Source organism: Rummeliibacillus sp. POC4, from assembly GCF_003576525.1.
GTDB lineage: Bacteria > Bacillota > Bacilli > Bacillales_A > Planococcaceae > Rummeliibacillus.
This window is the reverse complement of sequence record NZ_QWUA01000026.1, coordinates 1-57,671: the sequence shown is the minus strand read 5'-3', so window position 1 is coordinate 57,671 and position 57,671 is coordinate 1. Positions and strand designations below refer to the sequence as shown.

The 57,671-nt window shown below is 34.4% G+C and carries 54 protein-coding genes, 1 tRNA gene, 2 pseudogenes and 3 riboswitches; of the genes and pseudogenes, 41 read left to right on the top strand and 16 right to left on the bottom strand.

Annotated elements, in window-relative coordinates; translation table 11 throughout:
- Positions 1 to 45: 45 nt before the first annotated feature.
- The 6 genes from D1606_RS09925 to tsaD all read left to right on the top strand — a co-directional run bounded on the left by D1606_RS09925 (position 46) and on the right by tsaD (position 3,504).
- Positions 46 to 534, top strand: coding sequence for a pyridoxamine 5'-phosphate oxidase family protein (locus tag D1606_RS09925; RefSeq protein ID WP_119415853.1), 489 nt, complete (start codon positions 46 to 48; stop codon positions 532 to 534).
- 130 nt (positions 535 to 664) lie between these two features.
- A tRNA-Asp gene (locus D1606_RS09920) sits at positions 665 to 741 on the top strand.
- Positions 742 to 882: 141 nt separating this feature from the next.
- Positions 883 to 1,329, top strand: a complete 447-nt coding sequence (gene tsaE, locus D1606_RS09915) for a tRNA (adenosine(37)-N6)-threonylcarbamoyltransferase complex ATPase subunit type 1 TsaE (protein ID WP_119415852.1) — start codon at positions 883 to 885, stop codon at positions 1,327 to 1,329.
- Positions 1,326 to 2,030: a tRNA (adenosine(37)-N6)-threonylcarbamoyltransferase complex dimerization subunit type 1 TsaB gene (tsaB, locus tag D1606_RS09910; RefSeq protein ID WP_119415851.1), complete on the top strand. Its 705-nt coding sequence runs from the start codon at positions 1,326 to 1,328 to the stop codon at positions 2,028 to 2,030. The genes tsaE and tsaB overlap by 4 nt, the downstream gene beginning before the upstream one ends.
- A gap of 8 nt (positions 2,031 to 2,038) precedes the next feature.
- The gene (gene rimI / locus D1606_RS09905) at positions 2,039 to 2,482 is read left to right on the top strand and encodes a ribosomal protein S18-alanine N-acetyltransferase (protein ID WP_119415858.1); all 444 of its coding nucleotides are present in this window, start codon (positions 2,039 to 2,041) and stop codon (positions 2,480 to 2,482) included.
- Complete coding sequence (gene tsaD / locus D1606_RS09900; protein WP_119415850.1) at positions 2,482 to 3,504, top strand: tRNA (adenosine(37)-N6)-threonylcarbamoyltransferase complex transferase subunit TsaD; 1,023 nt, start codon at positions 2,482 to 2,484, stop codon at positions 3,502 to 3,504. The genes rimI and tsaD overlap by 1 nt, the downstream gene beginning before the upstream one ends.
- Positions 3,505 to 3,942: 438 nt before the next feature.
- On the opposite strand, the gene D1606_RS09895 is transcribed toward tsaD, so the two are convergent.
- Positions 3,943 to 5,883, bottom strand: coding sequence for an ABC-F family ATP-binding cassette domain-containing protein (locus tag D1606_RS09895; RefSeq protein WP_119415849.1), 1,941 nt, complete (start codon positions 5,881 to 5,883; stop codon positions 3,943 to 3,945).
- A 127-nt stretch (positions 5,884 to 6,010) separates the two neighbouring features.
- Between D1606_RS09895 and D1606_RS09890 the strand changes: the two genes are divergently transcribed.
- From D1606_RS09890 to tatC, 3 genes are all read left to right on the top strand, one after another.
- Positions 6,011 to 6,643, top strand: a complete 633-nt coding sequence (locus tag D1606_RS09890) for a redox-sensing transcriptional repressor Rex (protein ID WP_119415848.1) — start codon at positions 6,011 to 6,013, stop codon at positions 6,641 to 6,643.
- Positions 6,644 to 6,737: 94 nt separating this feature from the next.
- A complete protein-coding gene (gene tatA / locus D1606_RS09885; protein ID WP_119415847.1) occupies positions 6,738 to 6,932 on the top strand; it encodes a twin-arginine translocase TatA/TatE family subunit in 195 nt (64 codons plus the stop codon).
- A gap of 17 nt (positions 6,933 to 6,949) precedes the next feature.
- Positions 6,950 to 7,732 carry a twin-arginine translocase subunit TatC gene (tatC, locus tag D1606_RS09880; protein ID WP_119415846.1) on the top strand — a complete coding sequence of 261 codons (783 nt, stop codon included), beginning with the start codon at positions 6,950 to 6,952 and terminating at the stop codon, positions 7,730 to 7,732.
- Positions 7,733 to 7,770: 38 nt separating this feature from the next.
- Here tatC and D1606_RS09875 read toward each other — a convergent pair whose 3' ends face one another.
- Positions 7,771 to 8,496 (bottom strand): CPBP family intramembrane glutamic endopeptidase, encoded by a 726-nt coding sequence (locus D1606_RS09875; protein WP_233548067.1) that lies wholly within the window; start codon positions 8,494 to 8,496, stop codon positions 7,771 to 7,773.
- 194 nt (positions 8,497 to 8,690) lie between these two features.
- Here D1606_RS09875 and groES point away from each other — a divergent pair, with 194 nt between their 5' ends.
- The 4 genes from groES (at position 8,691) to D1606_RS09855 (ending at position 12,670) form a co-directional block, all read left to right on the top strand.
- Positions 8,691 to 8,975, top strand: coding sequence for a co-chaperone GroES (groES, locus tag D1606_RS09870; RefSeq protein ID WP_119415845.1), 285 nt, complete (start codon positions 8,691 to 8,693; stop codon positions 8,973 to 8,975).
- Between the two features lie 51 nt (positions 8,976 to 9,026).
- The gene (gene groL / locus D1606_RS09865; RefSeq protein ID WP_119415844.1) at positions 9,027 to 10,655 is read left to right on the top strand and encodes a chaperonin GroEL; all 1,629 of its coding nucleotides are present in this window, start codon (positions 9,027 to 9,029) and stop codon (positions 10,653 to 10,655) included.
- A 318-nt stretch (positions 10,656 to 10,973) separates the two neighbouring features.
- Entirely contained in the window at positions 10,974 to 12,179 is a 1,206-nt protein-coding gene (locus D1606_RS09860) for an EAL-associated domain-containing protein (RefSeq protein ID WP_119415843.1), read from the top strand.
- Between the two features lie 182 nt (positions 12,180 to 12,361).
- The gene (locus D1606_RS09855) at positions 12,362 to 12,670 is read left to right on the top strand and encodes a DUF378 domain-containing protein (RefSeq protein WP_119415842.1); all 309 of its coding nucleotides are present in this window, start codon (positions 12,362 to 12,364) and stop codon (positions 12,668 to 12,670) included.
- A 39-nt stretch (positions 12,671 to 12,709) separates the two neighbouring features.
- Here D1606_RS09855 and D1606_RS09850 read toward each other — a convergent pair whose 3' ends face one another.
- Positions 12,710 to 13,180, bottom strand: coding sequence for a TspO/MBR family protein (locus D1606_RS09850; RefSeq protein WP_119415856.1), 471 nt, complete (start codon positions 13,178 to 13,180; stop codon positions 12,710 to 12,712).
- Between the two features lie 174 nt (positions 13,181 to 13,354).
- Here D1606_RS09850 and D1606_RS09845 point away from each other — a divergent pair, with 174 nt between their 5' ends.
- Positions 13,355 to 13,531 (top strand): asparagine synthase, encoded by a 177-nt coding sequence (locus D1606_RS09845; protein ID WP_119415841.1) that lies wholly within the window; start codon positions 13,355 to 13,357, stop codon positions 13,529 to 13,531.
- 136 nt (positions 13,532 to 13,667) lie between these two features.
- Here the strand turns inward: D1606_RS09845 and splB are convergent, their stop codons facing one another.
- Positions 13,668 to 14,696 (bottom strand): spore photoproduct lyase, encoded by a 1,029-nt coding sequence (gene splB / locus D1606_RS09840; RefSeq protein ID WP_119415840.1) that lies wholly within the window; start codon positions 14,694 to 14,696, stop codon positions 13,668 to 13,670.
- Positions 14,697 to 14,884: 188 nt separating this feature from the next.
- Between splB and D1606_RS09835 the strand changes: the two genes are divergently transcribed.
- On the top strand, positions 14,885 to 15,307 hold the full coding sequence (locus D1606_RS09835; RefSeq protein ID WP_119415839.1) for a pyridoxamine 5'-phosphate oxidase family protein: 423 nt from the start codon (positions 14,885 to 14,887) through the stop codon (positions 15,305 to 15,307).
- 75 nt (positions 15,308 to 15,382) lie between these two features.
- On the opposite strand, the gene uvsE is transcribed toward D1606_RS09835, so the two are convergent.
- The 6 genes from uvsE to D1606_RS09800 all read right to left on the bottom strand — a co-directional run bounded on the left by uvsE (position 15,383) and on the right by D1606_RS09800 (position 18,680).
- The gene (gene uvsE, locus D1606_RS09830) at positions 15,383 to 16,336 is read right to left on the bottom strand and encodes a UV DNA damage repair endonuclease UvsE (protein WP_119415838.1); all 954 of its coding nucleotides are present in this window, start codon (positions 16,334 to 16,336) and stop codon (positions 15,383 to 15,385) included.
- A gap of 73 nt (positions 16,337 to 16,409) precedes the next feature.
- Positions 16,410 to 16,667, bottom strand: a complete 258-nt coding sequence (locus D1606_RS09825) for a DUF3243 domain-containing protein (RefSeq protein WP_119415837.1) — start codon at positions 16,665 to 16,667, stop codon at positions 16,410 to 16,412.
- A gap of 132 nt (positions 16,668 to 16,799) precedes the next feature.
- Positions 16,800 to 17,228, bottom strand: a complete 429-nt coding sequence (locus D1606_RS09820; protein WP_119415836.1) for a YugN family protein — start codon at positions 17,226 to 17,228, stop codon at positions 16,800 to 16,802.
- A gap of 352 nt (positions 17,229 to 17,580) precedes the next feature.
- Positions 17,581 to 18,150, bottom strand: a complete 570-nt coding sequence (locus D1606_RS09810) for a manganese catalase family protein (RefSeq protein ID WP_119415835.1) — start codon at positions 18,148 to 18,150, stop codon at positions 17,581 to 17,583.
- A 43-nt stretch (positions 18,151 to 18,193) separates the two neighbouring features.
- On the bottom strand, positions 18,194 to 18,460 hold the full coding sequence (locus tag D1606_RS09805; protein WP_119415834.1) for a spore coat protein CotJB: 267 nt from the start codon (positions 18,458 to 18,460) through the stop codon (positions 18,194 to 18,196).
- Between the two features lies 1 nt (position 18,461).
- Positions 18,462 to 18,680: a spore coat associated protein CotJA gene (locus D1606_RS09800; RefSeq protein WP_119415833.1), complete on the bottom strand. Its 219-nt coding sequence runs from the start codon at positions 18,678 to 18,680 to the stop codon at positions 18,462 to 18,464.
- A gap of 160 nt (positions 18,681 to 18,840) precedes the next feature.
- Between D1606_RS09800 and D1606_RS19200 the strand changes: the two genes are divergently transcribed.
- From D1606_RS19200 to D1606_RS09785, 5 genes and pseudogenes are all read left to right on the top strand, one after another.
- Positions 18,841 to 18,966, top strand: a complete 126-nt coding sequence (locus D1606_RS19200) for a hypothetical protein (protein ID WP_255416309.1) — start codon at positions 18,841 to 18,843, stop codon at positions 18,964 to 18,966.
- A 169-nt stretch (positions 18,967 to 19,135) separates the two neighbouring features.
- Positions 19,136 to 20,299: an endonuclease Q family protein gene (locus tag D1606_RS09795; protein WP_119415832.1), complete on the top strand. Its 1,164-nt coding sequence runs from the start codon at positions 19,136 to 19,138 to the stop codon at positions 20,297 to 20,299.
- 413 nt (positions 20,300 to 20,712) lie between these two features.
- Positions 20,713 to 21,183: pseudogene (locus tag D1606_RS09790) on the top strand (thermonuclease family protein); the annotation flags it as partial.
- A gap of 57 nt (positions 21,184 to 21,240) precedes the next feature.
- Positions 21,241 to 21,357: pseudogene (locus tag D1606_RS19395) on the top strand (excalibur calcium-binding domain-containing protein); the annotation flags it as partial.
- Between the two features lie 297 nt (positions 21,358 to 21,654).
- On the top strand, positions 21,655 to 23,580 hold the full coding sequence (locus D1606_RS09785; RefSeq protein WP_119415830.1) for an acyltransferase family protein: 1,926 nt from the start codon (positions 21,655 to 21,657) through the stop codon (positions 23,578 to 23,580).
- 88 nt (positions 23,581 to 23,668) lie between these two features.
- Here D1606_RS09785 and D1606_RS09780 read toward each other — a convergent pair whose 3' ends face one another.
- Complete coding sequence (locus D1606_RS09780) at positions 23,669 to 25,693, bottom strand: Na+/H+ antiporter (protein WP_119415829.1); 2,025 nt, start codon at positions 25,691 to 25,693, stop codon at positions 23,669 to 23,671.
- 217 nt (positions 25,694 to 25,910) lie between these two features.
- Between D1606_RS09780 and D1606_RS09775 the strand changes: the two genes are divergently transcribed.
- From D1606_RS09775 to metH, 4 genes are all read left to right on the top strand, one after another.
- Positions 25,911 to 27,296: a protoporphyrinogen oxidase gene (locus D1606_RS09775; protein ID WP_119415828.1), complete on the top strand. Its 1,386-nt coding sequence runs from the start codon at positions 25,911 to 25,913 to the stop codon at positions 27,294 to 27,296.
- 114 nt (positions 27,297 to 27,410) lie between these two features.
- Complete coding sequence (locus D1606_RS09770) at positions 27,411 to 28,070, top strand: class A sortase (RefSeq protein ID WP_119415827.1); 660 nt, start codon at positions 27,411 to 27,413, stop codon at positions 28,068 to 28,070.
- Positions 28,071 to 28,224: 154 nt separating this feature from the next.
- A riboswitch (SAM riboswitch) is annotated at positions 28,225 to 28,323 on the top strand.
- A 158-nt stretch (positions 28,324 to 28,481) separates the two neighbouring features.
- Positions 28,482 to 30,341, top strand: coding sequence for a bifunctional homocysteine S-methyltransferase/methylenetetrahydrofolate reductase (locus tag D1606_RS09765; protein WP_119415826.1), 1,860 nt, complete (start codon positions 28,482 to 28,484; stop codon positions 30,339 to 30,341).
- Entirely contained in the window at positions 30,322 to 33,756 is a 3,435-nt protein-coding gene (metH, locus tag D1606_RS09760; RefSeq protein WP_119415825.1) for a methionine synthase, read from the top strand. Before D1606_RS09765 ends, metH begins: the two co-directional genes overlap by 20 nt.
- A 52-nt stretch (positions 33,757 to 33,808) precedes the next feature.
- Here metH and rpoN read toward each other — a convergent pair whose 3' ends face one another.
- A complete protein-coding gene (gene rpoN, locus D1606_RS09755; RefSeq protein WP_119415824.1) occupies positions 33,809 to 35,104 on the bottom strand; it encodes an RNA polymerase factor sigma-54 in 1,296 nt (431 codons plus the stop codon).
- A gap of 293 nt (positions 35,105 to 35,397) precedes the next feature.
- Here rpoN and desA point away from each other — a divergent pair, with 293 nt between their 5' ends.
- Positions 35,398 to 36,435: a Delta(5) desaturase DesA gene (gene desA / locus D1606_RS09750; protein ID WP_483314013.1), complete on the top strand. Its 1,038-nt coding sequence runs from the start codon at positions 35,398 to 35,400 to the stop codon at positions 36,433 to 36,435.
- A gap of 202 nt (positions 36,436 to 36,637) precedes the next feature.
- Positions 36,638 to 37,243 (top strand): response regulator transcription factor, encoded by a 606-nt coding sequence (locus D1606_RS09745; RefSeq protein WP_119415823.1) that lies wholly within the window; start codon positions 36,638 to 36,640, stop codon positions 37,241 to 37,243.
- Between the two features lie 100 nt (positions 37,244 to 37,343).
- Here D1606_RS09745 and D1606_RS09740 read toward each other — a convergent pair whose 3' ends face one another.
- From D1606_RS09740 to D1606_RS09730, 3 genes are all read right to left on the bottom strand, one after another.
- Positions 37,344 to 38,315 carry a proline dehydrogenase family protein gene (locus D1606_RS09740; protein ID WP_119415822.1) on the bottom strand — a complete coding sequence of 324 codons (972 nt, stop codon included), beginning with the start codon at positions 38,313 to 38,315 and terminating at the stop codon, positions 37,344 to 37,346.
- Between the two features lie 393 nt (positions 38,316 to 38,708).
- Positions 38,709 to 39,464: an ABC transporter permease gene (locus D1606_RS09735; protein ID WP_119415821.1), complete on the bottom strand. Its 756-nt coding sequence runs from the start codon at positions 39,462 to 39,464 to the stop codon at positions 38,709 to 38,711.
- Positions 39,461 to 40,192 (bottom strand): ABC transporter ATP-binding protein, encoded by a 732-nt coding sequence (locus tag D1606_RS09730; protein ID WP_119415820.1) that lies wholly within the window; start codon positions 40,190 to 40,192, stop codon positions 39,461 to 39,463. The genes D1606_RS09735 and D1606_RS09730 overlap by 4 nt, the downstream gene beginning before the upstream one ends.
- A gap of 131 nt (positions 40,193 to 40,323) precedes the next feature.
- On the opposite strand from D1606_RS09730, the gene D1606_RS09725 reads away from it, so the two are divergent.
- The 14 genes from D1606_RS09725 to D1606_RS09660 all read left to right on the top strand — a co-directional run bounded on the left by D1606_RS09725 (position 40,324) and on the right by D1606_RS09660 (position 54,726).
- A complete protein-coding gene (locus D1606_RS09725; protein WP_369973785.1) occupies positions 40,324 to 40,827 on the top strand; it encodes a methylated-DNA--[protein]-cysteine S-methyltransferase in 504 nt (167 codons plus the stop codon).
- Between the two features lie 131 nt (positions 40,828 to 40,958).
- Positions 40,959 to 42,443, top strand: coding sequence for a nicotinate phosphoribosyltransferase (locus D1606_RS09720; protein ID WP_119415818.1), 1,485 nt, complete (start codon positions 40,959 to 40,961; stop codon positions 42,441 to 42,443).
- Between the two features lie 5 nt (positions 42,444 to 42,448).
- Positions 42,449 to 43,276: an ammonia-dependent NAD(+) synthetase gene (gene nadE / locus D1606_RS09715; RefSeq protein WP_119415854.1), complete on the top strand. Its 828-nt coding sequence runs from the start codon at positions 42,449 to 42,451 to the stop codon at positions 43,274 to 43,276.
- 177 nt (positions 43,277 to 43,453) lie between these two features.
- Positions 43,454 to 44,083, top strand: a complete 630-nt coding sequence (locus tag D1606_RS09710; protein WP_119415817.1) for a nitrous oxide reductase accessory protein NosL — start codon at positions 43,454 to 43,456, stop codon at positions 44,081 to 44,083.
- A gap of 61 nt (positions 44,084 to 44,144) precedes the next feature.
- Positions 44,145 to 45,431: a right-handed parallel beta-helix repeat-containing protein gene (locus D1606_RS09705; protein WP_119415816.1), complete on the top strand. Its 1,287-nt coding sequence runs from the start codon at positions 44,145 to 44,147 to the stop codon at positions 45,429 to 45,431.
- Positions 45,428 to 45,883: a nitrous oxide reductase accessory protein NosL gene (locus tag D1606_RS09700; protein ID WP_119415815.1), complete on the top strand. Its 456-nt coding sequence runs from the start codon at positions 45,428 to 45,430 to the stop codon at positions 45,881 to 45,883. The genes D1606_RS09705 and D1606_RS09700 overlap by 4 nt, the downstream gene beginning before the upstream one ends.
- Positions 45,865 to 46,695, top strand: a complete 831-nt coding sequence (locus tag D1606_RS09695; RefSeq protein ID WP_119415814.1) for an ABC transporter permease — start codon at positions 45,865 to 45,867, stop codon at positions 46,693 to 46,695. Before D1606_RS09700 ends, D1606_RS09695 begins: the two co-directional genes overlap by 19 nt.
- Positions 46,692 to 47,372, top strand: coding sequence for an ABC transporter ATP-binding protein (locus D1606_RS09690; RefSeq protein WP_119415813.1), 681 nt, complete (start codon positions 46,692 to 46,694; stop codon positions 47,370 to 47,372). The genes D1606_RS09695 and D1606_RS09690 overlap by 4 nt, the downstream gene beginning before the upstream one ends.
- Before the next feature lie 137 nt (positions 47,373 to 47,509).
- Entirely contained in the window at positions 47,510 to 48,457 is a 948-nt protein-coding gene (locus D1606_RS09685; protein ID WP_119415812.1) for an AAA family ATPase, read from the top strand.
- The gene (locus D1606_RS09680) at positions 48,454 to 49,671 is read left to right on the top strand and encodes a DUF58 domain-containing protein (protein ID WP_119415811.1); all 1,218 of its coding nucleotides are present in this window, start codon (positions 48,454 to 48,456) and stop codon (positions 49,669 to 49,671) included. The genes D1606_RS09685 and D1606_RS09680 overlap by 4 nt, the downstream gene beginning before the upstream one ends.
- Positions 49,668 to 51,911, top strand: coding sequence for a transglutaminase-like domain-containing protein (locus tag D1606_RS09675; protein ID WP_119415810.1), 2,244 nt, complete (start codon positions 49,668 to 49,670; stop codon positions 51,909 to 51,911). The genes D1606_RS09680 and D1606_RS09675 overlap by 4 nt, the downstream gene beginning before the upstream one ends.
- A 35-nt stretch (positions 51,912 to 51,946) precedes the next feature.
- A riboswitch (purine riboswitch) is annotated at positions 51,947 to 52,048 on the top strand.
- 132 nt (positions 52,049 to 52,180) lie between these two features.
- A complete protein-coding gene (gene guaA / locus D1606_RS09670) occupies positions 52,181 to 53,734 on the top strand; it encodes a glutamine-hydrolyzing GMP synthase (protein ID WP_119415809.1) in 1,554 nt (517 codons plus the stop codon).
- A gap of 356 nt (positions 53,735 to 54,090) precedes the next feature.
- The gene (locus D1606_RS09665) at positions 54,091 to 54,423 is read left to right on the top strand and encodes a hypothetical protein (RefSeq protein ID WP_119415808.1); all 333 of its coding nucleotides are present in this window, start codon (positions 54,091 to 54,093) and stop codon (positions 54,421 to 54,423) included.
- A 78-nt stretch (positions 54,424 to 54,501) separates the two neighbouring features.
- Positions 54,502 to 54,726: a hypothetical protein gene (locus D1606_RS09660; protein ID WP_119415807.1), complete on the top strand. Its 225-nt coding sequence runs from the start codon at positions 54,502 to 54,504 to the stop codon at positions 54,724 to 54,726.
- A 130-nt stretch (positions 54,727 to 54,856) separates the two neighbouring features.
- Here D1606_RS09660 and D1606_RS09655 read toward each other — a convergent pair whose 3' ends face one another.
- On the bottom strand, positions 54,857 to 55,423 hold the full coding sequence (locus D1606_RS09655; RefSeq protein WP_119415806.1) for a pentapeptide repeat-containing protein: 567 nt from the start codon (positions 55,421 to 55,423) through the stop codon (positions 54,857 to 54,859).
- Between the two features lie 255 nt (positions 55,424 to 55,678).
- Positions 55,679 to 55,780: riboswitch (purine riboswitch) on the top strand.
- Positions 55,781 to 55,912: 132 nt separating this feature from the next.
- On the opposite strand from D1606_RS09655, the gene D1606_RS09650 reads away from it, so the two are divergent.
- Positions 55,913 to 57,247, top strand: coding sequence for an NCS2 family permease (locus D1606_RS09650; protein WP_119415805.1), 1,335 nt, complete (start codon positions 55,913 to 55,915; stop codon positions 57,245 to 57,247).
- Positions 57,248 to 57,671 lie beyond the last annotated feature (424 nt).

The window sequence follows — 57,671 nt, the reverse complement described above, 5'->3', positions numbered from 1 at the left end:
TTTAGGGCACCATAGTGAATAATAACAAACGAGGTGATTAATCGAATGGAAAATAAGACTTACAAACAGAAGGAAATTATCAAATTAAGAGAACTAATTAAAAATATCGATACAGCAATGTTCACAACAAATTCTGAAGATGGTTTAGTTTCACGCCCAATGAAAACACAGGAAGTTGAATTTGATGGAGATCTATGGTTTTTCACAAAAAAAGAGACAGATAAGTATCGAGAGATTCTCCAAAATTCAGATGTCAATGTAACTTATGCAGGGAAATCTTATGTATCAGTACGTGGAAAGGCTGAAATTGTAGAGGACATAAATAAAAAGAAAGAATTATGGAACGCTGCTTATGAAAAGTTAATGGAAACAAGTTATGATGATCCAAATGTTATACTATTGAAAGTAAAAGTGGAAACTGCTGAATATTGGGAAACTGGGAATATGGTCAAACAGATGATTTATTTTTATCAAAAGATAACTGGTAATAATTCTTATAATGAGAAGATGAATGAAACCATTTCATTGAATTAATTTTGAATATTCTAATTTTAAAAGCCGCTATATTTAAATAAGGCGGCTTTTTTCTGATAGAAAAGTAATTATTAAGAAGGGTATTGTTAAAATTATATATTCTTGATAAAATTAACATTGTCAGAAAGAAGGTCCGGTAGTTCAGCTGGTTAGAATGCCTGCCTGTCACGCAGGAGGTCGCGGGTTCGAGTCCCGTCCGGACCGCCATTTATCTTAAATGTTCATGCAAACACAGCTAAGAGGCTGTGTTATTTTTTTGTGTTTAGAGAAATACAGCTCGTTCACTTTGAACATTTTTGTAGGTTTAGGTAAACTATAATTAATGTGAAGCTGAGAGGACGAAGACAAATGGAAATAATGGTTGCTTCATTAGAAGAAACGAACCAATTGGCATTAAAGTTAGCTAAATTATTACAAGCACAAGATACGATTACGTTAGAAGGAGATCTTGGTGCGGGTAAAACCACGTTTACGCAATTTTTAGCAAAAGGATTAGGGATTAAACGGACTGTGAATAGCCCAACATTTACAATTTTAAAGCAATATGAGGGACGCATACCCTTTAATCATTTAGATGTCTATCGTTTAGCAGATAGTGATGAAGATCTTGGATGGGATGAAATTTTTTATGGAGATGCTGTATCTGTCGTAGAATGGGCACACTTAATAGAACAAGATCTACCTGCTGAGCGTTTGGCAATTGAGATTCAACGTGTTGATGAAAATACAAGACGATTTTTATTGAAACCAATTGGTCAGCATTATGAACAATTGTGTGAGGAGTTAATAAAATGATTTGGTTAGGTATAGATACTGCAAATTCGCCTTTGGCTGTTGCTATCGTTAAAGATGGACAAATACTTACAGCTGAAGTAACGAATATTAAAGTTAATCATTCTGCTGGTGTAATGCCAGCGATTGAACATATTTTTAAGAAGGTCAGCATTTCTCCGAAAGAGATAGATGCAATTGCTGTTAGTCAAGGACCTGGTTCATATACAGGTGTTCGTATTGGTGTTACCATTGCAAAAACTTTATCATGGACATTGCAAAAGCCTTTAGTAGGAGTCTCAAGTTTACAAGTTCTTGCAGCAAATGCTGCAATGTTCCAAGGTATTATTTGTTCTCTAATCGATGCTAGACGTCAAAATGTTTATGCTGCTGCATATGATTCCACGATGGGACTTGCTCCGATTGTGGAGGATGGTCATTACAGTATGCTTGGATTATTAGAACAGCTTAAAGAAATAGGAAAGCCGGTTCTTTTTGTAGGACATGATGTTGATAATTTTTGGGGGTTGATCCAACAAGAGTTAGGAAATAGTGCAATAAGAGCACCTTATGCTCTCGACTTACCGAGTGCAGCACAGCTTATTCATCTTGCGGAACAACAAGAGTTACCATCGATTGATGCTACACATACCTTCGTGCCAAAATATTGTCGCTTAGCAGAAGCAGAGGCAAATTGGTTGAAAGAACAGAAAGGCAAACAATAGGTGAGTGGATGATTACGTATCGACAAATGACTATTGATGATGTAGAGGCAGTACATCGTATTGAGGAGTCCGTCTTTGCTACACCTTGGACAATGGATGCCTTTTATCATGAAATGACAACAAATACACAAGCCTCATATGTCGTTGCTGTGGATGAAACAAATTCAATCGTAGGTTTTTGTGGAATGTGGATTGTTTTAGATGAAAGTCAAATTACGAATGTCGCTGTTCTACCTGCTGGTAGAGGAAAAGGCACTGGTGAAGGTTTAATGCGCGAAGCAATTCGAATTGCAAAGGAACATGGCGTCGTCTTAATGAGTTTGGAAGTCCGTGTAACTAATATTGTCGCGCAGAATTTATACCGGAAACTTGGATTTCAAGAAGGCGGTATTCGTAAAGGTTACTATACTGATAATCAAGAGGATGCTCTTGTCATGTGGGTGAATTTATAATGGAAAAAGATTTATATATATTAGGTATTGAAAGTAGTTGTGATGAAACCGCTGCTTCAATTGTAAAGAATGGTCATGAGATTGTTTCCAATGTGGTAGCATCTCAAATAGAAAGTCATAAACGTTTTGGTGGAGTTGTTCCTGAAATTGCTTCCCGCCATCATGTTGAACAAGTAACAATTGTAATTGAAGAAGCACTTCTACAAGCAAATATGAAACCTGAAGATTTGGATGCAGTTTGTGTGACAGAAGGGCCTGGGCTCGTAGGTGCATTATTAATAGGTATTAATGCTGCGAAGGCTTTTGCTTTTGCTAACAATTTACCGTTAGTTGGGGTGCATCATATAGCAGGTCATATTTATGCTAATGCATTAATCCAACCTATGGAATTCCCATTGTTAGCGTTAGTCGTATCTGGCGGTCATACAGAGCTTGTTCTTATGAAGAATGATGGTTGTTTTGAGTTAATTGGAGAAACACGTGATGATGCTGCTGGTGAAGCTTATGATAAAGTAGCGCGTGTGTTAAATATTCCATATCCAGGTGGACCTAAAATCGATCAACTAGCTCACGAGAGTGATGGAGCAGTAGATTTTCCTCGCGTTTGGTTAGACCACGATTCATATGATTTTAGTTTTAGTGGATTAAAATCTGCTGTTATTAATTATAAGCATAATGCAGATCAGCGTGGAGAAGAGATTAACCCGATGCATGTAGCAAAAGGTTTTCAAGATAGTGTTGTAGAGGTATTAACTGCAAAAACATTACGAGCAGCGCGTGAATTTAATGTTAAGCAAGTTATCGCAGCTGGTGGTGTCTCTGCAAACAAAGGTTTGCGGACAGCATTGGAAGAAGCCTTTGAAAAAGAAGGTATTCCTTTCTATGTACCACCATTAAAATTGTGCACAGATAATGCGGCAATGATCGCAGCTGCTGGTTCATCTATGTTTAAAGCAGGGAAACGAAGTGATCTTACTCTAAATGGACGTCCAGGTTTAGAATTAGTCTCATGGAATAAATAAGTTTATTAAAAGTTGAGGTTATCGCTATAAGTCGATAACCTTTTTCTTTGCAAAAATAATAAGAAAATTCTAAAATAGTCCACAGTTTGTTGATAAGTTGTGGATAAAATGTGTGTTTTCTATATATAGTAGTAAGTTTTTCACAATTATCTGTGCGTAACTTATATAAAATCTGTGGATAATGTGGAAAAGTATTTTCAAACATTGAAATATAAAGGTTTATAATGTGTATAAATTTGTGGAGAAAAAAATGATGAATATTTAGTATTGACCAATATATAGACAATATATACAGCAATTCGACAAATAATTCATGATAAAATTTTCTTGATCTTTTATTTGAGACGTTGAAGTTGATCTGTTATCTTAAAAAATAACGATAAAAGGCTACTAAATGTATTAGCACATGGACATTTAGTAGCCTTTTTAAATATTGAATTATACAAATTCCTCAAGTTGCTCATTTAGTTCTAGCCACTCTAATTCAATTTCTTCACGTTGTTCTTTAATTGTTTCTAACTCAGTTTGTAATATCATTACTTTTTCATGGTTTTGGAAAATTTCTGGATCACAAAGTTGCTCTTCTATAGTTTTAATTTGAAGATCCAAGTCACTTAGTGAGACTTCAATTTCTTCAATACGTCTTCTTATTTTGCGTTCCTTTTTCTTTGCTTCTTTATCGATTTGGTTATTCTTTTGTTTTTTTACGACAGTATCTTGAATTTGGGGAATTGCTGCTAATTTTTCGGCTGCAATTTCTTCAAGTTCTTTTTTCTTTTCAATATAGTAATCGTAGTCGCCGAGATATTCAGTTGCTCCGTCATTTGATAGTTCAACAACCTTTGTGGCAATGCGGTTGATAAAGTAACGGTCATGAGATACAAAAAGTAATGTACCAGGATAGTCAATAAGGGCATTTTCTAAAACCTCTTTACTATCCAAGTCTAAATGGTTAGTCGGTTCATCTAGTATAAGTAAATTTGACTTTTGTAGCATTAGTTTTGCTAATGAAAGTCGTGCTTTTTCGCCACCGGATAAATCGTGAACAATCTTATCTACATCTTCACCTGAGAATAGGAAACGACCAAGGACAGTACGAATATCTTTTTCATTCATTAAAGGCCATTCATCCCAAAGCTCTTTTAAAACTGTTTTATTACTTGTTAGTTTGGCTAGTTCTTGATCATAGTAACCAATTTGAACATTGGTTCCATAGTGAATATCGCCAGCAAGTGCTTGTTTATCTTTTACAATTGTCTTCAGTAAAGTGGATTTTCCAACCCCATTTGGTCCAACGAGGGCGATACGATCTTGTCTGTATAAGCGCATTTGAATATTAGTTGAAATTGCATGATTGTCATATCCAATAGATAGGTCATTAATAGATAGGACATCATTTCCACTTTGTCGATTTATATCAAAAGTAAAAGTTGCAGATTTTTCATCGCCATCAGGTGCATCCATCCACTCTGTTTTTTCAAGAACTTTGCGTCGGCTTTGAGCTAACTTTGTTGTTGAGGCACGCGCAAGGTTTTTTTGGATAAAAGTCTCAAGCTTTGCCTTTTCTCCTTGTTGTTTTTCATAGAGCTTACGATCACGTTCATAGTTCTTTGCCTTTTCACTTAGATAATCACTATAATTACCAGTAAATTTTGTGACGTGATGACGAGAGACTTCATATACAATTGAAACAACTTGATCTAAGAAATATCGGTCATGAGATACAATAAGAATAGCGCCATCATAATTTTTTAAGAAGTTTTCTAACCAGCTTAATGTTTCGATATCTAGATGGTTTGTAGGTTCATCGAGAATTAATAATTCAGGCTTACTTATTAGTAACTTAGCGAGAGCAAGTCGCGTCCTTTGTCCACCTGATAAGGAAGAAATCTTCTGATCATAGCTGTCAGGATAGAATTGCATACCATGAAGAATAGATCTTGTATCAGCTTCGTATTGGTAACCGCCTTGCTCTTTAAAATCATGTTGGAGTTGGTCGTATTCAGCCATTATTTTAGAGTAGGAATCTGCGTCTTCAAAAATTGAAGGCTCAGCCATTTTCTGCTCTAATTTTCTAAGTTTTTGTTCTTGCTTTTTTAATGGTTCGAAAATTGTCATCATTTCTTCCCAAATAGTAAGGGGAGATTCAAGGCCTGCATGTTGATCTAAGTAACCTAGTCGAATATCTTTTGGCATAATAATATCGCCGGAATCATAAGAAAGCTTTCCGGCAATTATTTTTAATAGTGTGGATTTACCTGCACCATTACGACCAACTAGTGCTACGCGATCCCGGTGCTGCACTTCGAGTTTAACGCCGCTTAAAATCTCATCGGCAATATATGATTTATATAATTGATTGACCTGTAATACGATCATATTAGACACCTCAGTTCAATTCTAGTTTAATGGAAGATACATATGTGTGCAACGAGAATAGCTTTACAGATAGCCAATCCTCATGTACTATTGAATGGATTTCGAATTGATTGTAGGAGGAAAAATTGTGAAAGCTTCAAACAAAATACCACAAGCTACTACAAAAAGACTTCCTCTTTACTATCGCTTCATCCTAAACTTTGCTGAAGCAGGACAAGTAAGAATTTCTTCTAAAGAACTAAGTGAAGCAATGAAAATCGATTCGGCAACCATTCGTCGTGATTTTTCATACTTTGGGGCTCTCGGTAAAAAAGGATACGGATATGATGTTCAATATTTACTAGATGTTTTTAGACAGGTATTAGACCAAGATGAACGAATGAATGTAGCGATAATAGGGGTAGGGAATCTCGGTAGTGCTTTGCTAAAATATAATTTTCAGAAGAGCCATAATATGAAAATTGTTGTGGCATTTGATACGAGTGGTACACCGGAAGGAAAATATATTAATGATATTCCGGTTTATCCACCAGATCTATTAGAAGAGAAATTTGCAGAATATAATGTGGAATTACCAATTTTAACTGTACCAGCTCGTTCAGCACAATTTATGACAGATAGGTTAGTAACAATAGGGGTGAAGGGAATATTGAATTTTACTCCAGTTAGATTAAGTGTGCCGGACTATGTTAGAGTACATACTATTGACCTTACAATTGAATTGCAAACTTTAAGCTATTTTATGCGTAATGATAAGTAGTGACGTAAAATATTCACAAATAGGGTACTAGTATAAATGGTAAAAAATATAATTTTGGGTTAAAATAAAGTCATATTATGAGGAGGTGTCTGTAATGGGAATTGGTGCTGGGAGCGCTATTATCATAGGGATTGTTGCCATACTAATTTTCGGACCGAAGAAACTACCAGAGCTTGGTAAAGCAATGGGATCTACTCTCCGTGAATTTAAAAACGCTACTAAAGGTTTAGCGGATGATGACGAAACAACAAAAAAAGTGTCTGAATCTGCAAAAACTGAAGATAAATAAGTTGGGATGTTAGTTGAATGAATAATACTGAACTAACTGTTGTTGAACATATAGAAGAGTTAAGAAAGCGGCTATATATTGTTGCCGTTTTCTTTGTGGTTGCTGTTATAGGTAGTTTCTTTTTAGCAGAGCCATTAATCCATTTCTTACAATATAGCAGTGAAGCAAAGAAACTACAGCTTCATGCATTTAAAATAACAGATCCTGTTAAAATCTATTTTCAAGTAATATTTATACTGGCTACTGTTATAACATCGCCTATTATCTTATATCAATTTTGGGCTTTTATCAGTCCGGGATTATATGCCAAAGAACGTAGGGCAACATTAAGATATATTCCTTACATTGTACTATTGTTTGTTGGTGGTGTACTGTTCTCATATGAAATTCTATTTCCATATATCATCAATTTTATGGAGAAGATGTCTTCAGAATTAGATGTACAACAAACAATTGGTATCAATGAATATTTCCAATTTTTAATACAGATTACTTTACCTTTCGGGATTGTTTTTGAGTTACCTGTGGTTGTACTATTTTTAACTCGTTTAGGAATCATTACACCACAAATGTTAAGTAAGGTACGTAAGTATGCTTACTTTATCTTGTTAGTTGTAGCTGACTTAATTACACCAACTGATGTTGTATCGCTATTTATCGTAGCGATTCCGTTATGTGTCTTATATGAGATTAGTATAATAATATCTCGTATAGGTTATCGAAAATATTTGAAAGCTGAACAACAACGTCAAATGGATCTTGCAATTAGTTCCATAGAAGAAAATCCTTCTATCAAATAGATAGAAGGATTTTCTTCTTTTCTGGAGAATTATCTAGATTATTGCATTTGTTGAAGTTGTTTTATGAATTCGTTGATCGGTTCTCTATAAAATTGAACGATAGTTATAAATCCATTTAACATCATGTGAGCAATAATAGATGTGATAATTCGTTTTGTCTTATGGTAAAGGAATGCGAATATAAAGCCAGATATTGCATATATTATGATGTGTGGAAAATCTAGGTGAATTATGGCAAAGACAATTGAACTAACTAGGGCAGCAACAAAGAAATTAGTAGTTTGTACGAGTGACCCAAATATAACGCGTCGGAATACAAACTCTTCAAGAACTGGCCCAAAAAAGACAATTGCAATGATTATAATCGGTGCAACATCAGTTATTGATAAAAGACTAGCAGTATTTTCAGAACCTTGTTTAATACCTAAATTACTCTCTATAATAGCACCAATAGACTGCCCAATCATTACCATAAAGAATCCTATAATTCCCCATAGAATAGATATAGGAAGGGAAGCTTTGTTACCTTTATAGATTTTCCAAAAGTTTGAGTCACGTGAAACTAATAGTATGGAAATGATAAGAGCAATACCCATACTAATAAAGGTGTACCAACCATTTGTAGTTAAAATAAGTTCATTTTTGCTCAATTCAGGATTACGACCTTGGATAAAGTGAAATAATGGTCGTATGAAAAAGAAACCAGATAGTTGCATTAAGATATAAACCAGTAAAATATATAACGCTGTTTTTTTGGATTTCAAAATCAGAACCCTCTCTAAATTGCTTAATTTACTTCATTTTAAAATATAAACGGATAAAAACAAAATTTTTTATGCTTCATACTTGCAAAAACAATTGTAATTCATTAATATAATAATTGTGTTAGCACTCAATAAGAAGGAGTGCTAATAATATATAAAATATATTTACTCATAATTCTAGGAGGTTGTTTCAATTGTTAAAACCATTAGGCGATCGTATCATTATCGAAGTTATCGAAGCTGAAGAAAAAACTGCATTCGGTATCGTGCTACCAGACTCTGCAAAAGAGAAACCTCAAGAAGGTAAAGTTGTTGCAGTTGGTACTGGATTCTTAACAGATGGTGGTAATGTAGTGCCACTTAACGTAAAAGAAGGCGACAACATCATCTTCTCTAAATACTCAGGTACAGAAGTAAAATACGAAGGTAAAGACTTCTTAATTCTTCGTGAATCAGACGTTCTAGCAGTCGTTGAATAATAAATTAATGATCAAATAAAAAATAGATAAATTATTAGGAGGTTTTTTAAAATGGCAAAAGATATTCGTTTTAGTGAAGACGCTCGTAGCGCTATGTTAAAAGGTGTAGATAAACTAGCTAACGCAGTAAAAGTAACATTAGGACCTAAAGGACGTAACGTTGTTCTTGAAAAAAAATTCGGTTCACCATTAATTACAAATGATGGTGTAACAATTGCCAAAGAAATCGAACTTGAAGATCCATACGAAAACATGGGTGCAAAACTTGTTTCAGAAGTAGCATCTAAAACAAACGAAATCGCTGGTGACGGTACTACTACTGCAACAGTTTTAGCTCAAGCAATGATTCGTGAAGGCTTGAAAAACGTTACAGCTGGTGCTAACCCAGTCGGCATTCGTAAAGGTATCGACAAAGCAGTTGCAGCAGCAATTACTGAATTAAAAACAATTTCTAAGCCAGTAGAAAACAAAGAAGCTATTGCACAAGTAGCTGCAATTTCTTCAGCTGACGATGAAGTCGGTGAACTAATCGCAGAAGCTATGGAACGTGTTGGCAACGACGGTGTTATCACAATTGAAGAATCAAAAGGTTTCACTACAGAATTAGATGTAGTTGAAGGTATGCAATTCGACCGTGGTTACCTATCTCACTACATGGTAACTGATACAGATAAAATGGAAGCTGTTTTAGATAATCCATATATCTTAATCACTGACAAAAAAATCTCTAACATTCAAGAAATCTTACCAGTGCTTGAACAAGTTGTTCAACAAAGCAAACCATTATTAATCATTGCTGAAGATGTAGAAGGTGAAGCACTAACTACATTAATCCTAAACAAACTTCGCGGTACATTCAACGTAGTAGCTGTTAAAGCTCCTGGATTTGGTGATCGTCGTAAAGCAATGTTAGAAGATATTGCAATCTTAACTGGTGGCCAAGTAATCACTGAAGAAATTGGTTTAGACTTGAAACAAACTTCAATTGAAATGCTTGGACACGCAGGCAAAGTTGTTGTAACAAAAGATCATACAACAATCGTCGAAGGTTCAGGCAGCGCAGATACAATCGAAGCTCGCGTTGCACAAATCCGTGCACAATATGAAGAATCTACTTCAGAATTCGATAAAGAAAAATTACAAGAACGTCTTGCAAAACTAGCTGGTGGCGTAGCAGTCATCAAAGTTGGTGCTGCAACTGAAACAGAATTAAAAGAACGTAAATTACGTATTGAAGATGCTCTAAACTCAACTCGTGCAGCAGTAGAAGAAGGTATTGTTGCTGGTGGTGGTACTGCACTAGTAAGTGTTTACAACAAAGTAGCTGAAGTTGGCGCTGTTGAAACTGGTGACGTAGCAACTGGTGTAAAAATCGTTCTACGTGCTCTAGAAGAACCAGTTCGTCAAATCGCAAACAACGCTGGCCTTGAAGGTTCAATCATCGTTGATCGCTTAAAACGTGAAGAAGTAGGTACTGGTTTCAACGCTGCAAATGGCGAATGGGTAAATATGATCGATGCTGGTATTGTTGACCCAACAAAAGTAACTCGTTCTGCTCTTCAAAATGCAGCATCTGTAGCAGCTCTATTATTAACTACAGAAGCAGTAGTAGCTGACATTCCAGAACCAACTCCAGCTCCAGCAATGCCTGATATGGGCGGCATGGGCGGTATGATGTAATACCAAAGTTTAGACGATATTCAATTCAGTTTGAATTGTTCTAAATTTAAGCCTTTCGTTCCTTCTATAAAAAGTAGTATTACTTATAGATGAATCGTAAATCAAAAGCCATCTCTCACAAAAAATTGAGAGGTGGCTTTTTTACACATCAATTAGGATGGCTTTAAACAGCTAAAAGTAAACGTAAATGCTGTGAGAATTACTAAATTGAATGTATCGAATATTAATATATTTCAAAAATAATAATAAATGTGTCGATGCTTAGCATAGAAATATAAGATATAATATAGACAGTATGTTAGAATGGGGGATTAGTAGATGGATGTTCTCGACCTTCTCGATCAATTAGATCAGATTGAAATATTGTTTGAACCGATTTTTAGTGCAGATGAGCATGTCATAGTTGCTTATGAAGTAATTGGCCAATTGAACAATGATACTCACAATTTCAATATTGTTGAATTTACATATGATGAAACAGTTCCAGCTGATATTCGTGCAGAAGTGGAACAAATTTTGATAAAAAAGGCGATAGAACTCGCGACTGATGCATTGAAAGAAACGAATCTCTATATACCATGTAATCCAAATTTGTTGATGTTGGACTTCGGTGAAGCCTATTTTAAAACGCTAACCGATTTAGTAGAGGAAAGTCTTTTACCACATATTTATTTACAAATTCCAATGCAAAAATTTAAAGGGGATATCAATCAATTTAGACATCCAATATACTATATTAAGACATACGGAGTAAAAACTGTCATGGCTGATATTGGACCTGACAGTAAATTGGATCAAATTTTACTTTTAGAACCTTCAGTATTGAAAATGGAAGTGAGTGGCCTTGATTATGACGCTTGGGGAACTCAAAATCATATGTTCACCACTATTCAGTCCATTGCAGTTAAAATGGGTGCAGCATTTATGTTTGATAATATTAAAACGAGCTATGAGTTGCATTATGCTTGGAAAAACGGAGCGCGCTATTTTAAAGGTGCCTATTTAGAAAAACCATCTAATCAATTTCTTAATCGTGACATTTTAAAGACACGTTTTAGAAGCGAATGTCAGCAATTTATTTCGACTGAGAAAAAGATTTTGGCTTTAAAATACGAAGAGATAAATAATCTTCAAAAGCACATTACAACGATGGTAAAGCAGATTAGTCCTACGAGTTTGAATATTGAAAGTCTTTATGAACTGGCTGAAAAATTAGAAAATTACGCCTTTCGATTGTACATTTGTAATGATGAAGGTTTTCAAATTTCACCTAATATCGTTAGACTAAACAATGAATGGAATATAGAAGAACAGGCAATAGGAAAAAATTGGAGTTGGCGTCCTTATTTTCTTCTGAATATTATAAAATTGCAAAATCATGCAAAAGGTGATTTATCCACTATATATAGCGATATTCAAACTGGTGAGCTAACTCGTACCTATTCAATGGCTTTAAATGAGCATGAATTTTTATTTGTGGATATTACGTATAGTTATTTAATGCAACATAATATTGTAAATTAAATCATTCCTAGTGTAAAAAAGTCTCTTATCGAAGTTTTATTCGATAAGGGCTTTTTATTTGGAAAAGAATATAAACAGGGCCATAAAATATTTTCGGTATATTCTCTGTTTTAGTATTAAATTTTCCTAAATGCAGAAGATAAGTTTGATTCTTATCATTTGTTGAAGGAGGTGTAATATCCATGGAAGTATTAAAAAGAATAGCTTTAGCTTTAGTAATTATTGGGGCTATCAACTGGGGTCTAATTGGGTTTTTTAGATATGATTTAGTATCAAACCTATTTGGAGGAGAAAGCGCCTTTTTATCAAGAGTCATTTTTGGTCTTGTAGGTTTAAGCGGTCTGGTTTGTATAAGTCTTTTATTTGCTCCTTTGGATAGTGAAGAACATACAGAATCAGAACGCCAATACGGAAGAAATTCTGAATTGTCCACTGAATTTGGTGAAGAAGCAGATTTTACAGATGTCAAAGATAAAGACGCCAACAAATAGTAAGAATCCTAAAGCCATGCGAATGCATGGCTTTCTGTTTTAAGAATTTAAACGATAAATAGACCAAGCTAATGTGGTAGCTATAAGAGACCATATTAAGTAGGGGATTAGCAATAGAGCGGCAAGTCCTGAATATTGAGTGGTTGAATAAATAAGTAAAATATTAGTGATGACAACTACAAGTGTATCCAGAAAAGCTAAGTCGAGTTTTTTGGCGGTAAATTGGAAAAAGCTAAAGGCTTGATTGGCTAAATAATTGATAAGCCATAATAGGATAAACGAAATGCTTGTACTTTTTAATCCCATTTTATATTGAATAATAGCTAGTGACAATGCGATTAATGCATATAAAATGCCCCAAATCATTCCTATTGTTTTACCAGAGGGTGTCCAAGAGGGCTTTTTTAACGATGCATACCATGTACGATCAACAGGAAATAGAATTCCGGAAAGACTAAACAGTAAATACACGACAATAAAGACTAAAATAGCCGATAAAATTTTACCCACCTCCAAGATATTTGACTAGCTACTAATTATTTGTATGCATTGAAATGCATTTTATTAGTAAAGATTGGATTTATCTTTTGGAGGCATCATATATTTTTCGTTCATCTGTATAAACAGATTGTTAATGCAAATTATAAAGGGGAATCAAAGGATAAATGAGAGGAGCGTTATAATATGGACAACATACGAGAGGGGTTAATACCAGCAATACTTGGAACTGCTGTAACAACTACTGGAGTGGCATTGCGAAATAATAGAAGTATAACACCTTGGATTCGAGGATCCATCATAGGCTTTGGTTTAGCACATGTTGTGCTAGGGGCCATTGATTTAGTCGAGCATCGTAACTAAGATTCAAAAGTAAAGGATAGATGGAATAGGAGAGTAACATCCTATTCTCATCTATCCTTATTTATGTGGGGTAAGCCGATTAAAAATGCTACGTCGTGTAGCAAGTTGTCCTAGAAAGTTACATTCCTTTATCCGATTAAGTAAAGTATTCCAACTTTGCGTTTGGAAAAAATTCGTTCATATAACTGTATAAGTTGCTCTTCATCTCTTCTTCTTCATCTTTTTGATAAATGTACTTTCCAATACCATACTTTCCCCATTTATAACGTCTTTTTTCTTCGTCTAGTTCAAGTTTTGTCTTAGGATAATTTTTTTCAATTACTCTTTTGGCAGGTTTGGTAAAACGATGTTGGATAAATTCAAATGTTATATCATCACGTACTTCAAGAGGTAACTCATCATTAAGACGTTCAAACATATGATAGTAACCTTCTTGCCAACCATCATGAAGGTATATAGGTGCAACGATGAAACCGAGTGGATATCCTGCTCGAGCTACTTTACCAGCAGCTTCGATACGTTTAGCTAGTGGAGAGGTTCCTGGCTCAAAGTTCTTGATAACATAATCAGCATTAATACTAAAACGAAATCTTGTATTTCCATTGTGTTTGGCATCTAGAAGATGATCTACATGATGAAATTTTGTTACAAACCTCAAACGTCCAAGCTCTGTTTGTCCAAAATGTTCTATGGCTCTTTTTAATGTATGAGTTAAATGATCGATTCCTACAATATCCGATGTACAAGCAGCCTCAAATCGAGTTATTTCTGGTGCACGCTCTTCTATATAATTGTCTGCAGCAGCAAGAATTTCATCTACATTTACATAGGTACGGATATAAGGTTTACTTCCCATAGTCGTTTGCAAATAACAATAATGACAGTGTCCCATACAACCGGTAGCAAACGGGATAGCATATTCTGCAGAAGGTTTTGAAGTATCGAATTTTAATGTTTTTCGTAAGCCAACTACTAATGTTGATTTGGCATTACGATATTTTTGAAAGTCGTTTTCTCCAGGCAGATTACGGACTTGGTTGTGTGATGTGGTATATCTTATTTCTATATTTAGTTTTGTGAATTTGTCAAAAAGTTCTTTTCCTAATGGATAGTCTAATGCGTTTGGTTCAAAGTAAACCAGTTTTGGCATAAAAGGATCATTCATATTATCACCATTTTCTTTTATTTCTTCAAGGAGGATTGAATGTGCTTTATGATTAAGTGTTACCTTTTGAGTTTGAATTATGTTTTCTTTCTATTGGAAAAATAAAATTTGTTAAGGACTTTGGAAAGTATAATTATCCTCTTTATGAGGAAAGGTAAGTTAGAAAGAATATGGAAGGAGTAGAGAAAATGAGCAATGAACAATTAAAAGAAAAGGTACTCAAACTAATTTCGCATCATAAAAATGGTGTTCTCTCAACAGTTGAAAATAATAAGCCCCATTCAAGGTATATGACATTTTATAATGATCATTTCACTTTGTTTACACCAACTAAATTGAATCAAGAAAAAATAGAAGAAATCGAAAACAACAACGCAGTTTCTGTACTGCTTGGTTATGAAGGAAATGGACTAAGTGATGAGTATGTAGAAATTTCTGGAGTAGCTGAGCTAAATAAATCTCAAGATTTAAAAACAAAGTTTTGGGAAGAATCATTTAAACAATGGTTTGAAGGTCCTGATGATCCGAACTATGTATTTATTCAGATACAACCGAAAATTATACGTTTATTAAATACTCAAGGTGTTCCATCTGAAGAATTGGTTTTATAGAAGTTAAACATGTCCATATATTATAAAAGGCTCTTCTAGTCATTCTTTAGATGAAAAGAAGAGCCTTATTCTTAATTACCATTCTACTGTAGAGCTTGAAATTCGTTTGACACCACGAAGTGAGGCAATGTCCTCTATAAGTTTATGCATGGCAAGATTCTTTTGTTTAGCTTCAATAATAACGTCTATATCTTGATCGTTTAGTTTAGCCATTTCTAAAAAGGGTAAGACAAAATCAAATGAAACGAAATCTGCATGAGCACGATAAAACTGATCTGACTTAGGTGAAGAAAGGTGAACTTTTGGATTTTTATTTGTTCTATGCCAAGTATCATAGATCCTTTGCAAATAATGTGACAGGGTTATATCTCCTCTATTTGCCATATAGTGATGATAATCTAAAATCATAGGTATATGTTCCTTTTCACAAGTAGTAAGCGTTTCTTCAACATTATAGGTTTTATCATCATTTTCTAATGTCATTATCATTTTTATCTCTGATGGTAATTTCTTTATATTTTGATGGAATTGTCTTAAGGCGATGGATTTATCCCCATAAGCGCCTCCGATGTGTATGTTTATATTTCCGATATTTGTTATGCCCATAGCTTCGAGCATTTTATAATGATATTCCATATCTTTTATAGCATTATAGGTTACATCATCACGTGGACTAGTAAAAATCGTAAACTGATTGGGGTGGAAGCTAGGGGATAGTTTAAAATGATGTATCAGTTGTCCAATCTCTTTCCATTGGTCTTTTAAGGGGGTAATATAATCCCACATCACTTCTGGATGAGTAGCTAAAGGAACGAGTGCACTTGAAAATCGATATAAATTGATTTCATGAGCGATATTATAATGTAAAATTCTTTTTGTATGTGCTAAATTTTGGGTTGTAATAGATATTAATTTATCCAGTCGTTGGTCTTTTGGTAGAGCAGAATAACGGGCAAAAGTTAAAGTTTTTGATGGACTTGCATCCCATAATCCCAATGCGTTCGCTACATAACCAAAACGAATTTTCATATTTTAACTCCCTATACTAATGGAAAACCCCGATTGGGTATAATAAATGTACGCCATTCGGGGTTGTTCTTTGTTATTGTAGCTTATTATTTTGGACTAATTTAACAACACAACTTGCAAGTGCTTCTTTTTCGCTTTCAGAAGCAACTCCCCACATATCGGAAAGTACTCTTTGTTGTAAGTTTTTTGGATCAACATTATTCGCTAAATACTCTCCAATTTGTACAGCTGCTTGTTGGATTACATGATTGGGCATACCAGCATCTTCAGCTTTGTCTACATTTTGACCTAAAAATGATGTCCATTGTTGCCAATTCTCTAAAATAGGCATATAAATCCCTCCTTTATGCTTGTAGTATGTGCTTCATCCCGTACTATATGTACGAAATCTTTAAAGAATTTTTTAAAAGGAAAAGTCTCTAAAAATTGCAGACCTATAATTACGGTATACAATGTGGAAAATTCAAGATACTAATTCATGATCAATTGAACTTAACATCTTTTCGATCTTCTCTTCACCGGCTTTTACCCATCGACTTTTATCTCTTATATGCCCATCCTTATCAATAGGATCTTGAAATTGACTAAGTCCGCCTGTAACAGTTAATAATGAGTTCTCGTCATAATCTAAGCCAAGATTTACAACGTGTTTGATCACAAAAGGTCTCTCAAATTGTATATATGCTGAATAATGATCTAGTTCTCCATCAATTACTCTAAAGGGCATTCGAAGATAAACGGTTTCCCCATCTTCCCGATAGAGAATGGAATCGAATTTTCCTTCATGATATTCAAAATTAGAGCAGAAACTACATCCGAATGATTCGAAAACATCTCGAATATAGCCAAACTCAGTTTTTTTACCTTCAATACGTGATTCAAATAGTATCATAGTAATCACCTCTGTTAGAATTTACTATTACTATTCTTAACAAAATAATAAAAATCATTCTAAAAATTTTATAATGTTTTATAGAAGCTTATAGCTTTTGAATAAAAATGCCATCACCCTCAAGCCATTCGGCTAAAAAAACATCTTTATAATTAGAAATATTATGAGAGGAAAGTTGCTTTTTTAACCAAACTTCATTGTATCCGCTCATCTTTTAAAAGCTTTCCATCACGAATAATTGTAACAGGGGCATGTACAGATTTTTGGGGGGAATCTTTCACAGTGGAAGTGGAAGAGGAAAAAGTAAGGCGTTAGTTTTCGACAATTATGTCGATCCTTAACGCCAAATGTCTTAAAAGAATTTTTTTCGATCTCTTTCTTCTTTCAGTATTTCAACAGCTTCCCTAAAACGCAAGGAATGGACAATTTCTCTTTCTCTAAGGTATTTTAATCCATCGTTTAAATCAGGATCATCTGATAAATCGATAATCCATTGGTACGTTGCACGTGCTTTTTCTTCTGCAGCAATATCTTCATATAAATCAGCAATTGGATCTCCTTTTGCCTGAATATATGCAGTTGTAAATGGAACGCCAGAAGCGTTATTGTAGAAAAGTGCACTATCATGCGCAACGTAATGATCTCCTAGACCTGCAGCCTTTAATTGTTCAGGTGTTGCATCTTTTGTTAACTTATAAATCATAGTAGCGATCATTTCGAGATGTGCAAATTCTTCTGTGCCAATGTCATTTAAAAGACCAATTACTTTATCTGGAATAGTATAACGCTGGTTTAAGTATCTGAGTGCAGCTGCCAGTTCTCCATCAGCTCCACCATATTGCTCGACTAAAAATTTTGCTAAACGAGGATTACACTCCCTTACCTTAACAGGATATTGTAGCTTCTTTTCGTAATACCACATCCACTATTCCTCCTATCATCACTGATTCACAATCATAGAGCTACTATACTTGCCAAGGCCAAGGAGCATCTTTCCAATTCCAAGGGTAGTTTGAAAAACTTCTACCGAAATTCATCAGTGGGCCAAAGTGTTTTTCAAATTCAACTTTCATCTCCATACTTTTTAAAGACACATCATTAAATTGCTTAATCGCTTCAAAATCATTTGGATGGGTGTCTAAGTATAAATTTAATTCTAAAGCGACAAAATCATTGGCTTGAATTTCCTCAAGCATTTGATAATACTCAGGAGGTAATTTTTTTGTAGTCATATTAATTCCCCTTTTTTTCAGGATTCGGATAAGGGCTGAAAAGGTCTGGCCAAAGTGTTCCGCAGTGTAGTGCTTGTTTTGCGGTTGGATATTGTGGTAATCCAGGCGGTTGGAATTGGATATAGAGTTGTGGAGGAGTGGAGTAGCTTTTTATACGAATAGGCTCACAGGGATCGAAAGGGCTAATATAAGGCTTCCAGTATTTGAATTGTGTAAACATATAAACCTCCTTTCTGATGTTTTGGCATCAATGTATCTATATGAATACCTGTTTCGCAATATACATTTTTGTTCCAAGTTGTTGAATAATGTAAAAGAACTCTAATACATAATCGTTTATAAAGGAGACAAAATAAATAGTAAGAAGGGATGTGGTGAAAATGGAAGGAAACAAATATGCAAAGCTGGATGATAAAAAGGTAAAAGAATTAAAAGAGTTAGAAAAGAAATTTGGTTTTACATTAGTAGCATTTGATACTGCAAATAATCAGGGGCAACGAAAGTGAATTTTTTAGATTAGAGAAGGGGCTTTCCTCTTCTCTAATATCTGCTGTGAAGTATATATCCTGCGGTGGTCAAATCAAGATTCCATCATCCCCATTGCAATGGGCGTGTCTCAACTTTCATACACGCTCTTTTCTATTGATAAAATCATATTGAAGGACGTGAGAGGCATTGTTTACAGATTACTATGCAGATTTACATATTCATATCGGTCGAACATGGAAAGGAAAACCAGTAAAAATAACGGGAAGTAAAACATTAACACTTGAAAATATACTGGATGCAGCAACTTCTAAAAAAGGCTTAGATATTGTTGGTGTGATAGATTGTCATTCGCCTGAAGTGTTAGATGAAATGGCATTTCTAATAGAAGAAAATAAGCTAGTTGAGTTAGCTGGTGGCGGTTTACGATATCAAAAAACGACGCTAATACCAGGAGTTGAAATTGAAGTCAATGATAGCAACTGTTTAGGTCCGTTACACGTACTTGCATTTTTTAGATCGTGGCAAGCAATGCGAGAGTTTTCTAAATGGATGCAAAACTATGTAACGAACATTAACTTAAGTACGCAGCGAATAGCCTGTGATGCCATTACATTGCAACATAAAGTACATGCACTAAGCGGTCTATTTATACCAGCACATGTCTTTACACCATTTAAAAGTGCTTATGGCAAAGGTGTGAAAAAGAGTCTTGCAGAAGTATTTGATATGGATCAAATAGACGCAATTGAATTGGGACTTAGTTCGGATACGGATATGGTGAAGGGAATAAGTGAGTTGGACAAATATACCTTTGTTACAAATTCCGATGCACATTCACTTGGTAAGATGGCTCGGGAATATCAAAAAATCCGATTGCAAGAAGCGACATTTGATGAATTGCAAAAGGCTTTGCACGAAATAGATGGACGGAAGATTATTGCAAACTATGGACTCAATCCGCTTTTAGGAAAGTATCATGAAACTGCTTGTGCAGACTGTGGGCATCGAACAACTGAAACACCATGTTCAAACTGTGGAGGAAAGCATCTTGTAAAAGGTGTAGCAGTAAGGATTGAGGAACTTAAAGATACTAATGAGACATCGCGCATTCGTCCGCCATATATTCACCAAGTGCCATTGGACTTTATCCCTGGTGTTGGTCCTAAAACAATTCAAAAATTATTAAGTAATTTTGGAACTGAGATGGCTGTTTTACATGTAATAACTGAATCAGAATTAAAAGAAGTGGTCCCAACAAAAATTGCTACATTAATTGAACAAGGGAAAAATGGGAAATTATCTCTATCTAGTGGAGGCGGTGGCGCTTATGGTAAGGTCAAAGCAGAATAGTCGAAAAAGAGAATGTAAGGTTTTACGTTCTCTTTTTATGAGCATAAAATGAAAAGTATATATACAATATGTCATTCGGTAAAGAGGAAATCTATTCTTTTGTTATAATGCTATAATAGATATCATTGTGTAAGGTTGGTGATATCATTTGAATCGACTTTTGAAAAATGTGATGATTCTGCTTGGAATATTATTTTTTTTAAAATTCGGGCTGTCGATTGTTCGTTGTATCATTACATTATTAATGTACAAATATACTATAATTATTGTAATAATACTTATTACTTTTTGGCTAATATATAAAAATTTCCACTTAAAAAAGATGTAACGTATCACTTGGTTACATCTTTTTCTTTTACACTGTGATATCTTGATTTATAAAGAAAATATATTTTTCTTAAAAATAAATTGAGGTGGATAGTTTGAAAAAAATAGCATCATTTTTGTCTGGATGGATATTAATTTCTTCAATTATTGTTGGTCTTACATTACCAACAACTGCTGATGCCAAAGCAGGTAAGAAATTTACAGATCGTGTCACTAAATGTGTAGATGGCGATACTGCATATTTTAAAAAAGCTGGATATTCTAGATTTCTTTATGTAGATACTCCAGAGTCAACAAATAAAATTCAACCATATGGTAAAACAGCTTCCAAGTATACTTGTACAAAACTTAAAAAAGCAAAGAAAATTCAATTACAATATGATGGACCTAAAAAGGATAAATATGGCCGTACATTAGTTTGGGTTTGGGTAGACGGAAAGCTATTGCAAGAGTCTTTAGTAAAAAAGGGTTATGTTAAAAAGTTTTATGATTACGGAACATACTCTTATGAAAAAAGATTAAGAACATTACAAGCTCAGGCAAAGAAAAAGAAAGTAGGATTGTGGAGCGGTAAAAAAGAGATAACAGCTCCTAAAAAGACTACTACAAAAACAAATTTTAAGAATTGCACTGAATTGCGTCAATATTATCCAAACGGTGTTCCTAAATCTCATCCAGCATATCAAGAAAAAATGGATAGAGATCATGATGGATACGCTTGCGAAAGATAACTTATGGTAAGAAGAGGCTAAGATTAATCAGAAGGTTAATCTTAGTTTTTTTATTCTAAATACCTATTAAAACAAACTATTCCCTACAATTGTTCACATCAATAGTACCTTGTGATTATCGACAAATTATTGCAAAATAAGATGTATGGGTTATTTGACGAATTTTGTCTAAATATCCTATTATTTTTGACTTAAAAGTATATTTGAAATTACAATAACTATTGGAAAATCGAAATACCTGAGTCAAGGTGCTTGTAGATAATCAGTTTTTATAAGTAGAAGTAGGAGGGTACCTTCATGCCTAAACCGGTGAAAACAAATCACAGATACATAAGTGGTTTAGACGGTCTGAGGGCTATATCGGTAATTGCAGTGATTTTATATCACCTACATGTTAGTGGAATTGTGGGTGGCTATTTAGGCGTTACCATTTTCTTTGTGTTATCAGGCTATTTAATCACAGATTTACTGTTGAATGAATATGAAAAGTACGGAAAAATCGATTTAAAAAGCTTCTGGATACGGAGGTTTAGAAGATTAATCCCTGCATTATTCATCATGTTAATACTAATTGGTTTTTGGATTACGTTATTCCAACGCTCTTTTTTAGTGGGATTGCGTTCCGAAATATTAGCAGCTGCATTTTATATTAGTAATTGGTTTTATGTTGTTCAGGAGCATTCATATTTTACAAAATTTTCTCCGCCATCACCCTTACAACATATGTGGTCATTAGCGGTAGAGGAACAGTTTTATATTATATGGCCACTTATTTTAATAGTTTCTTTATCCTTTATACGCAAAAAGGAGAAATTTGCTTTATGGATAATTGGTGGAGCTATTATATCGGCGATAATGATGGCAATTATGTATACTCCAGGAGAAGATCCTAGTCGTGTATATTACGGTACAGATACAAGAGCATTTTCACTATTAATAGGCGCAGCATTAGCATTTGTATGGCCAAGTGGAAAACTGAAAGAAAAAGTTACAGATGAAGCAAAGAAATTATTAAACTGGGCTGGGACAGGAAGTTTCTTAATTCTTCTTTTAATGTTTATATTCATGCATGAAGAAGGACCATTTTTATATTATGGGGGCATGTTATTTGCTTCTATCGTAACAGCTATTTTAATCGCAACCATTGTACACCCAGCAAGTCAGGTTGGAGATATATTGAGCTTTAAGCCGCTTTTATGGGTAGGGGTTCGATCTTATGGTATATATATATGGCATTTCCCACTAGTTGTTTTGATGGGTGCAGGTGTGGATGGGGTAGATGTTCCTTTGTGGAGAACGCTTTTCATCATTGGTTTGACGCTTCTTTTAGCTGAGCTTTCTTGGCGATTTGTTGAAGATCCAGTTCGAAAAGGAGAATGGAAGATTTGGTTACATAAATTTCAAACCCATGAATGGTCTTGGAACTGGAAAGAATGGGCATTACCCTATAGAATAGGCTCTGCCTTTGTAGGGTGTATTATTATCGTCTTTGCGATGGGAATGGTATTTACCCCCGCTCAAAAGCAAACAAATAGTGAAGCATTAGAGCAACATTTGAAAGACGAACAAAAAAAGTTAAGCGAAGAAAAAGATATAAAAGAAAAGACACTACCATCTTCAACAGCATTAGATAAGGAAAAAGTAACTAAAAATGTGGAAACTGCGCATGAAAAAAAGTCGATTGCAACAGCTGTAGCAGCTAAAAAAGAAACAACAGGTAAAGATATTAAGGCGATGACCGTCTCCCCATCCATAAGTGTGACGGCTATTGGAGATTCTGTTATGTTAAGTGCTGCATCCTCATTAAAGAAGCAAATTCCACAGATTGTCGTGGATGCAAAAGTTGGACGACAAGTATATGAAACGGTTAAAGTTGTTAATAATTTAAAGCGAAAAGGTAAGTTAGGCAAAGTAGTTTTGCTCGGATTAGGATCTAATGGAGATTTCAGCAAAACTCAACTAGAAGATTTATTGAAAGAAATTGGTAATGATCGCCATATCTATCTTGTGAATACACGAGTTCCACGTAACTGGCAAAACAGTGTCAATCGCAAAATCAATCGTGCAGTAAAAAGCCATAAAAACGTGAAGCTAATTGATTGGTATAGTATGACAAATAGACAGTATGATTTGTTTTATGACGATCAGATACATCCAAACCAAAAAGGTGCGAAGTATTATACAGCTTTAATCAGCAATAAAATCGCAACAGGAGAAAGATAATTCTTTCTAAAAAGGCTACGATATTAGTGGAATCCACATTATCGTAGCCTAAATTTTTGAAGGATTATCAAGAGTTTAGAAACACGGCTTACTCCACATGTTCATACAAGTTGACACTTTCAATATAATTAACAAACCTTCGTAAATCTCGTTCTTCCTCTTTACTAATCTCGCCAGCTTCGTACATCCTATGAATTTCAGCTCGTTCGGTTTCCGTAATCACTGTCCGTAATTCATTTTTTAACTCTTCATGTTTATTTGAAATTGTTGTAACTTCTTTATTTATTAGAGAAATGGCTCTTTCATATTCGAATGCAATCATATAATAAATTTCAGGATTTGGTGCCAATTTTGCCTGTTCTCTTAGAAATTCTAAAGCATGCTCGTATGCATTTTTCCTGATTACTTGTTTCATCCGAACATAAGAGACGAACTTTTCTTTATTCAACAGGTATTTTTTCCGCGCCATACGCCATTCTCGAATAATCCGGTATAATACAAACGAAAAACCTTTTTGCATATTGTGTTGGATAATGCGTTTTCTTTCTGAAAAAGTGGATTGAATGGCCGTATACATATCTTGATCTAAATGGTGTCCCTTGTATAGTTCTTCAATATATTGTTCCTCAACTACCAACGCTTGTAAACGAATTTTTGTAATCTCACTTTGGTATTTAGGCTTTCCGGTTTTGGCAGCACTAGTATCAATTTGTACTTGACGAAATATTTGCTGATATTCTCCAATCAGTTGGTAAGCTATATTACGATTATCATCATTCATTTCACGATGAATTCGATTAATAGATACAAGTAAAAGTTGCTTTTTTGCTTCATTGAAATTGTGCTGTTTTTCGATAACATCCCCAACTTCGCTTGAATCAATAAGGATAGGAAGGAAAATTGTTGCAACGATTAACGTAAATAAGATTACAGCCGAAGCTAGAAATAAAATCAATGAGCGCTCGGGGAAAAATGAGCCACTTTCCGTGATGAATGGCAATGATAATACACCAGCCATAGTAACAGCTCCCCGAACTCCTACGAAGCTACTAAGTAAGCTTTTTTTCAAAGTTGGCTGATCATCATTTCCTTTTTTAAATGAGTAAATAGCATTGAAATGAGACCAAAGGAAACGTATCCCTAGAATGACAATACCAATTGCAAGTGCGTATCCTATTAACTTCCAGTTATTGATACTTGTATTTTCAATCGATTCTTCCATGGAGGAAGGAATATTCAAACCAAGTAAAAGGAATACAATACCATTTAGGATGAATAAGACAATCGACCATGTATTTTCAGTTAGTAATTGTTCTTCTGCTAGTAATATCTCCGTCTTATCTTTAACTAAAGCTTGAGCAATACCAGCAACGACAACTGCAATAACACCTGAAGCATGGAAGACATCTTCTGCAACAAGATAGACGATAAATGGTGTTAACAATTGCAAAAGCGTATGGAAAATAACATCTCGAATACCAGCACGGCGTAATGAAAAACGGATTTGCGTTAGTATAGTACCGACAACTAAACCTAAAATTCCGCCAATTAAAAATGTGTAAGAGAAATTTAATAACGCTTCTTTAATAGAGAAATAGCCAGTGACGACAGCGACAACTGCATATTTAAATGCTACTAGTCCTGAGGCATCATTGATCAATGATTCCCCACGTACAACATTTAAAATTTTCTCAGGTATTTGAATGCGCTTTGCAATACCATTTACAGCAACGGGGTCTGTAGGAGAAAGTATGGCTGCTAGTGAAAATGCAGCAGCTAAAGGTATAGAAGGTATTAACCAATGTATAAAGTAACCACCGGCTAAAGTTGTAATTAGTACTAGAATAATGGCATTGCCCAAAATAGGCATCTTCATATTCCATAATTCTTCACGGGGAAAATTACGACCATCATTATATAAAAGTGGTGCGACAAACAGCAAAAGGAACCATTCTGTTTCAAGTTCTAATGTAATATTACTAAATAAAAGTGCTAATATAACTCCTATAGCAATTTGAATAAGAGCTGTAGGAATAAAAGGTAAGTAGTGCCCTATTATATTTGAAATAAGCAAACAACCTATTAGCAATAGAATAATCATCAATAAATCCATCTCATCATCCTCGCTATGTAAGTGGAACTTTTCCACTCCTTAATTAAAAATAATAAGATATTAAAATAATTTCTACAAACAATATCCATTTTTCTAAAAATCGTCATAAATCACTTAAACTGTTGTGACCAAAATCATGGCATCCATTGATATGAAAGATTATACTAAGATTTGTCAAGAATCGAATAATCTCGTGAATATAAAGGAGTTGGACAACTTGAAAACAGTTGTTGTAGTTGGCGGAGGCATTACTGGGCTTTGCACTATGCATTATTTACAAAAACAGAAAAGAGAAAAAAATTTAGATATAAATCTTGTGCTAATAGAGAAAAATGAATATCTAGGAGGCAAAATACATTCGGAGCATAACCATGGATTCATCATGGAAACAGGTGCTGATTCAATCGTTGCCCGCCATAAAAGTGTATTGCCTCTTGTCCAAGAAATTGGATTAGAAACTGACCTCGTTTATAATGGCACGGGTATATCATATATATATACGAATAATACATTACATGCTATCCCTGCTGATAGCGTATTTGGGATCCCTACAAGCATCGAATCATTAAATAGCAGTACACTAGTTTCACCAGAGGGAAAAAAAGAAGCATTAAAAGACTTAGATTTACCGAATGACCGTTTCACAAAGGATAGCTCGATTGGTGAATTTCTTGAATACTTTTTAGGAAAAGAGTTAGTCGAAAAGCAAATTGCTCCTGTTTTATCGGGTGTATATTCAGGTGATTTGTATAAGTTAACAATGGCATCTACATTACCATATTTACTAGATTATAAAGAACAATATGGCAGTATTATCAAAGGGTTTGGCGCAAACCGTGAGCAATTCCAAAAGTCATCAGACAAAAAGTTTATCTCTTTTAAAAATGGACTTTCACAATTGATTGATCGCTTAGAAGAAACGTTAACAGATGTAGAAATTATAAAAGGTCTAGCAACGACGAATATTACAAAAAGTGATGACCGATATATATGTTCGTTTGATAAACATGAAAATATTATCGCCGACTATATTGTATTAGCAACCCCACATGCAGTAACGAGTAAGATATTAAAAGACAAAAGAATTGATGAAGAACTAAATACCATTCATAATGCTTCTATTATTACCATTTATGTAGGATTTAATATTCCTGATGAAAAGCTACCAGCTGATGGTACGGGCTATATAGTATCAAAAAATAGTGATGTAAAATGCAATGCTTGTACTTGGACAAGTCGCAAGTGGAACCATACATCTAAATCGGGTAATTTACTTGTCCGTCTATTTTATAAAAGCTCAAATCCTATATTCAATAAGCTCAAACATTTAAACGAAGAAGAGTTAACTGCAATAGCATTGGAAGATATTAAGAAATCATTAAAATTAGATAGCGAACCAGCTGTTGTAAATGTGACAAAATGGAATGATTTAATGCCTGTCTATGGTATGGGACATGCAGAAACGGTAAAATCATTGACTACCCAATTAGAAGAAAAATATCCACATGTTATTTTAGCAGGATGCTCATATTATGGAGTAGGCATTGGAAATTGCATTAAAAACGGACAAGATACAGCAGAAAAAATTATCCAATCAATTTAATAATTCTAAGTTTCTATGACCAAGAGCTAATCTCTCTCTTGGTCTTTTTTTATTGTAATATTGGAACTCACTATGTAACATGGAAAGATAAGAAAAAAGAAAGAGGTTTATAAAATGATGAGAAAGTTGAGTTTAGTGCTCGGTATTTTATTACTCTTTACGGGATTAGTATTGACCTTTCAAAAACCAATAATGGTATTGTTGGTAGATAACATGTCTAAGGAAACAATCCAAAAGACCAATATTGAAAAAGCAAAGACAACACCACAGGCAACTTTCGATTTTGCAAAGGTGGAAAATATTCGTTTACAAGATGTACTTGATGCCCAAACGAAAAAGAAAGATGTACATGCAATTGGAGCAATTAGTGTACCGGATGTTCATATGCAATTACCAATCGTCTATGGAATTTCAAATATTAATTTAACGGTTGGTGCAGGAACGATGAAACAAGATCAAGTTATGGGACAAGGAAATTACTCTTTAGCTGGGCATAATATGAATAATGGTAAAACCTTATTTAGCCCATTAACAAAAGCACAAGAAGGTATGAAAGTTTATATTACAGATTTCAGAAATATATACGAATATCAAATTTCTGATATGTTTATCGTCAAGCCAACACAAGTAGAAGTGATTCAAGATCAAGGAGATGAAAAGCTAATCACACTTGTCACCTGTAACTATAATGGTGAAAAACGTATGATTATTCGCGGAAAACTCATTAAGAAAGAAACATATACTGATGATACGAGCTATTTTAAGTTAAAATAAATTTTTATAGCTTACTAAAAGTCTTTCCTTTTACAACCGTAAAATGAGTTGCAATTATAAAAAATACAAATGTAACTCATTTTTTCATATGTCCTTGACGAAAAGTATATTAAGGAGTATGATTCTTTTAATTATTCTAAAAATTAAATATTATTTCTTATCAAGAGAAGCTGAGGGACTGGCCCTATGAAGCTTCAGCAACCAGCCAATTGGTCAGGTGCTAATTCCAGTGGAGTAATCCTGTAGATAAGAAGGAGCAATCAATATGCATTCTAAAACCTTCTTATTTTTTGTTAAGAAGGTTTTTTATTTTAAATTTGATGAAATTCCCACATCGATTTTTCTCACAAGCTCAATGTGGAAAATAATACCGAGTGGTAGGACTACGGTAGAAAAGAAAGGAAGGACAGTATGGGACTTTTAGAAAAACTTCAATCGCAAGTTTTAACTGCAGATGGTGCAATGGGAACATTATTATATTCGTATGGACTAGACTATTGTTATGAGGAATTAAATGTTAAAAAGCCAGAAGTTATTGAGAATATCCATCAACAATATATCGATGCAGGTGCAGACATTATTCAAACGAATACTTATACAGCAAACGCTATTAAATTAGAACGATATGGTCTTGAAAATTCTGTGAAAGCCATAAATGAGAGTGCCATTCAGATTGCAAAAAAAGTTGCTTCAAAAGGGGAACAGTTTGTTTTAGGGACAATCGGTGGTATTCGGGGTATTCGAAAAAGTGATGCGACTTTAGACGAAATCATTCGGTCGTTGGATGAACAGGCAGGAATTCTACTAGCTGGTAATCCGGATGGACTTTTGCTTGAAACTTATTATGATTTTGATGAATTAAAGGCAGCAGTAAAGCATTTGCGCAGAATCACTGATGTTCCAATAATTTCGCAAGTATCGATGCATGAACCAGGTATTTTGCAAAATGGTTTACGATTAAATGATGCTCTTCACCAATTAGAAGCAATCGGCGCTGATATCGTAGGCGTTAACTGTCGCTTAGGTCCACACCATACTATCCAAGCCTTTGAAGATGTAGAACTCCCATCAAAAGCCTTTCTTTCGGCTTATCCTAACGCAAGCCTTTTAGATGTTGAAGATGGCAAAATAGTTTATGAATCTGAGGCAGAATACTTTGGCAGATCCGCAGTATTGCTAAGAGATCAGGGAGTAAGGTTGATTGGTGGATGTTGCGGAACAACACCAAAACATATAGAAGCGGTCAAACACCGTTTGGCAGATCTACCACCAATTCAGCATAAAGTAGTTAAGCATAAAGAAGTCATATTGATTAAAGAAGCTACAAAAGAAAGTTATAAGCCACTTCATGAGAAGGCGAAAAAGGAACGTTCTATTATAGTGGAACTTGATACACCAAGGCATTTGGAAATCGAAAAGTTTATAGAAGGTTCCAAGGCTTTATATGAAGCTGGAGCTGATGCTGTGACCATGGCAGATAATTCACTTGCCTCACCGCGAATTAGTAATATGGCGATGGGATCAATATTAAAGCTAAATAATAATATTCGCCCTCTTGCCCATATAACCTGTCGTGATCGGAATTTAATCGGTTTGCAATCACATTTAATGGGGTTAAATGCGTTGGGCATTCATGATATTTTAGCGGTTACAGGCGACCCATCCAAAGTAGGGGATTTTCCAGGCGCAACAAGTGTATATGATGTCTCTAGTATTGAACTTCTCCAACTTATAAAAAAATTGAATGAAGGTATTTCATTTTCTGGAAAGCCACTCCGGAAAAAAGCGAATTTTTCAGTAGCTGCAGCATTCAATCCTAATGTACGTGTAGTAGAGCGTGCAGTTGGTCGGTTAGAGAAAAAAATCGAAGCGGGTGCAGATTATTTCATCACACAACCTGTCTATAGTAAAGAAAAAATTATTGAAGTGTATGAAGCAACAAAACATTTAGAAACGCCTATATTCATTGGTATCATGCCACTTACAAGTGTAAGAAATTCGGAATTTCTGCATCATGAAGTGCCGGGTATTAAGCTTTCTGAAGAAGTATTAGAACGTATGAGAGCGACAGGTGAAGATAAGGAAGCCGCGAGATTTGAAGGAATTGCTATTGCAAAAGAGCTGATTGATACAGCGGCCGAATTGTTTAATGGAATCTATTTAATCACACCATTTATGCGTTATGATATGTCAATTGAGTTAATGAACTATATACGCGAATTAGATTTCAAGAGAGAGGATGAAAGCAACTATGTCAAAGCATCTCATTGAAGAACGACTTGAAAATCACATTTTAGTTTTAGATGGTGCCATGGGAACGATGTTGCAAAATGCAAATTTAACAGCGGAAGATTTTGGTGGAGAGGAATATGAAGGGTGTAATGAATATTTGAATATTACTCGACCAGATGTTGTTGAATCGATACATCGTGCTTATCTTGAAGCAGGTTCAGATGTTATTAGTACAAATACATTTGGCGGGACACCAGTTGTTTTAAATGAATATTCTTTAGGAAATAGAGCAGAGGAAATCAATAAAAGAGCAGTAGAAATTGCAAAAAAAGCGGCGGCCGAATTTTCAACTCCCGATTGGCCGCGCTTTGTAGCGGGCTCTATGGGCCCAACTACCAAAACACTTTCAGTAACGGGTGGTATTACTTTCGATGAGTTACAACATGATTTCTATGTACAAGCGAAAGGACTAATTGAAGGCGGAGCGGATGTTCTTCTACTTGAAACAAGTCAAGATATGTTAAATGTCAAAGCGGGCACTTTAGGGATTAAGCAAGCTTTTGAAGAGCTACATAAAAAGATTCCTGTGATGATATCAGGGACAATTGAACCTATGGGTACAACACTAGCTGGTCAAGGAATCGAAGCATTTTATATTTCAATTGAACATATTAATCCTTTATCAGTTGGATTAAACTGTGCAACAGGTCCTGAATTTATGACAGATCATTTGCGCTCTTTGTCTGAAATTGCAACAAGTTATGTTAGCTGTTATCCAAATGCTGGTCTCCCTGATGAAGAAGGACATTATCATGAAACCCCAGAATCCTTATCAAAAAAACTTGCAGGCTTTGCAGATAAAGGATGGTTAAATCTAGTCGGTGGTTGCTGTGGAACAACGCCAGATCATATTCGAGCAATACGAGAGGTTGTCAAAGACCAAAAACCACGCAAGAAGCCTGATCATGAGCATGGTCATGTAGTATCTGGTATTGATTCATTGGTTTATGACGATTCTATGCGTCCACTATTTGTTGGTGAACGGACAAATGTTATCGGTTCTCGTAAATTTAAGCGACTTATTGTAGAGGAAAAGTATGAAGAAGCATCAGAAATTGCTCGTGCTCAAGTGAAGAATGGCGCGCATGTTCTAGATATATGTTTAGCAAATCCAGATCGTGATGAATTGGAAGATATGAAGAACTTTATGCAAGAAGTTGTGAAAAAAGTTAAGGTACCTCTTGTAATTGATTCAACTGATGAAAAGGTAATTGAAGAAGCACTAAAATACTCACAAGGAAAAGCAATTATCAATTCTATTAACTTAGAAGAAGGGGAAGAACGTTTTGAAGCAGTATTACCAATCGTCAAAAAATATGGTGCTTCAATTGTTGTTGGCACAATTGATGAGAAAGGTATGGCGGTTGATCGACATCGTAAGTTAGAGATAGCTGAACGTTCTTATGATTTACTCGTTAACCAATGGGGAATAGCACCAGAAGATATTATTTTTGATCCACTTGTTTTTCCAGTTGGAACAGGTGATGAGCAGTATATAGGATCAGCTGTTGAGACAATTGAAGGGATTCGGTTAATTAAAGAAAAACTACCAAGAGCTCTAACAATTCTTGGTGTTAGTAATGTTTCATTTGGGTTACCGCCAGTTGGACGTGAAGTATTAAATGCTGTGTACCTTTATAACTGTACACAAGCAGGTCTTGACTATGCCATTGTTAATACAGAAAAGATTGAGCGTTATGCTTCTATCCCTGATAATGAAAAACAATTAGCAAATGATTTACTATTTAAAACAACAGATCAAACATTAGCGAAGTTTACAGATTTCTATCGTGATAAAAAGAAGGAAAAAACAGAAGCAGATATTCCTAAAACAGTTCCAGAACGTTTAGCTTATTATATAGTTGAAGGTACAAAAGAGGGGTTAATACCGGATTTACAAGCTGCTTTGAAACAATATGATACACCGTTAGATATTATTAATGGACCTCTTATGGATGGGATGGCTACTGTAGGTAAACTTTTCAACGATAACCAGCTTATTGTTGCGGAAGTACTGCAATCTGCAGGGGTTATGAAAGCGGCGGTATCATTCCTTGAAGACTTCATGGAGAAAAAAGAAGATGATACAGGGAAAGGCAAAGTAATCCTTGCAACTGTAAAAGGGGATGTACATGATATTGGGAAAAACCTAGTAGATATTATTTTAAGTAATAATGGCTTTAAAGTAATAGATTTAGGAATCAAGGTGACTCCTCAAGCGTTAATAGAGGCTATTCGTACCGAAAAACCCGATATAGTTGGCTTATCAGGCTTACTTGTAAAATCAGCTCAACAAATGGTTGTTACTGCACAAGATTTTAAAGAGGCACAGATTGAAACACCAATTATGGTTGGTGGGGCTGCATTATCTCGAAAGTTTACAGATACCAAGATTGCGAAGGAATACGGTGGTCCTGTGTTATATGCTAAAGATGCGATGCAAGGACTTGAAATAGCCAACCGATTGCAAAGTGATGATAAAGAAAATCTTTTACATGAAATATATGCAGCTCAAGAAAAAAGAATGGCACAAGAAGCAAAAAGAGGAGAGAGAACGGCCGTTGCTGTTGCTCCAAAACCTGTTAAAACAGTACGAAATGATGTACCTGTATTTGTACCTCAAGATTTAACAAGACATATATTAAGAGATTATTCCGTTGCGCATCTTCAACCATATGTGAATATGAGAACCTTAATCGGACATCATCTTGGATTAAAAGGTTTCAATGAAACGATGCTCGAAAAGGGTGATGAGCGAGCTATTGAACTATATGAATTAGTAACAGGATTTTTAAAATCAGGGATTTTAAGCCCATCTGGTATGTATCAATTCTTCCCAGCACAATCAGATGGAGATGACGTAATTATTTATGATCCTAATGATACTAAAAAAGAGATTGAACGTTTTACATTCCCACGTCAACAAAAGAAGCCATTCTTATGTTTGGCTGATTTCTTAAAATCGGTAGATAGTGGAGAAATGGATTATGTTGGATTTATGCAAGTAACAGCAGGACATGGTGTTCGTGAGGCGGCTACTCGTTTAAAGGATCAAGGAAAATTCTTAGAAAGTCATGCATTACAAGCCACAGCTTTAGAACTTGCGGAAGGATTTGCTGAACGGATACATCAAGAAATGCGTGACTTCTGGGGATTCCCTGATGGTACTGATTTTACAATGCGTGATCGCTTTGCAGCAAAATACCAAGGACAACGTTTCTCATTTGGCTATCCAGCTTGTCCTAATCTCGAAGATCAAGAAAAACTATTTAAATTGATCAAGCCAGAAGATATAGGTGTTACATTAACCGACGGTTACATGATGTCTCCAGAAGCATCTGTTAGTGCCATGGTTTTTGCACACCCAGATGCACGGTATTTTAATGTAGAATAAAATAGTCAAAAGCCCATCTTTAGCTGCGGACTAGATGGGCTTTTACATTTGATTATTTCCATATTTTTCGCATACTGGCTGTTGGAATTTGCAGCTCATCACGGTACTTACTAATAGTTCTTCTAGCTATTTGTATAGCGTATTCAGAATTTAAATACTCCGAGATTTTTTGATCGGAGTATGGTTTATATTTGTTTTCTCTTTGAATAATTTGTTTTAATAATGCTTTTACTTTTTCTTGAGAAATTTGACCGCCATCATTTTTAGAGATTTTAGAAGTGAACAATGATTTCATCTCAAATGTTCCGATAGGCGTTTGGATAAACTTATTTGATGTTGTACGACTTACGGTAGATTCATGCATATCAATTTCCTCTGCAACTTCTTTTAAAGTTAATGGTGCTAGATGGGCAATGCCATTTTTAAAGAAATCTAATTGTTTATTGATTAGTACATGCATTATTTTGATAATTGTATTTCGGCGCTGTTCAATACTGTTTACGAGCCACTGGTAATTCCTATGATGATTAAGGATATATTGTTTATCTTCACTATTTATAGTTGGTACATTTAAGTAATGCTTATTTAGATGGATTTGAGGAAGATAATAATCGTTTAAGTAGAATGTCAATTCATTTTCCTGAAATTCTACAATAATATCAGGTTGCACATATTCAATGCTATCAGAAATAGAAAAATTGCAAGGTCTTGGATTGAGTGTTTGGATTTGTTTATTTAATTGTTGTATGACTTCTACGGAACATTTCATATTTTTAGCAATCATTTGCCACTTGTTTTCAGCAAGTAATGACAAATGATTTTGAATTAATTCTTGTAAAATAAGATGGTTCGGATATCTATATTGACATTGCATTATTAGACATTCTTTTAAATTTCTTGCTCCAATTCCAATCGGTCCAATCTGTTGAAGAAGTTCAATCCCCTTTGTAATGAATTCTGCAGAATAAATTGCATTGCTATCTTCTATTATTAGGTAACCAAAATCATTCAAATTATTGATAATATACTTTAGTAATTTTTGTGTATCTCTATCTTTAAAATTTAAATTGACCATTTTCAACAAATAATCTCTTAGATTTTCTTCAATTGGTTTTGAAATATCGGATGTTGCCTGTTTTGCATATTTAGATGGTCTAAAAGGTGGAAGTTTCTCAATTTGTGGTGACGTTGGTTTTTCTTGAAGGTCAATCAATGGATTTTCTAATTCTTGCTGGCGTATAAATTGTTCTAAATCGTATGTTGAGTATTGGAGTAATTCTATAGATTGTCTTAGCTGAGTTGTCATATACAATTTAAGTTCTTGGCGTTGTTGAAGAAAAAGATTCAAAAAAATCCCTCCATAAAACTAAATGGCTAGAATAATCCCCAAAATTCTTAAAAAATCTACTCTGGGTATTAATTATTATACTCTATGTATCTATTCTAAATGATAAGGATAGGTGAAGAAAAATATTATTCAAAATATTTTTCCAATATTATCATTAAGTACATAATAATTAATTGCTTTTAGCACCGAGAACATGATAAATGTCATGTCTACCTCATGACATCTATATCTATTGTAAAACGATGAGTGAAAGTATGATGAGTCCAACAGGAAAAAAGGTTGGAGGGATCTCTTTGACAGATCGTGAAAAAACAAAACAGCTAAAAATGGCAGTTACACCTTTCGCAACTTCTGATACAAAAAAAAGTATCATACAAATAATAAATACAATTATTCCCTTACTCGCAATATTAACTGCTGCGTATTGGATTATTCCTTACACAATGTTAGGGGCAATTGGACTTAGTATCATCGCAGCAGGATTCGTAGTTCGTACATTTATCATTTTCCATGATTGCACACATGGTTCGTTCTTTAAGAATAAAAAAGCAAATGATTTCATGGGATTTATAACAGGAGTTCTTACGTTATTTTCATATGAAAAGTGGAAAAAAGAGCATATGATTCATCATGCTTCAAGTTCTAACTTGGATAAACGGGGAATCGGTGATATTTGGGTAATGACAGTTGATGAATATTTAGAAGCTTCTAAATGGAAAAGATTCTGTTACAGAGCTTACCGTAATCCACTTGTTATGTTTGGATTAGGACCTTTATATTTAGTGTTAATCGATAGCCGATTTAATCACAAAAACGCAAAGAAAAAGGAACGTTTAAATACTTATTTATCAAATATCTGCATCGCCGCAATTATTACTGGCATCATTTTACTGACAAATGTTCAATCGTTTTTAATCATTCATGGTACAACAATGTTTGTTGCTGGATCGCTTGGTATTTGGTTATTCTTTATCCAACATACATTTGAAGATTCTTATTTTGAAAATCAAAATGATTGGGACTATGTAAAGGCGGCAATAGAAGGAAGTTCTTATTACAAACTACCACTTGTTTTACAATGGATTACAGGTAATATTGGCTTCCATCATGTACATCATTTAGCACCACGTGTACCAAACTATAAATTACAAGAAGCTCATACAAAAACACCACCATTGCAACATGCAACAACCATTACTATTAAGACAAGTATGGAATCGTTGCGTTACAAATTGTATGATTCTCCAAACAAACATTTTGTAACGTTTAAAGAAGTGAAGAAACGTATCGCTTCTCATGATTACAAGTTAAGGTCGCTAAAAATATCATAAAGAACTAAGAGTCATTCCTGAATAGGGGTGGCTTTTATTTTAGGAATGATTGTATTTTTTATATCACTTTTGTGCAACTCTATGATGTAATGGTTTGATATTATTTGAGGGAAATGAAAATCTGAAAAGCTGAGGCCAATTAAATATTTGCTATAATGAACGTAAAGAGAATCGGAAGTCATTTCAAAGGAAGTGGAATAAGATGATTAATATAGTAATTGCTGAAGATCAAGGAATGCTGCTAGGTGCTTTGAAATCGTTGATTAATATGGAAGATGATATGGAAGTTGTTGGAGTAGGGCATAATGGTGTAGATGCATTAAAACTTGTTGACAAATATCAACCAGATATCGTTATTATGGATATTGAAATGCCTGAAAAGACAGGGCTAGATGCAGCAGAAGAATTGAAAGAAAAAGACATAAAGGTAATTATTTTAACAACATTCGCTAGACCAGGTTATTTTGAACGAGCAAGAAAAGCGGGAGTTAGAGGCTATTTGCTAAAAGATAGTCCTATAGAGGAATTAGTAAATGCTATTCGAGTAATTATGGATGGTCGCAGGATTTATGCTCCCGAATTGATCGACATAGTTTATGAAGAAGAAACAGAAAATCCCCTTACTGATCGAGAAAGTGAAGTATTAGGGCTTGTGGCAAAAGGAAAAACAACAAAAGAGATTGCAAGCGAACTGTTTTTATCTCCTGGCACTGTTCGAAACTATATATCAACAATTTTAGATAAGCTAGAAGTTAGCAATCGTATTGAAGCTGTTGCAAGATTTAAAGAAAAAGGCTGGAATAAATAATAAGTAAAATCCCAATTACAATATTCTGGATGTAATCGGGATTTTTTAATGCCTGCTATTATCGAAAAACTAAAGAGAAAATTTGGTAGGCATTTTACTTTTATCTTCGTTTTGTTAAACGTCCTACTATAAAACCAGCAGCTGCTACTCCGAGTAGGGTATTTGTCTTTTTATTAAAAACTTGTTTGATCACAAGTTCGATATTTTGTGGACGTTCAGCTAATCGGCGCATAAAATAACCGTACCAATCTTGTCCAAATGGAACGTATGTGCAGAAGTTATAACCTTCTTTTGCAAGTTGAAGTTGCATATCTCGACGGAAACCGTATAACATTTGGAATTCATATTTTTCTTTTGGAATATTGTGGTCAGTGATAAATTGCTTTATATGATTAATAATATTGTGATCATGTGTTGCAATAGAAGTAAATTTTCCATGTAATAAATGGTATTCTAAAAGTTCTATGTAATTGCGGTCGATATCCTCTTTTTCTTGAAAAGCAACATCACTCGATTCTTTATAGGCGCCTTTTACAATGCGTAAACGAAAGTCTTTGAATTTTTTAATATCGTCTTTAGCACGAAGAAAATATGCTTGAATAACTGTCCCGATATTTTGATGATCTTTTGATAATTTTTCAAGTAAATTAAAAGAAGGTTGTAGACGTTCATAATTTTCCATATCGATGTTCACGAAGATATTATATTGGTCTGCTAATGCAACAATTTCTTTTAAATTTTCATAGCAAAAGTCATAATCAATATCTAGACCAAGTTGAGAAGGTTTTAAAGAAATGTGCGCGTCAACATCGTTTTGATAAATGGCTTCTATAACAGCTGAAATTTGTTCTTTTGCTGCTATTGCTTCAGATTTATCATGAACAAATTCCCCTAAGTTGTCCACTGTGCAAGAGATACCATGTGAGTTTAACTCTTTAATACTGTCCATTACTTCTGCAATGTTAGTCCCAGCAACTACGCTAGCAGCACCTAATTTCAATCCATACTTCTTAGCATTGTTATTTAAAAATTGGTTTTCGGATAACGCGATAAAGAAATCTTTAAGTGACATATGCTATTCCCCTTTATGATGAAATTGTATTTTAATAGATTATATCATAGAAGCTTGAAAAAATATTATTTTAAAACATTTACTGATATTTAAGGATAAATATGTTTATATAGCTACGTTGTTTTTGGTTAAGGATGTATGTATAGGTAAAGTTAAGTCAGAACAAATAATACTACATACACTTAAGACTTATTCGTGTCGAATTTTGTTAGCTTTTATGACAAATAAGTTGCATTCGTCCTATAAAATATGTAACTTAGTACATAGGTACAAAATTAATATTATGACGCAAAAAAAACGTTTTCCCTTCATGGAAGAGGGAAAGCGTTTTTTTGCGTATTAAGAATTAGTAGCTTTCAACAATTATTTTAGTTTCTAAAGGATTCTCCACGATTAAAACTTTTCTTTTAACATTTGCATGCGATCATTAAATAGTGTTGGATAGGATAAAAAACCTAATATACTGCTAGAAACTGCGGCAGAAGTTAGTAACATAAATAAGACCATTAATTGGAATTGAACAGCTTGAACAGGGTCAGCGCCAGCTATTATTTGGCCACTCATCATGCCTGGCAATTGGACTAAACCAATTGTTTTTTGACTTTCGATGGTTGGAATCATACTTGCTTTGATGGCTGTAATTAATTGATGATGTATTGCTTGTTTTGGTGTACCACCAAGCGACAAAATAAGTTCTGTTTCATCTTTGTGTGAATCTAGCTCACCTTGAAAACGATTTAAGAAGAGAATTGCCAGCACCATGGAGTTTCCGATGGCCATGCCGCTTATAGGAATAATATATTGAGCGGTAGCTGGGACAATTTCAAAGCCTAGTAAAATAGATTGTACTATGATCTCTACTGTAATCAGTGTAATAGCTACTTTCCAAGTGATACCTTTAATATTTGCACCTTTTTTACGTGCATTAAGTGTGGCTGCTACAACCATTAGTACAATCATTAGAAGAATATAAAGTAAGCTATCGGATTCAAAGATAAATTTTAAAATATAGCCGACAGCTAGTAACTGAATGATTGATCGAAGAGTTGCAATTATCGTGTCTTTCTCTAATCCAAGATGTAATGTTTTAGATAAGATAAGCGGAATGAATACAAATAGTAATGTTAAGGAAAGTGTAGTGAAGCTCATGCTAACCCTCCTTGTACAAATTGTCTTACAAGTTCTTTTGTAGGAAGCTTTAGGAAAGTACTCTCTCCCGTTTCAATAACACGACCATCCATCATCACCCAGGTATAGTGACCGATATGAATTGCCTGTTCTAAATTATGGGTAATCCAAATAATCGTAACATTGTATTTTTTATTTATCTTAACAATGAGATTTTCCACTTCTTTTACAGAATTTTGATCTAAAGCAGATGTGATTTCATCTAATAGTAATATATCCGATTTGTTAACAAGTGTCCTTGCGATTGAAACGCGCTGACGTTGCCCTCCAGATAAATCCATAGCATCTTGATCTAAAAAGGATTGATCTAATCCTACATCTTCTAAAAAAGAAATAGCTTCTTCACGCGATAGGGATATTCCTTGTAATTTTTTTGGTAAAGATAAATTCGTATAAACTGTACCTTTAATCATAGGTGCAGATTGTAAGGCGATGCCAACATGACGACGTAACAAAACGGGGTCAATCGTGTTAATGGGTTTGTCATTAATATAAATCTCACCTGCAGTTGGAGAGATTAAGCCATTACATAGTTTTAATAGTGTAGTTTTGCCTGCTCCAGAAGGACCGACAAGGGTTGTAATATAACCTGTTGGAAAGGAGCCTGTTATTTGTTGCAAAATTTTATGTCCATCTATTTCATAGTCAATGTTATGAAAATGGATGGCAGGTTGGTAGATTGTATTCATATTCGCGCTCCTGAAAATAGAATCTTATTATAAATGTATTATAAACCAAAGCCAAATACTAGAAAGATGAATCTATTTAGTAAGTACCTTATAATATGAATAATTATCATCTGATATATGGAGGTGCAATGTTGGAAATTACCTACTGGACTTCATTTATCCAAAAAGAATGGACATTCTTTCTAGTGGCGACGGAAAAAGGGTTATGTTATGTCAGTACGTCAAAAGAAGCTATTGAGGAATGGTGTAAAAAGCATTATAAAACATTCGAATTAATAGAAAACCGTGAAAAAATGGGCAAATATCAAAAACAATATGAAGAATATTTTACAGGGAAAAGAACTTTCTTTGATATACCAATAAATTTACAAGGAACACCATTTCAAAAAGAAGTATGGGAAGCGTTACTTCAAATTCCATTCGGTAAGACTACTTGTTATTCAGAAATTGCTAACCGCGTTAACCGTCCAAAAGCGGTAAGAGCTGTTGGCGGAGCAATAGGCGCAAATCCAATCTTAATAGCGATTCCTTGTCATCGGATAATTGGGAAGAACGGAAAACTGACAGGTTTTAGCGCGGGTATTCCGTTAAAAAAGGCATTGCTTCAGATAGAAAATGTACCGTATAAAGAATAATGATTTTGTGAAAGGTAAAATAAAAGATCTTGATATTACAGCTGTCATGACATACTAGCATTTTTAAAGACATATTTAAAAATAAATAGTGTATACTATGATGTATTAAGATGGTGGAAGAAGGGAATAGCATGATGACAAAATATCCTGACGATAGCCTAGCGCTACATACAGATTTATATCAAATCAATATGGCAGAATCTTATTGGGCAGACGGAATACATAATCGCAAAGCCGTATTCGAGCTCTATTTTCGAAAATTACCATTTGGGAATGGTTACGCTATTTTTGCCGGTTTAGAAAGAATGTTGGAGTACTTACGTAATTTTCGAATGAGCGAATCTGACTTAGAGTATTTACAAAAAGTTGTTGGATATGATGAGGATTTTATTGAATACTTAAAAAATCTACGCTTTACAGGTGATGTCTACTCTATGATTGAAGGGGAACTTGTCTTTGGAAATGAACCGATTGTTCGAATTGAAGCGCCCCTAGGAGAAGCACAGCTAATCGAAACAGCATTACTTAATATTGTGAACTACCAAACTCTAATAGCAACAAAAGCAAGCCGGATTAAACAAATTGTTAAAGATAATGTTGTGATGGAATTTGGTACACGCCGTGCACAAGAAATGGATGCAGCAATTTGGGGAACAAGAGCAGCAATTATTGGTGGCTTTGATTCTACAAGTAATGTAAGAGCGGGTAAACTATTCAATATACCTGTTGCAGGTACACATGCTCATTCCTTAGTACAAGCGTATAAAAGTGATTATGAAGCCTTTCATGCTTATGCAAGACGACATAAAGACTGTGTATTCCTTGTCGACACTTTTGACACATTAAAATCTGGTGTACCTACAGCGATTAAAGTCGCAAAAGAACTAGGAGATAAGATTAACTTTATCGGAATTCGTTTAGATAGTGGCGATATCGCATTCTTGTCAAAGGCTGCTCGTAAAATGTTAGATGATGCAGGGTTTACGAAAGCTAAAATTGTTGTATCAAATGATTTAGACGAGTATACGATTCTAAACTTGCTTGCTCAAGGTGCGAAAGTAGATCAATGGGGTATTGGTACAAAACTAATAACTGCTTATGATCAGCCTGCATTAGGTGCAGTTTATAAACTTGTTTCACTTGAAGATGAAAATGGTAAGATGAAAGATCGTATTAAAATTTCTGCAAATGCTGAAAAAGTGACAACACCAGGATTAAAAAAATTGTATCGTATTATCGATCGCGAAAATGGTAAAGCAGAAGGCGATTATATTACCATGATTGACGAGAATCCTGAATCACAAGAACGTATTAAAATGTTCCATCCAGTCCATACATTTATCTCAAAATTTGTCACAAACTTCGAGGCAAAAGCTCTTCATAAAAAGGTAGTTGAAGATGGTAAAATACTATATGATAGTCCTTCAGTACAAGATATGAGAGCATATGCTTCTGAAAATCTAGAATTGTTATGGGACGAATACAAACGTTCATTGAACCCTGAAGAGTATCCTGTAGATTTAAGCCAAAAATGCTGGGATAACAGAATGAGAAATATCCAAGACGTGAAAGATATGGTTCGAGATATTGATGCTAGTTTAGGGGGGAATATTTAATGGCTATGTCTTTGCAACAAAAAATTATAGAGGAATTACATGTACTTCCTCAAATCGATGCGAAAGAAGAAATTCGTAAATCTGTCGACTTTTTAAAGGAATATGCTACAAAGAATACCTTTTTAAAGGGCTTTGTACTTGCATTGTCAGGTGGTCAAGATTCTACTTTGACTGGTAAATTAGCACAACTTGCAGTAAATGAGTTAAATGAAGAAGCTGGAGAAAACAAGTACTCTTTTTGGGCAGTTCGCTTACCGTATGGAGTCCAAGCAGATGAACAAGATTGTCAAGATGCTATCCAATTTATCCAACCAACCAAAGTCTATACAGTTAATATTAAACCTGTAGTAGATGTAAGCGTCCAATCATTAAAAGAAGCAGGAATAGAACTTACTGATTTCTTAAAAGGTAACGAAAAAGCGCGTGAACGTATGAAAGTTCAATTTGCTATTGCAGCTCACCATAATGCAGTTGTACTAGGTACAGATCATGCAGCAGAAGCAATTACGGGATTCTTTACAAAATTTGGTGACGGTGCAACTGATTTAACACCCATCTTCCGTTTAAACAAACGTCAAGGTAAAGCATTGCTTGCCGAACTTAATTGTCCAAAACATTTATACGAAAAAACACCAACTGCAGATTTAGAAGAAAACCGCCCGTCATTGCCGGATGAAGTAGCACTTGGTGTTACTTATGATCAAATAGATGACTATTTAGAAGGTAAAGAGATTCCAGAAGACGCAAAAAAACAAATTGAAGGGCATTTCTTACGTTCAGAACACAAACGCCACTTACCAATTTCTATTTTCGATGACTTTTGGAAAAAATAAATTTTAAAAATTGAATGTTTAGCAAAAGAAAGGACTGCCCTTTAAGTTTACTTATGGGACAGCCCTTTTCTTTTGCATGAAATAAAAATGTAACAAGTCAAAATATAGACAAATAATTTTTGAACTTTTTTCACAACCTAAAGGTAAAGTATTAAGTAGTTGAAGGGAGAGAATATGATGAAAAAGAATTTAGGTATAACAGTAATCTTGGCAGCTGCATTGCTAGCAGCATGTGGTCAAGATGGTGCTAAAACAAAGGATGCTAATAATACTAATGCCACAGAAAAAACAGAACAAACAACAAACGAAGCATCTCTCAACAAAGTCAATTCAAAATTACAAGAGCCAAAAGAAGATACAGTTTGTGAATTTTGCAATATGAAAGTATACGATGCAGATCATGAAATGGGTGCATTTTCAGCACAAGCAATTAAAGAAGATGGCTCAACAATTTTCTTTGACGATGCAGGCTGTATGTTAAACCAAGAACGAAAAGATAAAGTTAAATACGATAAATATGTTCGCGACTATAATTCTAAAGAATGGTTGAAACTAGATGATGCTATCATTGTAAAAGCAGACATAAAAACACCGATGAATTATGGCTATGCGTTCTTTAAAGAACAAGAAAGTGCAGATGCATTTATAAAAGAAAATACAGGAGCAAAAGTTGTCAAAGTATCGGATATAGATGATGTTGCACATGAACGATATAAAAAGAAAATGCAAAAGATGAAAAATAATGACTCTAGTGACAAGATGGATATGAACATGAATAACGATGATTCTGAAGGTCATGAAAAATAATAATCCTTTATAAGGGCTGGGGCATTCTCCGCCCTTTTTGTCGTAGATTGGAGGTGTGCTTATGAAGCGTGTTTTACTACTGGTTATTTTGTTTATCGCATTTATGTTGTCCGTACCACAAGCACATGCAAAAACGAAAACATTGCAACAACTAATTGATGAGACACCTGAAAACGGAACATTACAACTATCAAACGTTCTCTATAAAGAAAATGTAGTGATACATAAGAATATCACGATTAAAGGAACCGAGCATACGGTATTGGAAAGCTTAAACCAAAAGCCTGTCATACAAATAGAAAACGCAGAACATGTCTCTATAAACAATGTTACACTGCAAAACTCCTATCTGGGTATAACGGGGGAAAAATCCCAACACCTTCATTTTGAAAATCTTCATTTCAAAAATATGAGGAGTGGCATTCAACTTTATAACACCAATAATGTAACACTAAAGCATTTAAAAATTACGGGAATTCAAGGGCATTACTCAAATAAAGGAAATGGAATTGCCTTATATAACAGTGCTAATGTAAAGGTTCAGGGGAATAATATTCAACATGTCCAAGATGGTGTTTATATAGAATCGGTCAATCATATTTCTCTTTCGGAGAACAAAATTGATAATGGACGATATGGAATCCATTTTATGTATACAAAAAATGCGCAAGCAACAGGGAATACCTTTAAAAAAAATGTGACTGGCATTATGTTAATGATGTCTCAAAATGTAAAGATGTACGATAACCATCTGTACGATCAAAATGGACTAAATGCTTCGGGAATGACATTATTCCAGTCAAAATATATAAAGGTATTCGCGAACATATTCCAAAATAATCGAACAGCAATTTCTGCCCAAAATTTAACGAATTCGACGATGAAAAACAATGTATTATTAATGAATCAATCAGCAATAGAATTGATTCGTTCAAATGAAAAAAATCAAGTGAAGCGAAATAACTTTATCGGAAATATTGTTAATCTTCGATCAGATGGGACAGGAAGTCAAATTGTCCAAAATTACTATGATGATTATGCAGGCATTGATGTCAATAATGATGGTATTGGTGACAGAAATTATGTGGCGCTTCAAAGTTTTGGACAATGGATGGTTAGACAGCCCGCTTATCAATATTTTATCGAATCACCAAGTGTAGTGTTACTTAATGAGATTGACCGCCAAACGAATATCATTGAGAAAGAACAACTAGTTGATCAAGAACCTTTGATGCAAAGTACAATGACAATAGAAAGAAAGAATACATGGAATTTCTGGAAATTGGTGTTAGGAGTTGGACTTGTGTTTACAATACTATGGTTTTGGAGAAAGGAAATTCAAGGATGAAGAAGAGATGGTTGGTAGGTATTTTCGCGATAGTACTATGTTTACAAGCATGTGGAAACAAAGAATATAAACCTAGAAAAATTGTTAGTGAAACTGACATCTGCAAAATATGCAATATGAGTATTGTTCATAAAGAGTATGCAGGGGAAATTGCTTTGAAAAATGGAGATTACGAAATATTTGATGATTTAGGTTGTTTAGTCGAATATATGAAAGATATGGACGAAGATGATTTAGGTAAGGCATTTATAAAAGATAAAAGCGGAAAAAAATGGCTTGATGTGAAAACAGCCTCTTATGTATATGACAAAGATATTTGGACACCCATGTCATATGGAGTAATTGCCTTTCAAACAAAAGATGAAGCGAAAAAATATATTGAAAAAGAAGGTAAAGGAGAGTTATTAAGCTATAGTGATCTAGATACATTTAAATGGGGTGTGCATCATTGAATAATCACCTATTTATACGGTTAGAGTGGAGACAAATGTTGCGAAGCCGTTGGATGCAATTAGTAGCAGTACTTTTTGTTTTTGTTTTTGCTGCTATATCGCTTATTCAACAAATTGCATTACCCGATTTCAATGGTTTTACAAGACAAACAGCTAGTTTTTTAAATTTACTTCTATTCTTATTGCCATTATTTATCTTAACCATTGGAAGCATGGGGGTTGCAAGTGATTTAGAGTCAGGATGGTTTTCTTTGTTAAAAACATATCCGATGACAATTACACAGTATATATTTGGTAAATATATCGCATTAATCCTATCATTTATGCTTATTTTATGTTTAGCTTTTGCGGTTGTGTTAGGAATGAGTGGAATATCTGGTCAAGTACATCTGCCACTTCTTTTTGTAGGATTATCTATTATGACAGTACTACTATTTTCGTCTATCGCAATCCTTTGCGGTAGTTTTGCAAAAAATCGTTTACATGCATTAGCTTTATCATTAGTAGTATGGGCAGTATCATTATTGCTACTATCGTATGCTTTAATGGCCATTGGAACAGTTGTAGCTGGACATGTCTTACAGAAGTTAACGATTATCATGCTTCACATCAACCCTGCTGAATGGGTTCGTTTTGGTTATTTCCTATTTTCTGATCAAACATCTGTATTAGGACCATCCTTTTATAGTTTTACTGAATTTTATAGTTCTACCGTAGGCTATGTATTATATGCAGTTGTCACAATCTTATGGATTGTAATACCGCTAGTATTTGCAAAATGGGTGCTAATGAAAAGAGGGCGTCAAGCATGATTGTAGAAGGAAAAAATCTTGTAAAAAAGTATTCGGAATCTCAAGGAATAGACGATGTTTCATTTACCTTACAAGAGGGGAGAATTATCGCCTTGGCGGGTGGTAATGGAGCTGGTAAAAGTACACTGATCCGCCTATTAATCGGACAAGAGAAGCCAGATTCCGGTGAGTTGAAATGGGTTACACATCCGTCAATTCGATATATGCCAGATGATGTAAACTTCCCGCCAACTCTTACAGCATTAGAAATTTTACAGTTACTTGCAGGATTAAAGAAAATACCATCAAGTGAAATTGATAGAGTACTAAAAAGAGTAGGACTATGGGAATTTCGCAAACAAAGAGTTCGCCAATTTTCGAAGGGAATGCGCCAACGGATTAACTTGGCACAAGCGTTATTAGGAGATGAGCAATTATTAATCTTAGATGAACCAACAAATGGTTTAGATATACGATGGATTGCTGAATTGAAAACGATCTTACAAGAACAAAAAGACTGTGGTAAAACGATTCTATTTTCTACACATTTACTTTCTTTTGCTGAAGAATTAGCAGATGATGTACTTTTGCTACATGAAGGGCATGTTTTAAAACATGGAAATATTAAATCTGTTTTACAAGATTCAAAAACATTGCATTTAGAAGAACTTTTTATGCATGAAATCATTCAAAAATAGAAATAAATGTAATAATGTATGAAAACACGACTAAATAGTAAGTCGTGTTTTTTGTAAGGATTAAAAACAATCATGCTATAATAATGCTAATTGAGAAAAAGAACCAATAAAAAGGATAATTGACAGGAGGCCAATTAATGGAGACACAAGAAAAGTTACAATCCATTATCAATAATATAGAAAAAGTAATGATTGGCAAAAAGCATATCGCAGAACTTAGTGTTGTGGCATTGTTGGCAGAAGGACATGTTTTACTGGAAGATGTACCAGGTGTAGGGAAGACTATGATGGTTCGTGCACTTGCTAAATCCGTAAGTGCTAATTTTAAACGAATACAATTTACACCCGATTTGCTGCCATCGGATGTAATTGGTGTTTCCATTTATAATCCAAAAGATATGGAGTTTCATTTTCGTCCTGGTCCAATAATGGGGAATATCGTATTGGCCGATGAGATTAATCGTACATCACCTAAAACACAATCTGCCCTATTAGAAGGAATGGAAGAAGCTGCAGTTACAATTGATGGGGAAACCATTCAAATTGCAAAGCCTTTCTTTGTAATGGCTACTCAAAACCCTATTGAGTATGAAGGAACATATCCACTGCCTGAAGCACAATTAGACCGTTTCTTATTAAAATTGAAAATGGGTTACCCAAGTCATGATGATGAAATTGAAGTATTACGAAGAGCAGAAGGAACACGTCCGATTGAAACGTTGACTTCGGTAGTTACGCTAGATGAATTGAAGGTTCTACAACAAGAAGTGAAAAGAGTCCATGTTGATGAATTAGTGAAAGGCTATATTGTGGAACTAGCTAGAGCAACTCGTGAACATCAATATGTATATCTCGGTGCGAGTCCTCGTGGTTCCATCGCTTTGATGAAGGCATCCCAAGCGTATGCCTTGTTGAAAGGACGCCAATTTGTAACACCAGATGACGTTCAATTTTTAGCACCTTTTGTTTTTGCTCATCGTCTCATTTTAAAACCAGAAGCACGCTATGACGGTATTACACCTGAAGAAATTATTGGTCGCGTTATTATTAATACATCTGTACCGATTAAAAGGGCTTCAAGATGATGAAAAGATATAAAGTAAAGTGGCTATCGCAAGCGATTATACGTTTTATATTGGTTGTATTTTTGTTAGCTATTTCTCTATCTTTTGCATTGATGCAAGGTGGGTTTGTCAGCTGGTTTATATTCTTTATGTTTTTACCTTTTGCCATTTACTCAATCATGCTGTTTTTTGTGCCAGTTAAAAATTTTTCAGTTGAAAGGACAATGATTTCTGGACGTTTAGAACAAGGTGATTCTCTTCGGATGAAGATTACGTTGACGAGAAATTCGCGATTTCCATTACTCTATACGATAATTCAGGAAAGCGTGCCAAATGAGCTATTTGTTGAAGAGGTAGACCAAACTCGACATTTTTTAATAATGGGCTGGAAAGAGCAATTCTCTTGGCAATATGAAATTCCAAATATGCCACGTGGTCATTACCAATTAGAAGGAATTGAACTGACCATTGCAGATTTTTTTGGTTGGGTAAAAAAGAAAGTTTTAATACCAGCAAATCGTTCAATTGTTGTTTATCCAAGTATTACGAATATAGTTTATACGCCGTTACAAATCTCCAGAAATAGTGGTGCAGGTACAGAGCATAGCGCGATAGTACGTGATACAACTATGGTTTCAGGTATTCGCGAATATCAACCTGGAGATCGTATGACGTGGATTCATTGGAAGACATTTGCCAAAACACAAAGCTTACAAACGAAAGAATTTGAAGACCAACAATCATTAAATGTTTGTCTAGTATTAGATGAGTCACCTTCTGATTTATTTGAGGAACAAGTAGAGTTTTGTGCGTCTGTGTTAACAGCTGTTACGAATCAGCATTTTACGATGTCGTTTTTATCTGCAGGAGCGAAACCAGCTTTTTTCAATCAAATTCAGACCGTGGAACAATTACAACAAGCACTCTATTATCTTGCAGCTGTAAAACCAAATTTAGTTGAACAAGTTGGGCCTAAATATGTGCAAAATCGTAATTTAATTAGCGCAACAATGCTTTATTTTGTTACAGGATCTCTCACACTTGAATGGATTAATATCTTAAAAAAAAACTTCAAACAATCCCAAGCTGTAATTTGTTTTATCATTCGAAATCCAGAAAAAGTTATTTCAGAGCAAGAGGAAAAGATGGAGATCATAGCAAAGGAAAATGGAATATTTGTCTTACCAATCACACGTGAACAATTTTCAGATGCCTTTACGGAGGTGTTAAAATGAGCAATTCATCAATAGTGAAATGGACGAGCTTGATGGGCCTTTATCTTATTATATTTTGGATGTTGGTAGAATGGCTCATGCCTATTGTACAGTTGACGAGCACTGGACATCTTGGATTATTTCTTGTTTTTATAGTGCTTTGCTTAGGAAGTAACATCGTTAACTTAAATGGTGTACTATCTTTTGCGATTAAGTTTTTATATATCATTTGGTTCCTTATGTATGTATACTTGGGGACAAAATTTTTCTCTGTAGACAGTATGATGAAAATTGCTGGTGATTTTGGGATAAGCGTGAAAGCGTTAATAGCAGGTGATTGGAATGATGTAACGGATTCATTTCGTAGTATTTTATTTTTTGTTTTATTATGGATGACAATCTATCTAATCCATCATTGGTTAACAGTCAAGCATACTGTTGTATATTTCTTTTTAACAACAATCATTTTCTTATGCTTAATAGATTCACTGACTAAGTATAATGCCGACTCTGCCATAATCCGCGTCATGGTATTAGGAACATTACTAATGGGCGTATTGTTTGTAAACCGTCTATTTAATGGTAGTCAGGTTAAATTACAGGCAAAACACTATACCATGTTATTGATACCACTTGTTCTTATGATTATTGGTAGCTCTGTATTTGCTTTCTTAATGCCTAAAAAACAAGCTATAGTGAATACACCAGATTCTATCGCAAAACTAATGGATTGGAAGAATGGTCAAAATGCTGGTATCGGGAAAATAGGATATGTTGAGGATGATAGTAAACTAGGTGGTCCTTTTGAAGAAGATAGTCGTCCTGTTTTTGAAGTAGCAGCAAAAGTAAATCAATATTGGCGTATCGAAACGAAAAATATTTATACCGGAAAAGGGTGGGTACGAAAACCAGGAGATGTCTATGTACATACCTTTGAATACGGTGAAGATATCCCAATGTCATTAAAACCTGGTAAGGAAAAAAACACAGATGTTGCGACAATCACTTTAAAGAAAGACTATAAGTTTATCATGCAACCATATGGGTTAAAATCGATTGATCAACCAAATGACGAAAAGTCATTTTATATTGAGATTGATGGTGAAAAAATACGACCTTCTATTAATGAGCAAAAGGTACTTTTACCAAAGTATTCAATGTCCTATTCCACACCTGAATATAGTTTGAAAGCGTTAGAAAAAACGAAAATGTCGGATTTAAGAAAACTTCCAAAAGAATACGATCAGTATCTGCAACTTCCAGTTACTTTACCTGAACGTGTAAATAATTTGGCGAAAGAAATAACAAAAGGTGAAAAGAACGTTTATGATAAGGCAAATGCCATTGTTTCTTATTTTCAATATAACGGTTATCAATATTCACGAACAGATGTAGCAGTACCGAAAGAGGGCCAAGATTATGTAGATCAATTCCTCTTTGATACGAAATCTGGATATTGTGACAATTTCTCTACTTCAATGGTTGTGATGCTTCGTACATTGGGCATTCCAGCACGTTGGGTAAAGGGATTTTCAGAAGGAGATGAAGTGTCTTCTGATAACGGTACTCACCGTTTTGTTGTCACAAACAACAATGCACATTCTTGGGTAGAGGCATATATACCTGGAGTGGGTTGGATGTCTTTCGAGCCAACAATTGGTTTCGATGGATTTGATAATGTTCTAAACGATGTGAAAGATGAAGAAAATGAAGGAACCATCAATCCAAAGCAAAAGGAAAATGAAAAAGCAAAAGAAGAAAAGCAAAAAAAAGCTGAGCAAAAGAAAAAGGCAAAGCAAGAGAAAGAACAAGCGAAAAAAGAAGAAAAGAAAAAACAGCAGCAACTAGAAGACAAGCAAAGTCAAAATGAAACAAAAACGACAAGCAAAAAGTGGAACAAAGTTATTACCATTTTTGCAGTAATCGTTTTAATACTAGCAGCTCTCGGCTATTTAACACGAAAAAAATGGATGCCAAAGTGGCTATTGTTGAAATATCGATTTAAAGGAAAAAATAATATAACCATAGATCGTCTGTATAATGATTTACTTCATCAGCTTTCTTTAAATGGATTATCAAAAGAAGAAGGACAAACTCTTAGTGAATTTGCCAAACTTGTTGATAAAAAACTTGGTACTGACCATATGAGCAATTTGACGAACATTTATGAAGAATATCTTTATAGTAATGGGGCCTCAACAATGGATAAGGATAAAATTATAGAATGTTGGGAATATTTAATCAATCGTATAACAGGTTGATTTTGGCTCTTATAAACTGTAAGATTAAGAAAAATTATAAATAATTGAACTGCCCTCGTATATGTTCGAAAATATGGTTCGAATGTTTCTACCAAGCTACCGTAAATGGTTTGACTATGAAGGTGAATATAGCTATGTTTAGACATAGTTTATTTGCCTTTTGTAGAGACTGAACGCGTAGGAAGAATGTTACTTTCAACGCGTTCTTTTCATATTAGTAACTTATATAAGAGAAGTTTCATTTATAAAATATAGAAGAGGTGGAACTGTTGTCAGTTAGTACAATTTTAAAAGATCAAGAAAAAATTATCGTTCTTGATTTTGGGAGTCAATACAACCAACTTATTACTCGTCGAATTCGTGAGTTCGGTGTTTATAGTGAATTACATCCTCACACAATCACAGCTGAAGAACTAAAGGCGATGAATGCTACTGGTGTCATTTTCTCTGGTGGTCCCAACTCAGTATACGATGAAAATGCATTCCATATTGATGAAAAAATCTTCGACATGGGCTTACCAATTCTAGGTATTTGCTACGGTATGCAATTAATGACGCATTCTTTAGGTGGTAAAGTGGAATCAGCTGACCATCGTGAATACGGTAAAGCAGAAATTAAAGTATTAGAAGATAATGCGTTATTTGGTGAACTTCCAAAAGAACAAGTTGTTTGGATGAGTCATGGTGATTTAGTTACTAAAACACCAGAAGGTTTCACTACTATCGCTACAAGTGCATCATGCCCAATTGCAGCAATGGCAAATGCTGAACGTAAATTCTATGCTGTACAATTCCATCCAGAAGTACGTCACTCTGTATATGGTAATGATATTTTACGTCAATTTGTATTTGATGTTTGTGGTGCTAAAGGTGATTGGTCAATGGATAGCTTCATCGACATGCAAATTGAAAAAATTCGCGAACAAGTTGGAGACAAAAAAGTTCTTTGCGCACTTTCAGGTGGCGTTGACTCTTCAGTTGTTGCAGTGTTAATCCATAAAGCAATCGGTGACCAACTAACATGTATGTTCGTTGACCACAACTTATTGCGTAAAGGCGAAGCAGAAAGCGTTATGCAAACATTCGAAGGTAAATTCGGTATTAACATGATTAAAATTGATGCTCGTAAACGTTTTATGGACAAGCTTGCAGGCGTAAGTGATCCTGAGAAAAAACGTAAAATTATCGGTAACGAATTTATCTATGTTTTCGATGACGAAGCTTCAAAACTTAAAGGTATGGACTTCCTTGCTCAAGGTACTCTATATACTGATATTATCGAAAGTGGTACAACAACTGCACAAACAATCAAATCTCACCATAACGTAGGTGGACTTCCTGAAGATATGCAGTTCGAACTAATCGAACCACTTAAAACATTATTCAAAGACGAAGTACGTGCATTAGGTACTGAACTAGGTATTCCTGACGAAATCGTATGGCGCCAACCATTCCCAGGACCAGGTCTTGCAATCCGCGTTCTAGGCGAAGTAACAGAAGAAAAACTAGAAATCGTTCGCGAATCTGATGCAATCTTACGCGAAGAAATTGCTAAAGCTGGTCTAGATCGTGACATTTGGCAATACTTCACTGTACTTCCTGATATCAAATCAGTAGGTGTAATGGGCGATCAACGTACTTACGATTACGCAATCGGTATCCGTGCAGTAACGTCTATCGACGGCATGACTTCAGACTGGGCACGTATCCCTTGGGACGTACTAGAAAAAATCTCAGTACGTATCGTCAACGAAGTAAACCACATTAACCGCGTACTGTATGACGTGACTTCTAAGCCACCAGCTACTATCGAGTGGGAATAGACACATTGCGACGAGGATGCGAAGCACCCCGAGAAATACAAGTGTAGATTGAGGGAATTGCTCACACTCGTAACAATTGAAATTATAAATATGTTCTCCCTTATTTTCTACTTTTGAAAATAAGGGAGTTTTTTTATGTTAAAAAATTATTGAACTAATAGATGACCTCCGGAGACATAAGCTTCAGATAATTTGATTTAATGCTTTTCATTACATATATTTAAATTGTTAGTTATTTATGGAATTCGTTATGTATTAAATAGAGGGTGATTAATATAATTGATAATTTCAACCGAGTGTTCCGGTTTAAAGACATAGACATATGGGATATTGAGATTGATAGAATTACATACAGAATGTTTATTTTTGACGAAAATCGTCCTTCAAGACAAGACGATTTTGATTTAGGTGATTATGAAGATAATGATTTTTGGGAGGATGTCTTAAGGAAAAACTTAGTAACTGCAAAAGTTTATTCCAATACCCCAGTAAAGGAAAATCACATTTATGATTTAGATCAATTTTCAAAAAGCGTAACAAATCATCTTGCTTTAGCACATTGTAATGTCGTCATATCGTTTTATGTGGAATCAATAGAACTTACTTTAAATAGTGTTCTAGTTGAAAAGAAAAATATTACAGAAGATGAATTACCGTTGAATCGCTTATGGCATTTAACTCAAGACTAACCGACAAAAAATAATATAAAACGGATAGAGCATAAAAACCTCCAAAAAGAACAAATTATTGTTAGGAGGTGATACGCCATGGGCAATAAAAACAACAAGAGGACCATGAACGTAAGAACTCATAATCCTTTCGATCTTTATAAAAGTACAGATAAAGATGATACCAATAGCAATAACAATAATCCTAAAGACAATTTACATGAAGAGTTTGCTGCTGAATGGGATTCAAAAGCTAAAAACAAAAACAACAAAACAAACCACGATAAAACTCAACAATCAAACAGAAAGAAAAAGAAATCCTAATTGGATAAGCAGATGTTACGATAAGAAGTTCTTTAGGTATATACAATCTAATTGAATTTATGATTATGATATGAGATTTTTCACACAAAAAAGCTCACTTATCTTATTAAGGTAAGTGGGCTATTATTCACTAATCTTTAATGATTACACCAAGCGTAGCAGCAATAGAAGCTGCTTGATCAAACCGAATTGACATCCCCTTTGCTAAGTTGGGTGTAAGTCTTATGTCTATAAAATCTGAATTTGAAAAATCTAAACCATTTAATTTACTTTCTGTAAAATCAGCGAGTTGTAAATTACATTTGAGAAAATCAACTTTATTAAAACTAACGCTTTGGAAAAATACCTCTTTTAATTGACTATCCTCAAAACAAACCTGTTTTAACTTACTATCGGAGAATACAGCATAATTCATAAAACAGTCTTGCCAATATATATCTTTCAATGTACTGCCAATAAATTGCGAGCCGATTAATTTACATGCTTGGAATTTACATCTATAAAATATGGATTTGGAAAAGTTGAAGTTAGAAAGGTCACATTTCTTGAATATGATATCTAAAAATTCCATTTGTGAATAATCATTTAATAAGAATCGGCAATTTTCAAATTGAACTTCTTGTAATTGTTTTCTACCAAAACGGCAATCAATTTCACAATCGATTAGATGTGTGTTTTCTTCAATTTCTTCAATCAATAAATTTTCGGCTTGAATGATTTGAGTATAGTTGGTAGAAGGAGCTACTATTTTGTTTATTAGAATCACCTCATTAAAAATTAGTTAGTAAGTGTAAGTATAATGTCGCATATTTTCAAGCAAAGATAAATTGTTTTCATTTATCATCGACGACTTATTTTAATTTCAATGTTTATTCACGAACTATTTACGATAATGTATAGGAAATGTTCGGAAAAAGTATTGAATTAGTGATAGAACCATGTTATATTATCAAAGTAAATTAAATAACGTCGTCGTATAATGTCGGGAATATGGCCCGAAAGTTTCTACCGAGTTACCGTAAATGACTTGACTACGATTTTAATAAAGAAGATAAAATAATAATTTCTTCTTTTAAATCTTTACATGATTCATAGAATGTGAAGAATCGTAGGCAGTCAACTCATTATTAAGTTGATTGTCTTTTTTATTCTCATGACGTATAAGACGGCATACGGAGGATTAATCATGAAAAAGTATTTCCAATTTGAAGAACTTGGTACAAATTATCGCCGAGAGATAATTGGGGGAGTTACAACATTCTTAGCAATGGCGTATATTTTAGCGCTAAATCCACTAATCTTAACATTAGCAGATGTAAAAGACTTACCAGATGCAATGCGCATGGATTACGGATCTGTATTTGTTGCAACAGCTTTGGCTGCAGCAGTTGGTTCGTTCATCATGGGCTTTATTGCAAAATATCCTATCGGTTTAGCACCGGGTATGGGACTTAATGCTTTCTTCGCTTATACAGTTATTTTAACTTACCATATTCCATGGCAAACAGGTTTAACAGGTGTATTCTTCTCAGGTGTAATCTTTATCATTCTTTCATTGACAGGTATTCGAGAAACGATTATTAATGCTATTCCTGTTCAGCTAAAATATGCTGTATCTGCAGGTATTGGATTATTTATAACATTTGTTGGTTTAAAAAATTCTGGGATTGTTGTTGCTAGCGAAAGTACATTTGTTACTTTAGGTGATTTCACTGATGGAAATGTATTACTAGCAATTGCAGGTATTTTCATCACAGTTATCTTGTTATCACGTAAAGTAAAAGCTGGTATTTTCTACGGTATGATTATTACAGCTGTAATTGGTATGATTTTTGGTTTAGTAGAAGTACCAAAAGCAATTGTTTCATCAATTCCAAGTGTATCTCCAACTTTTGGGGTTGCATTAGATCCGATTATTCATGATCCATCTTCTTTATTTAATGTGAAATTCTTAGTTGTTGTCTTAACGTTCCTATTTGTAGACTTTTTTGATACAGCAGGTACTTTAATGGCAGTTGCAAACCAAGCAGGATTAGTAAAAGACAACAAATTACCTCGTGCAGGTAAAGCTTTACTAGCAGATGCTTTAGGTACAACAGTTGGTTCTATCTTCGGTACTTCAACAACTACTGCATATGTAGAATCTACAGCTGGTGTTGGTGCAGGTGCACGTTCTGGTTTCGCAGCAGTTGTAGTAGGAGTGATGTTCTTACTAGCATTATTCTTCTCGCCATTATTAAGTGTAGTTACCATGGCTGTAACAACCCCAGCGTTAGTTATTGTCGGTGTAATGATGGCATCGTCTTTACGATTAATTGAATGGGATAAATTCGAAATTGCAGTTCCAGCATTTATGACAATGTTTATGATGCCTATGGGTTACAGTATTGCTTCAGGTATTGCTGTTGGTTTTATCTTCTATCCAATTACAATGTTACTTGCGGGACGTAAAAAAGAAGTACATCCATTAATGTATGTTTTATTCTTCGTCTTCTTAGCTTACTTTATCTGGGTAAGATAATAATAATAGAAAATAAAAGTGAAAAGGCAGCATTCCGACAAGGGAATACTGCCTTTTGCTTTATGTACTGGATTTCATAGCTTGATAAATTGATAAATTGATATATAGTATGGGTGGAATAGAGAGGCTATCTATATATAATTGAGCATTTAAAATTGTTTATTGTAGTTTATCTAGATTAAGTTAAAAATAAAATTGGATTTTAAGTTGACAATCGATTAATAGGGGAGTATAGTTAACAACGTTGACTCGTAAGTAAATAAAACGACAAAATATGACTTAAAACTTTTAAAAAAAAGTTCTTGACTTTTAGAAAAAGACGTGTTAAGATATATAAGTCGTTAAGATGACGACGAGATATGAACCTTGAAAACTGAACAAGCAAGATGTTAATCAATAAGCTTTGTTTTTAACAAAGACAAAA

Bases quoted from the DNA above. Each gene is read 5' to 3' on its own strand.
- D1606_RS09710 (WP_119415817.1), top strand. From the start codon at position 43,454: ATGAAAAAGAATTTAGGTATAACAGTAATCTTGGCAGCTGCATTGCTA.
- D1606_RS09720 (WP_119415818.1), top strand. From the start codon at position 40,959: ATGATGACAAAATATCCTGACGATAGCCTAGCGCTACATACAGATTTA.
- splB (WP_119415840.1), bottom strand. From the start codon at position 14,696: ATGAATGATCCTTTTATGCCAAAACTGGTTTACTTTGAACCAAACGCA.
- D1606_RS09785 (WP_119415830.1), top strand. From the start codon at position 21,655: ATGCCTAAACCGGTGAAAACAAATCACAGATACATAAGTGGTTTAGAC.
- D1606_RS09650 (WP_119415805.1), top strand. From the start codon at position 55,913: ATGAAAAAGTATTTCCAATTTGAAGAACTTGGTACAAATTATCGCCGA.
- D1606_RS09680 (WP_119415811.1), top strand. From the start codon at position 48,454: ATGATGAAAAGATATAAAGTAAAGTGGCTATCGCAAGCGATTATACGT.
- D1606_RS09800 (WP_119415833.1), bottom strand. From the start codon at position 18,680: ATGTTTACACAATTCAAATACTGGAAGCCTTATATTAGCCCTTTCGAT.
- D1606_RS09740 (WP_119415822.1), bottom strand. From the start codon at position 38,315: ATGTCACTTAAAGATTTCTTTATCGCGTTATCCGAAAACCAATTTTTA.
- D1606_RS09675 (WP_119415810.1), top strand. From the start codon at position 49,668: ATGAGCAATTCATCAATAGTGAAATGGACGAGCTTGATGGGCCTTTAT.
- D1606_RS09780 (WP_119415829.1), bottom strand. From the start codon at position 25,693: ATGGATTTATTGATGATTATTCTATTGCTAATAGGTTGTTTGCTTATT.
- D1606_RS09805 (WP_119415834.1), bottom strand. From the start codon at position 18,460: ATGACTACAAAAAAATTACCTCCTGAGTATTATCAAATGCTTGAGGAA.
- D1606_RS09770 (WP_119415827.1), top strand. From the start codon at position 27,411: ATGATGAGAAAGTTGAGTTTAGTGCTCGGTATTTTATTACTCTTTACG.
- D1606_RS09860 (WP_119415843.1), top strand. From the start codon at position 10,974: ATGGATGTTCTCGACCTTCTCGATCAATTAGATCAGATTGAAATATTG.
- D1606_RS09810 (WP_119415835.1), bottom strand. From the start codon at position 18,150: ATGTGGTATTACGAAAAGAAGCTACAATATCCTGTTAAGGTAAGGGAG.
- D1606_RS09855 (WP_119415842.1), top strand. From the start codon at position 12,362: ATGGAAGTATTAAAAAGAATAGCTTTAGCTTTAGTAATTATTGGGGCT.
- D1606_RS19200 (WP_255416309.1), top strand. From the start codon at position 18,841: ATGGAAGGAAACAAATATGCAAAGCTGGATGATAAAAAGGTAAAAGAA.
- D1606_RS09705 (WP_119415816.1), top strand. From the start codon at position 44,145: ATGAAGCGTGTTTTACTACTGGTTATTTTGTTTATCGCATTTATGTTG.
- D1606_RS09730 (WP_119415820.1), bottom strand. From the start codon at position 40,192: ATGAATACAATCTACCAACCTGCCATCCATTTTCATAACATTGACTAT.
- tsaB (WP_119415851.1), top strand. From the start codon at position 1,326: ATGATTTGGTTAGGTATAGATACTGCAAATTCGCCTTTGGCTGTTGCT.
- nadE (WP_119415854.1), top strand. From the start codon at position 42,449: ATGTCTTTGCAACAAAAAATTATAGAGGAATTACATGTACTTCCTCAA.
- uvsE (WP_119415838.1), bottom strand. From the start codon at position 16,336: ATGAAAATTCGTTTTGGTTATGTAGCGAACGCATTGGGATTATGGGAT.
- groL (WP_119415844.1), top strand. From the start codon at position 9,027: ATGGCAAAAGATATTCGTTTTAGTGAAGACGCTCGTAGCGCTATGTTA.
- D1606_RS09685 (WP_119415812.1), top strand. From the start codon at position 47,510: ATGGAGACACAAGAAAAGTTACAATCCATTATCAATAATATAGAAAAA.
- metH (WP_119415825.1), top strand. From the start codon at position 30,322: ATGTCAAAGCATCTCATTGAAGAACGACTTGAAAATCACATTTTAGTT.
- tsaE (WP_119415852.1), top strand. From the start codon at position 883: ATGGAAATAATGGTTGCTTCATTAGAAGAAACGAACCAATTGGCATTA.
- rimI (WP_119415858.1), top strand. From the start codon at position 2,039: ATGATTACGTATCGACAAATGACTATTGATGATGTAGAGGCAGTACAT.
- D1606_RS09925 (WP_119415853.1), top strand. From the start codon at position 46: ATGGAAAATAAGACTTACAAACAGAAGGAAATTATCAAATTAAGAGAA.
- tatC (WP_119415846.1), top strand. From the start codon at position 6,950: ATGAATAATACTGAACTAACTGTTGTTGAACATATAGAAGAGTTAAGA.
- D1606_RS09835 (WP_119415839.1), top strand. From the start codon at position 14,885: ATGAGCAATGAACAATTAAAAGAAAAGGTACTCAAACTAATTTCGCAT.
- D1606_RS09660 (WP_119415807.1), top strand. From the start codon at position 54,502: ATGGGCAATAAAAACAACAAGAGGACCATGAACGTAAGAACTCATAAT.
- D1606_RS09820 (WP_119415836.1), bottom strand. From the start codon at position 17,228: ATGATACTATTTGAATCACGTATTGAAGGTAAAAAAACTGAGTTTGGC.
- D1606_RS09825 (WP_119415837.1), bottom strand. From the start codon at position 16,667: ATGCCTATTTTAGAGAATTGGCAACAATGGACATCATTTTTAGGTCAA.
- D1606_RS09745 (WP_119415823.1), top strand. From the start codon at position 36,638: ATGATTAATATAGTAATTGCTGAAGATCAAGGAATGCTGCTAGGTGCT.
- D1606_RS09765 (WP_119415826.1), top strand. From the start codon at position 28,482: ATGGGACTTTTAGAAAAACTTCAATCGCAAGTTTTAACTGCAGATGGT.
- D1606_RS09695 (WP_119415814.1), top strand. From the start codon at position 45,865: ATGGGGTGTGCATCATTGAATAATCACCTATTTATACGGTTAGAGTGG.
- D1606_RS09690 (WP_119415813.1), top strand. From the start codon at position 46,692: ATGATTGTAGAAGGAAAAAATCTTGTAAAAAAGTATTCGGAATCTCAA.
- tsaD (WP_119415850.1), top strand. From the start codon at position 2,482: ATGGAAAAAGATTTATATATATTAGGTATTGAAAGTAGTTGTGATGAA.
- D1606_RS09700 (WP_119415815.1), top strand. From the start codon at position 45,428: ATGAAGAAGAGATGGTTGGTAGGTATTTTCGCGATAGTACTATGTTTA.
- D1606_RS09845 (WP_119415841.1), top strand. From the start codon at position 13,355: ATGGACAACATACGAGAGGGGTTAATACCAGCAATACTTGGAACTGCT.
- D1606_RS09895 (WP_119415849.1), bottom strand. From the start codon at position 5,883: ATGATCGTATTACAGGTCAATCAATTATATAAATCATATATTGCCGAT.
- D1606_RS09735 (WP_119415821.1), bottom strand. From the start codon at position 39,464: ATGAGCTTCACTACACTTTCCTTAACATTACTATTTGTATTCATTCCG.
- D1606_RS09665 (WP_119415808.1), top strand. From the start codon at position 54,091: ATGTTTATTTTTGACGAAAATCGTCCTTCAAGACAAGACGATTTTGAT.
- tatA (WP_119415847.1), top strand. From the start codon at position 6,738: ATGGGAATTGGTGCTGGGAGCGCTATTATCATAGGGATTGTTGCCATA.